Source organism: Marinobacter sp. 1-4A, assembly GCF_016597725.1.
GTDB lineage: Bacteria > Pseudomonadota > Gammaproteobacteria > Pseudomonadales > Oleiphilaceae > Marinobacter.
The window spans coordinates 1-57671 of record NZ_VCGY01000003.1 but is presented as its reverse complement, the minus strand read 5'-3'; the positions used below and the strand labels follow the sequence as shown (position 1 = coordinate 57671).

Genomic DNA, 57671 nt, shown 5'->3' with positions numbered 1-57671 from the left:
TCTTTGGTATCGCGAGCAGTTGGCAAATTCCGCACATAGCCAGTTAGGCCGCGGTGTCGCCAGCGGCTTTATTAACCGGGACCTATTCTTTGATAGGTTGCAGCAAGCCTTGCACCGAGCTAAACGGGGCAACCATCGGCTGGCGCTTTTGCATCTCAATATTGATGATTTTCGCAGTATCAACGAGTCTTTTGGCTACCAAAAAAGCGACCAGTTGATGATAAAAGTGGCCGCTCAGGTGCGTCAAGAGCTGCGCCGCGTGGATTCGCTAATGCGAATAGGTGGTGACGAACTTGCCATCATCGTTGAGAGAATAGAAGACTCTCTGGATATCACCCAAGTTATACGCAAGATTGTTAACGCGCTAGACGAGCCGGTAACGATTGATGGTCAAAGTGTGGTTGTCAGTGCCAGTCTGGGTGTTGCCACCTACCCTGAAGCCGGAAATAGCCCTGAAAATCTCATGCGCCGTGCCAATCGGGCAATGTTTGAGGCGAAACGGGACCCGGGCACCAGTTACCGGTTTTACGATCGGCAACTCCATATCTCAGCAGGCTATCAGCTCAGGCTGGAAGCGGACCTCCGCAATGCCTTGCGCGGCAATGAGTTGGAACTCTATTACCAGCCAAGAATTGATCTTGATAGCAACGACGTCCGCGGCGTTGAGTGCCTGTTGCGCTGGAATCACCCAGAGCGGGGCCTTGTTGGGCCAGATGAGTTTATCCCGGTTGCCGAGCGCAGTGGTTTGATCGTTCCTATCGGCTACTGGGTTTTGGAGCAGGCTTGTAAGCGGTTAAAAGAGTCCGCGGAGCTTGGGTTTCCGGAGCTGGTGTTTGCGGTCAATCTTTCGTTTCGCCAATTTTATGATCGCAAGATGACTGAGACCATATTCCGCATTATCTTCAACGCCAATGTTGATACCAGCCTGTTGGAGTTGGAGCTAACGGAAAGCGCCATGATGCACGATCCTGAATACGCCCAGCGCTGCCTGCGAGAGCTTAACCAGCTTGGCATCAGTTTTGCGTTGGATGATTTTGGCACTGGTTTTTCCTCCCTCAGCAACCTCCAGCATTTACCGATATCGTTGGTGAAAATCGATAAATCGTTCGTGCAGGCGCTGGGTCAGTCTGCAGACGCAGAGCACATTATTCGTGCGATTATCAGTCTGGCTCATAGCCTTCAAATCAGTGTGGTGGCCGAGGGCGTCGAGACCGAAAGCCAGCTGAAATTTTTGCGGCAGCAACACTGTGATGAAATCCAAGGCTTCTTTTATGCCCGCCCCATGCCTTGGTCTGACCTTGTGCAATTCCTGAACAAGCGTGGCCAGTCCGCTTGCCTGCAACAGTAAGCCGCTGTACCTTTGCTGCTTTACCAGAAACGTATCAGACAGAGGTTGCATGAACAGTATCTTCAGGCGCATTGCCGACGAACTCGGTGTACGCGAACAACAGGTTAATGCCACCGTCGCCCTGCTGGACGAAGGCTCCACGGTTCCGTTTATAGCCCGTTACCGTAAAGAGGTAACCGGGTCTTTGGATGACAGCCAACTGCGCACCCTTGAAGAGCGCCTGCGTTACCTTCGGGAACTGGAGGATCGTCGTGGCACCATCCTCAAGAGCATTGAAGAGCAGGGCAAGCTGACTGACGAGTTGCGCGATAATATTCAAGATGCGGACACCAAAAACCGGTTAGAAGATCTGTACTTACCTTACAAACCCAAACGTCGCACCAAGGCTCAAATAGCGCGGGAAGCGGGCTTGGAACCTCTGGCCGATAGCCTGTATAACGACCCGACTCAGGACCCGGATTCGATCGCCAAGGGCTATATAAACGCAGACGCAGGCGTTGCTGACACCAAAGCCGCCCTCGACGGTGCCCGTTATATCCTGATGGAGCGTTTCGCGGAAGATGCCGAATTGCTGGGCGAACTGCGTGACTTTATTTGGCAGCAGGGGCAGCTAAAAGTCACAGTTATAGAAGGCAAAGAAAACGAAGGCGCCAAGTTCCGGGATTATTTCGATCATGTGGAGCCTCTGAAGAAGGTGCCCTCGCACCGGGCCTTGGCCATACTGCGTGGGCGCAATGAAGGGGTTCTCTCCTACACGCTTGTAGTGGGCGACGCTGACGAAGATCGTCGCCAGCCGCACCCCGCCGAACAACGCATTGCTGCGCGCTACAAGATTCGTGATACGGGGCGTGCTGCCGATAAGTGGCTGTCGGAAGTGGTGCGCTGGACCTGGCGGGTGAAGCTGTCTACGCAAATAGAAACAGACCTTATGGCGCAGGTGCGCGAGGCCGCAGAAACTGAAGCAATCAACGTGTTCGCCGCCAACTTGAAAGATTTATTGTTACTGGCTCCTGCAGGGCCTCGCCCAACCCTCGGGTTGGATCCCGGGCTGCGAACGGGCGTAAAAGTCGCCGTTATCGATGGCACTGGCCAAGTGGTTGGACATGGTTCCATTTTCCCCCATGCACCCAAAAACCAGTGGGACAGTTCTATTGAAAAGCTCGCTGCCTGGTGTCGCGAATACCGCATTGAGCTGGTGGCCATCGGCAATGGCACCGCCTCCCGTGAGACCGAAAAGTTGGTTGGTGATCTCAGTAAACGCTACCCGGAACTGAAGCTGGCGCGGATTGTTGTCAGCGAGTCCGGTGCCTCGATCTATTCTGCGTCGGAGTTTGCCTCCAAAGAATTGCCCGATCTGGACGTAACCATTCGCGGTGCCGTCTCCATTGCCCGCCGGTTACAGGATCCCTTGGCTGAGCTGGTTAAAATCGAGCCCAAATCCATCGGTGTTGGCCAATACCAGCACGATGTGTCTCAGGTTCAGCTTTCCCGCAGCCTTGATGCGGTGGTTGAAGATTGCGTTAACGGTGTCGGTGTTGATTTGAACACTGCGTCTGCGCCTCTGTTGTCGAGGGTGTCAGGCCTCAATCACACCATCGCTCAGAACATTATTGAGTACCGTAACCAGAACGGCGTTTTTCGTAACCGCAAGCAGTTGTTGAAAGTAGCTCGGTTGGGTAACCGGACGTTTGAGCAGGCCGCAGGCTTTCTGCGCATTGCCAGTGGCGAGAATGCACTAGACCGCTCATCGGTGCACCCCGAGGCCTACGGTATTGTTGAAGCCATTGCAGCGAAGAATAACCGTAAGGTTGAAGGAATTATCGGAGATGCAGCGTTTCTGCGTGGTCTGAATCCTCAGGATTACGTAACAGATCAATTCGGCTTGCCAACAATTCGCGACATTCTCTCCGAGCTTGAAAAACCGGGCCGGGACCCACGCCCCGAGTTCCGCTTTGCAAGTTTTGAAGACGGTGTGGAAACCCTGGGCGATCTGGTCCCCGGTATGATCTTGGAAGGCTCTGTCACCAACGTTACAAATTTTGGTGCGTTTGTGGATATTGGGGTCCATCAGGACGGCCTGGTGCATATCTCTGCACTTTCCCATACCTTTGTAAAAGATCCCCGGGAGGTGGTTAAGGCCGGGGATATTGTGAAGGTGAAAGTGATGGACGTGGACATCCCCCGTAAGCGGATTGCGCTGACTATGCGGATGGATGACCAGCCCGGTGAGAAAGCAGAGTCGAAACGGGGCACTTCGGCACCTCGTTCTGCCGCCAAATCAGCGCCTCGGGGCCAAAATAAAGGCGCGGAGCAAGGCGCTATGGCCGGTGCTTTGGCGCAGGCGTTTGCGTCGGCCAGCAAAGACAAGCGTTAAGCGGTTTCAACTATTTCCACCAGCCAGCAAGGCCCATAAGGCACCGCTGGCTGCAGCAGGAGTCAAACATGGCCGAATCCCGGCACTCTATTTTTCGTCAATTCGCCGCGAGCGACTGGAACGGTTTCCTGAAAGGAGTCGAGAAGGAAGGTTTGCGCGTTGACCGCAATGGCTTTATTGCTCAGACGCCCCATCCGGAGGCTTTGGGCTCAGCGCTGACGCACCCGTCTATCACAACCGATTACTCCGAAGCGTTGCTCGAGCTGATTACGCCAGTATGCAGCAGTACCTCCGAAATGCTTGAGTCTTTGCGGAACACTCACCGCTTTGTGCAGCAGAATCTTGGGGATGAGGTTTTCTGGCCTGCGAGCATGCCCTGCGAACTGGACGGCGACGCCAGCATTCCCATCGCGGAGTATGGCTCCTCCAACACCGGTCGGCTAAAACATGTCTACCGGCAGGGTCTGGCGGTGAGGTACGGGCGCATGATGCAAAGTATCGCCGGCACCCATTACAACCTCTCGCTGCCGGACAGCTTCTGGGATATCTGGCAGAACGCGCTGGGTGACCAGCAAAGCATGAAAGACTTCAAGTCCGAGCAATATTTCTGGCTAATTCGTAATTTCCGCCGCAGAAGCTGGCTGCTGATGTTGCTCTTCGGCGCCTCGCCAGCTTTGGATGCGAGCTTTGTTGACGGTGTGCGTCACGACCTTAGCCGGTTTGACGAGCGTAGCTGGTTTGGTGACTATGCCACCTCATTGCGCATGGGCGACCTGGGGTATCACAACAACGCCCAGTCGTCGTTGAATATCTGCTTCAACAAGCTCAGCACCTATACCCAAACTCTGGATAGAGCCATTCATACCAATTGGCCAGCCTATGAAGCTTTGGGTACCCAGCGTGACGGCCAGTTCATCCAGATCAACACCAGCGTGCTGCAGATTGAAAATGAGTACTACAGCGCTGTTCGCCCTAAGCGCACCGCGCAAAGCGGAGAGAAGCCGATTCACGCGCTCGAATCCCGCGGTGTGGAGTATATCGAAGTACGCTGTTTGGATCTCGACCCCTTTTCTCCGGTAGGGGTAAATGAAGCTCAGATCGATTTTCTGGACCTCTTCCTGTTGGATTGTCTGCTTTCAGAGTCGCCGCGAATCGATGATGCCGAGTGCAGTTTGTTGGATGACAACTACAAAGATGTTGTGTCCAAAGGTCGTAATCATGAGCTGACCCTGTGCAGGGCTGGCGAGCGTACGCCCATTGGTGAAGCGGCTACGGAAATACTGGATCGCCTAGAGCCGCTGGCAGGTGTGCTCGACGGCTGGAATGGTGGTGACGTGTATCGCAAGGCTCTTTCAGCTCAGCGGAGTGTTCTCTCCGGTGACAGCCAAGTGCCGTCTGCCCGAGTTATTGATGCCATGCGGGCTTCCGGTCTCGGTCACAAAGACTGGACCATGGATATGGCGCTAAAACATCAGAGCCTGCTTCGTAAAGAAGGTATGGATGCCAGTGTGGAAGCGGCCTTTGTTGCGGCAAGTAAGAATTCGATAGCCGAACAGAAACGAATTGAGGCATCGGACACTCTGACGTTCAGTGACTTTCTTGAACAATACCTGCGCTCCTGAAACGGGGCGCAGAAAGTGTCGTTATGTTAGGTAGTTTCAGTTGGTTCTCATCATTGGCGGACATGCTTCACAGAAGCGGAACAAAAATTTGTCACTTTCTGACGCTGGTGCTAACTTCAGTAGCATCAGTTAGAGGGAGACGCGATATGGTAAAGGATATGAAACTCGGCTTGGGCATCGAAGCCCTGAATAAAGCCTATCGTCAGGGCCACTTGGCCGCTTCCATGGGTATGGATAAAAGCCGTTGCCCCTATCGTGGCGAAGTGGTTGTTGCTGCCTGGGAGGCTGGTTGGGATGACGCCGGTGAAATTCTCCGGGAAGAAGCAGCCATAGCGGAAAATGATCTGTTCTCCCGGATTGCCTAAAACGCTCTGGTTCTGCCCTACTTTTGCACTACGAATTCTGTAAACAGCACGCCGGTTATTGCTTCGTCGGTTTGCTGTTCCTCCAGCACTGCATTTATTCTTGATTTGGCTTCCTCACGCAGCGCCTGTTGGCCTTCCATAGTGGTCAGTGTGTCTGTATCTGTCTGCTCACCAAACAGCATCACCAGTTCATGGCGTAGCCTTGGCATGTGGGCTTCCACCGCGGGCCTTGTGGTTTGCTTTGAGGCCCTGAGACTGATGGTTGCTTTCAGGTAGGTTAATTTGCCGCCCGGGCTTCCAACGTGAGTTACGAAGGCCGGTTCCATGGCAATATAATCCGTAATGCCCGATTTTTCTGCGGCTCCATCGTCGCTATTGGCGGCGTCTTCTGCCCAGGCGTTAGGTAGCTGCAAAAATAGCAATAAGATAATGAATAAAACGAATTTTGGCTGAGGTGTCATAAGCTTGCAGTTCGTCGTGGTTTAGGGTTTAGTGACAAATTCAGCAGCGTTTCCGCCGGATAAACCGAGAATAGCAGGCCAGGCAACGCATTTGTGTAAAACTGAGGAAACTTTGTGAAAGTAAGAGCACTCTTTGCACTCGTTTTTGTTGTCTGCGCCGGGTTATTGGGTGTGGCATTTTATATGGAGCACGTTATGGGGCTTGAACCTTGCCCGCTGTGCTGGCTCCAGCGCTTTGGTTTTATGGGGGTTGGGCTGGTGAGCCTTGTGGCGGCTTTGCATGGTCCCAAGTCGTTAGGGGTGCGTGTATACGGCATTTTGCTGGTGGCAACTGCCGGCGCCGGGCTGGGTGTTGCGGGCCGACAGTTATGGCTCCAGAGCTTACCTCCGGATCAGGTGCCTGCCTGCGGCCCCTCGGTGGATTACATGCTGGAAGTGCTGCCGTTTATGGATGTGCTGACGACGGCCCTCAAGGGTACAGGCGACTGCGCCGCGGTGGTTTGGCGATTTTTAGGGTTGAGCATTCCGGGTTGGAGCGCTGTGTTTTTTGCGCTGCTGGTAATTTTGGGTTTGATCATGCTCTTCCATCGGGGAAGCCCGAAAACCCACATCGCGGGTTGAAACGGTTGCGACCGGAAGCCAGCCTGGGGTAAGTTGATTCGGACTTAACAAATATCAGCACCATGCATCAGCACTATGGCTGAACAGTAGGATTTTCAAGCGGAGATCAGGCGTTATGTTGGAAAACTGCCGAAATGCCAGGGAGCGCTGGGGTGGCGTCAGCGAGCTTATTGATCGTTGGCTTAAGGATCGTCAAGAGCTTCTGGTTCACTACTGCGATTTGTCCGGAGAAAGCGATTTCTCGCAAACAGAGGCTTTGAAAAACAAGTTTGTACGGCTATGTGAGGTGTTGGTTGACTATGTGTCTACCGGCCACTTCGAGATTTATGAGCAGCTTGTCAGGGAGGCCCGTGAGTTCAACGATGGAGGGTTGGAGCTGGCAGCTAAAGTATACCCACGTATTGAACAAACCACAGAAGTGGCGCTTAACTTTAACGACCAGTTGGGCGAAGCTGATTTGTCTGAAAAAGATGTGAAAGCACTGTTTGAGCAGCTTTCCCATCTTGGTGAAACGCTGGAAAGCCGCTTTGAGATGGAAGACTTTTTGATTGAGCATCTGCACAACGTGCATGGGGATAAAGTAGCCCCGGCCTGAGTTGGTTTGATATAGGCGATCACAAAAAAGCCTCAGCACCTACAAGGTTGCTGAGGCTTTTTTTGCTTCAGGCGGGCTGAAGCTTGCGCTCTAGATTGCTTTCTAGATCATTCGGACGCAGAGTTTTCTTCGTCTGCACCTGGGTTCACCGCCAGTAGCTCCACATCGAAAACCAAGGTTTCGTTGGGGCCAATTGAGCGGTTTCCGCCCGGGCCGTAGGCTAGATCAGAAGGAATGTACAGCTTATAGCGGGCGCCTTCGCTCATGAGCTGCAGGCCTTCGGTCCAGCCGGGGATAACCTGGTTCAGAGCAAATGTAACTGGCTCGCCGCGCTCGCGAGAGCTGTCAAAAACCTCACCGGAAAGCAGCTCACCGGTGTAGTGCACCTGTACGGTATCGGTTGCACCCGGCTGTTTACCGTTACCCTCTTCCAAAACTTCGTACTGAAGCCCAGAATCGGTTGTTTCGATACCATCGCGCTCAGCGTTCTCAGCAAGGAAGGACTCACCGGCTTCACGGTTTTTCTCGGCCAACTCTTCAGCTTGCTTGCTTTGCTCTTCTTGCAGCGACTGTTGGTATTCCATCAAAGCCTTCTGGATCTCTTCGCGGCTCATACGCTTGGCTTCCTCGTCGCCAGCATGTCCGTGTTGAATCCCCTGAAGGAATTGATCCATTTGAAGGTTTGGCAGGTCGTTACCCATCCGCTCACCCAGCACAAGACCCATGCCATAGCTGACCTTCTCGTCGGTAGAGTCCAGCTTCGGGTCTGCTGGAGTCTCAGGGGGCGTTGAACATCCAGCAACCACGCCTGTCATCGCCAGTGCAAGTAGCGTTTTTTTCATTACATCATCCTTTCGGGTTGGTACGGAGTGGGCTAAGACCCACGTATTGTGTGTGTCAAAGGGCAAAAGGTAGCGGGTTCAGAGCGCAGATTCCACTGAACATCTGTTAAGGCGCTACAGATATCTTTTGTGGAGCTGCGAATGGGACGTTAGCTGCCATTGCTGCCGGCATTTGGGCTAAGCGTGAAGGGCGCACTATAGGGGGATTGCCAATCGGTCTCAGGATTCGAGATTCTCGCAGGCGCTCGATTATTGTCAGCTCTCTCGATGGCGAGCGTATTCCATGGACCTTGTTCCGGCGGCTGGTCGGCATAGTGCCAGTTGCCATCGGTATCTTTCCACTTGAAAACAATGTCGGGGCCTTCTGTCGGTATCGGCGAGGGGACCAGCCCCTCGAATGCTGGAATTTCCGACTGAGTTTCTTCCGCAACAGGCTCGGAAAGTTGGTCTGGCTCATTAAGGCCGAAGACTATCAGTAGCATCAATAAGCCGAGAGCTGGGAACGAGAGCCGAACAAGCCATTTGATCAGCATGGCGTCGCGCCTCCGGGTTGAAGGGTGGAGATGATGTCGCGCAAAATACCAAGCAATTGTTTGGCTTCCGGGCTTGTGCCTGCTGCCGGTGCTGCAGCCGTTAGGTTAGACTGGATCAGCTCGTCACTTGCATACATATTGCTTGGTTCCGGGTTGGGGGCTTTGGAATTCCGCCACACTAAGGCCAGTTCTATTCGTTCTGCCTCCAGCTCAAGATTGGCGAGGTTTGTGCGCAGAAGGAAGTAGGCTGTCTGTTCTTTGGGCACAGATCTGCGAATGCTGCGTAAGCTGCCGGTTACACGGTTACGCCACTCTGTTACCGTAGCCTCCTCGATTCCGGTGTAGGCTCTGCCGTTGAGGGCAAGCCATCCGGCGCATAAAATTCGTGTTACGCTCCAGCCCTCATCCTGAAGTGCCAAACAGGTTTCTTGTGCCGCTGAGTGCTGCCAAATTGCCAGTGCAAATCGCCAAAGAGGGTTGTCCGGCTCTAAGTCTTCCGGTAACTCCATGGTTTTTAATGGTAAATCTTGGGAGACGAGCGAGCTGGCTGACATGAGCATTGTACCGTCCCTGACAATTTCACCTTGAATATATGACAACATGTTAACGATAACCGATCTCAGTTTACAACGGGGTGGCGCCTGGTTGCTAGATTCCGTCGCCCTAACGGTTCAATCCGGCCAACGTGTGGCGGTTGTTGGTGCCAATGGTGCTGGCAAATCCAGCCTCTTCCAGTTACTGCTAGGACAACTAACGCCGGAGCAGGGCAGTGTGTCACTTCCCGGCGGCTGCCGTATTGCGCACATGGCGCAGGAAGTGGAGGCGACAGAGCGAAGCGCCAGAGACTTCGTTCTTGATGGAGATCTGGATTTACGGCGGCTTGAGCGCGAACTCGAGCAGGCGGAAGCCCAGGGCGATGACAACGCCGTTGCGCACATACATGGTGAATTAGATGTACACGAGGCTTGGTCTGCCGCGCGGCGTGCAGAATCTTTGCTCCGGGGCCTAGGATTCCGGAATGAAGACCCAGACCGGCCAGTATCCGCCTTCTCAGGCGGATGGCGTATCCGTCTGAACCTTGCTCAGGCGCTCATGCGGCCTTCCGATCTTTTGTTGCTTGACGAGCCAACCAACCACCTGGATCTTGATGCCTGCCTTTGGCTAGAAAACTGGCTGCGCCGTTACGATGGAACCCTGCTGTTTATTTCCCACGATCGTGACTTCATGGATAGGGTGGCCACCCACGTAGTGCATTTTGATCGTCAGAAGCTAGAGCTGTATACGGGTAACTACTCAGCGTTTGAAGGCCAGCGCAGCGAGCGGATTGCGCAACAGCAAGCTGGCTTTGAACGGCAGCAAGCGAGAATTGCCGAAATCCAGCGCTTTATTGATCGCTTCAAAGCGAAAGCCACCAAGGCTAGGCAAGCACAAAGCCGGGTAAAATCTCTGGAGCGGATGGAGAAAATTGCCCCTGCACACATAGATTCACCGTTCAGCTTTGAATTTCCCATGGCAGACAAGGTATCCAACCCGTTGCTCTCCATAAGGCACGGGCAAGCCGGGCATGGTGACACCAAGGTACTTAGTAACATTAATCTGACCCTTCTTCCGGGGAGTCGTATTGGATTACTGGGCCCCAACGGTGCCGGCAAATCAACGTTGATGGATGCGTTGCTAGGGCAGGGCGAGCAAGGTACCGCTAGCACCTTGTTATCCGGTGAGCGCACCTGCGGCGAGCATCTGGCGATAGGGTACTTTGCGCAACACCAGTTGGAATCACTCGATCTTGATGCAAGTCCCTTTCTTCACTTGCAACGGTTAGCTCCCAAAGCGTCTGAGCAAAGCGTGCGCAACTTTCTCGGTGGCTTTGATTTTCACGGTGATGAAGCCCTGAGCCCCATCCGCTCATTCTCTGGCGGAGAGAAAGCTCGTGTTGCTTTGGCGGTTATTGCTTGGCAAAAGCCCAACCTGCTTTTGTTGGATGAGCCGACCAACCACCTTGATCTGGAAATGCGTCAAGCCTTAACGATGGCGCTACAGAACTTTGAAGGCGCTATTGTGGTGGTGTCTCACGACAGGCACCTGTTGCGTAATACCGTTGACGAATTCTGGCTGGTGAATGATGGCCATGTTGTTGAGTATCAGGGTGATCTTGAAGATTACGAGAGTTGGTTGGCGGATCGCCGAAAAGACGATGCCGAACCACCAAAGCGACAGCTTGGCAGTGCCGCTGGTTCCGCAGACGCAGCATCGGCACAAGCAGACACGGCTGTCGGGGAAAGTGCTGACGACAGAAAGGCCCGCAAACGCGCGGAAGCGGCGCTCAGACAGAAACTAAGTCCATACCGTAAGAAGCAGGCGACATTGGAAAAGCAGATGGAAACTCTGCATGAGACGTTAAACGACTTGGAGTCTGAGCTCGCCGATCCTGCCCTTTACAGTGATGAGTCCAAAGGCCGCTTAAAAGACCTGCTAGGTAAGCAGTCTGCGGCGAAAGGTCAACTTGAAGATGTCGAAGCTCAGTGGCTTGAGGTCAGTGAAACAGTCGAGACAATGGAGGATGAGCTGGCGGGACAGTGAAGCGAAGTGCTCCGTCAGCCGCCAGCCAGCTCAAGCACAAAGTTTTGTTTGGCAAGGTAGTCTTGTTCATTCATCAGATCGGCATAGGTCAGAGGGCGCTCATCGAACCAGCCTTCCGGAAACGTCACTAAAAGGCCTTGCTCTCTAGGTTGGAGAGTGAAAGCCGGTGGCGGTTCCAGATTGCGGGAGTGCTGAATCAGTACGGCCAAACGTACCAGTATGCATAAGTGCCGCAGGCGCCCTAGGTCGCCGGGGTCGACGCCATCGAAAATGGATGAGCTGAATTTTCGCCGATGACCGCGCACTAAAATGGCCAGTTCCCGTTGCGCCTGCTGCGTAAAGCCAGCGAGATCAGAGTAGTGCAACAGGTAAGCACCGTGCTTGTGGTATTGGCTATGGGAAATTGCCAGGCCGATCTCGTGTAACCTGCAGGCCCAGCGCAGGGTCTCTTCGTCTGTAGATGTGTCCAGCCCCCAGTGTTCTGCGATTTGCTGCCAGGCTGCGACCGCCGTTGCCTCTACAGCTGCCCCGTGGTTTTGATCCGCCTGATACCGCTCCTGCAGCGCCGAAATACTGCGCTCACGCACATCCTCATGCTGAATTCGCCCGGCTATTCCGTATAGTAGGCCCTCTCGAAGTGCTCCGTCGGTATAGGTCAGTTCCTGAATGTTCAGAGACTGGAACGCCCCCATAAGAATGGCAAACCCGGCGGGGAAAATATTCTGTCGATCTGGCCGCAACCCCAACTCGCTTAGCTTCTCAACACTGCCCATATCCACAAGCCGTCGGCGTAGCTCCTCCATGGCACTCCAGGTAACGGTACCATCGGTGATTTTAAGTGTCGTCAAAACGTTGCAAATGGCCTTGATAGACCCGGATGCGCCTACCGAGCTTTCCCAACCTATAGAGCGAAAGCGCCGGCGAATGCCTAATAGCTCTTGCTCTGCGTGGGTAATGGCTTTGTCCATTTGTTTGCGGGTAATTCGGCCATCGGAAAAGTACCGGTTCCGAAAAGACACGCAGCCCATGTGCAGGCTTTCCAGCTCCTGTGGCTCAAATCGCTCGCCAATAATCAGCTCCGTGCTGCCTCCGCCTATGTCGATCACCAAACGCCGCCCGGCATCATCTGAGAGCGTGTGCGAGACGCCCAGATAGATCAATCGGGCCTCCTCCCGCCCGGCGATGATCTCCACCGGATAGCCCAGCACCTCTTCTGCCCGTGCGATAAACTGATTGGCATTGCGTGCCACCCTGAGCGCATTTGTACCTACAATCTGAACGCCCTCGGGAGGCGTACCGTTAAGGCGTTGGGCAAATCGCCGCAGGCAGTCCAAGCCCCGTTGCTGCGCCTCTTCTGTTAGATTATTTTCGGGGTCAAGGCCGTCGCCTAGCTGAACTTTTTCGCCCATTCTTTCCATGGTGCGGATTTCGCCCTGCACAAGTCTGGCCACAACCATGTGGAAACTGTTTGAGCCCATATCGATGGCCGCAAGCATATCCGGTGGCGTAGCTGCGATGTCGGCGGAAGAGGTGGCCGTCACGGTGATCTGAATCCTGTGGTAAGAATCTGCGCGTACTATAAGCCATAATCCCGGGATATGTCAGTCAATGCGCGGGTTTGACTCTAGTAGAAAGTCGACCGAATTGACCGGGATCAGAACATGGAGCAATCAAGCTGGTGGATCTACCGCTTCACATACGCGGGATCAATCGCGTAAAGTAGCAACCAAAGCACTAATCAGGAAAAACGAAATGAGCGGAAATATTGTAAACGTAACAGATGCCTCCTTCGAACAGGACGTACTTCAATCTGACGTTCCCGTACTGGTAGATTACTGGGCGGAGTGGTGCGGCCCCTGCAAGATGATCGCACCCGTACTCGAAGAAATCGCCGACGAATACGATGGCAAACTGAAAGTCTGCAAGCTCAACATTGACGAAAACGAGCAGACCCCGCCTAAATTCAACATCCGTGGTATTCCGACGTTGATGCTGTTCAAAAACGGCAACGTGGACGCCACTAAAGTAGGCGCACTGTCCAAATCCCAGCTAGCGGCCTTCTTGGACAGCAATCTCTGATTGCATCCTGAAAGCCTGAAAACCGCCCCTGGGCCCTGCTCTTGGGCGGTTTTTTTAGGCCTGAATTCACCATGACCGAAACAGCCTCCAAAAAAATCTGCGCCCTGCTACTCGCTGGCGGTGCAGGAACCCGCATGAACGGCAAAGACAAAGGCCTAATGCACTGGCACGACCGCCCCATGGCCCACTGGGTAGCAGAAGCCCTCAGCGCTGTGACCACGCCACTACTCATCAGCGCCAACCGATCCCTAAAAGACTACCGCCTGCTCGGCCACGTACTGCAAGACGCCCCGGATCTAAAAGGCCAAGGCCCCCTAGCGGGCCTACTAGCGGGCCTAACTGAAGCCCAAAAACAAGGCTTCGACGCCGTACTCGTATGCCCCTGCGATACCCCGGGTATACAACCAGAAGTATTCCGGCAATTAACAGACGCGTGGCACGAACAGCCTGAATACCCCGTTATCGCCCAATGCGCCGGAAGATCCCACCCCTTGCACGGTGTTTACCCGGTATCACTTATTAACCTGCTGGAAACCCAGCTACGAGACGACAACCGAAGGGTAATGGTATTCGCTGAAACTGCAGGCGCGAGAACTCTGGATTGCCCAGATGCCGAGGAAACGTTCCAAAATCGAAACCGGCCAGAAGACTTGATGGGTTAAAGGTGAGGTTCGGCCTTCCAATTTTTGCTCAATACTTATGATGGCCGCCTGCGCCGAATAGGCCCGCGAACCAATGAGCCTGAAACTCGGAGCCAGTAATTACGTCACTTCCAAAACCGAACGGATGGCTGGCAGAAGGTTGGGTTATACGGGTATTTGCACCTCACCTGTGACCGGAATGAGAGTGTTGTCATTAGTATACTTAGTGAATGGCCCCGCCTGCTTTACTCTGCTAGCATTCTGTTTTGGAAGCTAAAAAATAAAGCGTCGAAGCAGATTTGGGTTCCAAGTAATTCGTGGTTTTATTGGTGGATGATGATTTTAAAAGGGATTTTATGAAAGCATATAGTTTTTTTCTGAGCCTTTTTATCATGCTTCCTCTTGCGGGATGTAATGATGGATCTAGTAGTGAGAGCTCGAGTGCAGACCCTGTCGACGGTGGAAACCACATAGTTTGGGAGGTGGATAACCACAAGTCCGTGGTTGGGGAGGCTTTTTTTGACACATTGCGTCTTAGAGTCAGAGAGCCCGGAGCTAGTGACTGGAAGGTGGGGTACCATATCTCCAACTTTGACTATGAATGGGGTTATAACTACACGGTGAAGGTGAAAACCGTCAAGGTTGATCCGTCACTGGCGGACGCGCCATCTGTAGACTATCACTTGGTTGAGGTTCTCGATAAGCAGCGTGCTCAGGAGGGGGTATATTTTAACATCGAAGTGGGTGAGCCTCAGTGGCTGGTTAAAACCGATGTTGAGCAGGTTTATGAAGTTTACGGTGAAAAGTTCAGTTGTGAGCTGGCAATGTGTGAAGCTATTGACTCTTTAATGCAGCAGGAACTCTCTGTAGACCTTATGTTTACTCATTCGACAGATTCCTCTGTTCCTCTTATCGCGAAGCAAATTAATTGTAGCGCTCCGTGGGAGACTTTTGGGGAAGAGTGTTTTGCTGAATAACAGAGTGTCTGGCGTCGGGGAAGGTGCATACCTATCTCTTGCTCGGCGAGCTTCCAGAGCACGAAACTCACCGATTTATTAGTGTTTTCGGGGGGCGTTCTGCACTAAAACTCTGGCAGTCCAGCGCCGAGCTAGTTCTCCCAAACCTCCCCCCGAGCAACATCCGAAGCCTTCTGCTCCACCCAATGCTCCCCAGCCTCCGAAAGCTCCTTCTTCCAAAACGGCGCCGACGTCTTCAAAGCGTCCATAATAAATTCGCAAGCCGCGAACGCATCTCCTCGATGGGCACTGCAAACACCCACAAACACGATTTGCTCTTGCAACAGCAACCGCCCAACTCGATGAATCACCCGCGCCTTGCGTACATCCCAGCGCCGCGAAGCCTCCTCAATCAGCCCCGCAATTACCTGCTCCGTCATTCCCGGATAATGCTCTAAAAACAACCCGGATACGTCTTGAGTATCGCCGTTATCCCGCACCAGCCCAGTAAACGTAGCAATAGCCCCCGTACCGGCACCGCTATCCCGCAGGGCCGCATACTCAACACCTGAATCAAAATCCTCAGATTGAATACTGATCATATTAGCCCCCTGTTACCGGTGGGAAAAAAGCCACTTCATCACCAGCCTTAACCGGCGTGGCAGGCTTCGCCATCGCCTGATTAATCGCAATCATTACCGGCTGACCGCCTTGCAGTTGCGCCCAAGGGCCGCCGCGGCTAGCGAGCTCAGCCAGCAAGTCACCGGCGGTCTGATCCTTTTCTGCCGGCAAGGTGAGTTGCTCCGTACCCAGCTCCTCCCGGAGGCGGGCAAAAAAACGAACAGTCAGGATTTGGTCAGTCATATCAACTCAACAGCTCTGTGAATGGGTAATAGGTTATCAGATCACCCTCTGCAACCATCGCACGCTCTGGAACAACCGCTAACCCCCCGGCCCAACAGGCAGAACTCAGAACACCAGAGCTCTGATTGGGGTAGGCGGTGACCTGAATCTTACCGTCGACAGACTCTGTGCGGGCACGCAAAAACTCCCTGCGCACCGAAGGGGAGGTGACATTCAACGCAGCAGGCACTTGTTGCCCCACAGGATGAACCTGAGTACGCCCCTGACAAGTGCGTATGTAAGGCATGCCCACAACCAAGAACGTAACCAACACTGCCGCCGGGTTGCCAGGTAAGCCAAGCACCGGTGTGCCTTGTATTGAGCCGAACGCCAACGGCTTGCCGGGCTTGATCGCCATACGCCAAAGAGTCAGCTCACCGGACTCTTCCAATACCGCCCGAACGTGGTCTTCCTCGCCTACAGAGACGCCCCCGCTGGTAATGATCAAGTCTGACAGTGCTGCCGCGCGCTCTAGTGTCTCCCGGGTAACAGAGCGAGTGTCTCGAAGGGTCTCGCACAGCACCACCTCACAGCCAGCCTCGGCCAGAAGACCAAGCAGAGTGAAGCGGTTGGTATTATAAATCTGCCCCGGGCCCAACGGATTGCCGGGATCGACCAACTCATCACCGGTGGACAGAATCGCAACCCGGAGCTTTTGCACCACAGTAACGTCGGCTACGCCCATAGACGCCAAAAGGCCCATTTCCTGAGCCCTAACTTTTGTGCCTTTTGGAAGCGCAAGGCTGCCTTCGGCAAGATCTTGGCCACGTCTGCGGATATTTTGATCGGCTTTTACTTCAGCGTTAATCAGAATGCCCTTTTCAGTAACATCCACTCGCTCTTGCATAACCACCGTGTCGGCGCCCTCGGGAACCTCGGAGCCTGTAAAAATGCGCGCAGCCGTACCGGGCTTCAACGGGCCGGGGGCGGAGCCAGCAGGGATACGGTCTGATACCGACAGAGTTTGACCCGGCGCATAATCCATAGCGCGCAGGGCGTAGCCATCTACCGCGCTATTATCTGCCGGTGGTACATCAGCAGGCACTGTGTAATCTTGTGCGAGAATGCGCCCCAGGCTTTCAGTGAGCGGCAAGCGCTCATTTTCTGTTACCACCGGGGCCCCGTCCAGAAGGTGGGCAATAGCCTCTTCAACCGGTGTCAGATTGGCTGCCATGTCTTTCTCCGTATTCAGAATTAACGTTCGGCGCGAGTGCCAATAACCTGCTGCAGGCGCTCTATAGCGCGCTCTGGCTTACGGCCGACCAGTGCTGAAAAATTGCAAGGGCCATGGCGGCTGTCGAGTTGCGTCTTCAAAATGCCATTCCATCCCGTACGGCATGCTCCGGTGGAGCCGGGCAAGCAGAAGATAGCGGTATGATTGGCAAGGCCACCAAAGGCTCGGGACTGAATGGTTGATGTGCCGATCTCGGCAGCTGACTGTCGGCGGAACTCCTCACCAAACCCTTCAATCGTTTTGTCCAGCAGAGGTGTGACGGCTTCTGGTGTACTGTCGCGTTCGTGGAAGCCCGTGCCGCCCGTAATGATCACTGCATGAACATCCGGATCTGCAATCCAGACCGACATGGCCGCGCGCACTAAGTAGACATCGTCCGGGAGAATGCGCCTTGAAATCAGCGTATGTCCGGCTTCTAGTACGCTGTCTTCAAGAAATTGACCGGAGGAGTCCTCGTTCGGGCCCCGGGTGTCGGAAATCGTAAGGATGGCGATATTGAGAGGTTTGAGTTCGCTGGTGCTTTCACTGCTCATGGGCGGGCTCCGAAAATCACAGAAAAATTCTATGCACCAGTATCCTTATCAGAGGTAGGGAATGGAAGGGAGTAACCCATCAGGGGGAGGTCAGAAGCCTCGCTTGTAGGCGTTTCAACCGAAAAGTTAGCTCTATTTTCGCTGCTGCACTTGACATTGGCCAGCAAGGTAGCAGATTATCGGTCTTGCCCTACGAACGATTATACCCACTCTACTGGCTTCTGTTATTTTCCGGATTACATCCGCACCGGTTGCTCCATCTGGCCAGCATCTGTTTTGACAACGAATTTTATAATCTGTTCAGGGGCACCCCTGTCATACCAACTTCCGTTTAATTCCATTCCTGAAAAATCTAATAACCTATGAATCTTACTGAACTCAAGCAGAACTCCATGCCCGAATTGCTCGACATCGCGCAAGAGATGGGCCTCGATAACCTGGCACGTTCGCGTAAACAGGATGTTATCTTCACCATACTGAAGAAACATGCCAAAAGCGGCGAAGACATTTACGGCGACGGCGTACTGGAGATTCTGCAGGATGGTTTCGGCTTCCTCCGCTCCGCAGACGCCTCCTACTTGGCCGGGCCAGACGACATTTACGTTTCCCCCAGCCAAATTCGCCGGTTTAACTTGCGTACCGGTGATACGGTTGCTGGCAAGATTCGCCCGCCGAAAGACGGCGAGCGCTATTTTGCCCTGCTGAAAGTCGCAGAGATTAACTTCGACAAGCCGGATAACGCCCGCAACAAAATCCTGTTTGAAAACCTGACTCCGCTGTTTCCCGATGAGCGCATGGCGCTTGAAACAGGCAACGGCAGCACGGAAGACTTGTCTTCCCGTGTGTTGGATCTGGTTGCACCTATCGGTAAGGGTCAGCGTGGTTTGATTGTATCGCCACCTAAGGCTGGTAAAACCCTGCTGATGCAGAGCATTGCGCAGTCTATTACGCGCAATCATCCGGAGTGCCACATCATCGTTCTGTTGATTGATGAGCGTCCGGAAGAGGTCACTGAAATGCAGCGCACCGTGCGCGGCGAAGTGATTGCCTCCACCTTTGATGAGCCGCCTGCGCGTCACGTTCAGGTTGCTGAAATGGTCATCGAGAAGGCCAAGCGTTTGGTTGAGCATAAGAAAGATGTGGTTATCTTGCTGGATTCCATTACTCGTCTTGCTCGTGCTTACAACACGGTGATTCCATCTTCGGGCAAGGTGCTGACCGGTGGTGTGGATGCCCACGCGTTGGAAAAGCCTAAGCGCTTCTTTGGTGCGGCCCGTAATGTAGAAGAGGGTGGCAGCTTGACCATTCTTGCGACGGCTCTGGTGAGCACGGGTTCCAAAATGGACGAAGTGATCTACGAAGAGTTCAAGGGCACAGGTAACATGGAAATCCACCTTGATCGCAAAATTGCGGAGAAGCGTGTGTATCCTGCCATCAATATTCGTAGCTCGGGCACGCGCCGTGAAGATTTGCTGATGACAGAAGCGGATATTCAGCGTGTGTGGATTCTGCGTAAGTTGTTGCACTCCATGGACGACGATACTGCGGCCATCGAGTTCTTGCTGGACAAGCTGAAAGACACCAAGACCAACGATGAGTTCTTCCAGTCGATGAAGCGCCGTTAAGAAGTTGAGTCTATGCGCCTCTGGGATGTTGAGTTTGGCCGTACCGGGGACACCCTCCCCGGACACGCCGTGAATACGTCCATGTAGGCTTGGTCTTACCATCCTTGGCAAGACGCAGTCCGGGGAGGGTGTCCCCGGTACGGCCGATCAGATTTTGGGCGCGCGCCTTTATTGGATTACGGTTTAGCTTTTGTGCTTTTGCCTTGAGTTAACTGGTGATTTCGTGAACGCGGTGAGGGCCTGCTTTCCCAGACTGTATCTTGCCATGGATGGCAAGACCAAGCCCCCCATGGATGGGTTCACGGCGTGTCTGGGAAAGCAGGCCCTCATTGCGTTCTGGCACCGGGCAAGAAGTCTGGAAGGCGGCGAACTCCGTATTTAGAATCTAACCGGAAACGGAGCCAACGATGAAATACAACGATCTGCGGGACTTCATTGACCAGTTGGAAAAACTGGGCGAGCTGAAACGCATCTCAGTCGAAGTAGACCCCCATTTGGAAATGACCGAAATCTGCGACCGCACACTGCGGGCAGGTGGGCCTGCGTTGTTGTTTGAAAACCCGAAAGGCTACGACATGCCCGTGCTTGCCAACCTGTTTGGCACCACCAGAAGAGTCGCCTTGGGCATGGGGCAGGAAAACGTAACCGCGCTTCGGGATATCGGCAAGCTGTTGGCTTACCTCAAGGAGCCGGATCCCCCTAAAGGCTTCAAAGACGCTATCGAGAAGTTGCCATTGCTTAGGCAAGTTATGCGTATGAGCCCAAAAGTGCTCAGGTCTGCGCCTTGTCAGGATGTGGTGATTGAAAAAGACAATGTCGATCTGTACCAGATACCCGTACAGCACTGCTGGCCGGGAGACGCCGGGCCGCTGGTAACCTGGCCTCTGGTGATTACCCGCGGTCCCCACAAAGAACGACAGAATCTCGGGATCTATCGGCAGCAGGTGATTGGCCGCAATCGGCTGATCATGCGCTGGCTGAGCCACCGTGGTGGCGCGTTGGATTTTCAAGAGTTCCAGAAACAGAATCCAGGCAAACCCTACCCCGTTGCAGTCGCCCTCGGCGCCGACCCGGCCACGATTCTTGGTGCCGTAACGCCAGTGCCCGATTCGCTCTCCGAGTATGCGTTTGCAGGCTTGCTGAGGGGCAGCCGCACCGAGCTTGTAAAGTGTGGGCTCAGTGATTTACAGGTTCCGGCCAGTGCAGAGATTGTTTTGGAGGGGTTTATTTACCCCGACGATCACGCGCCGGAAGGCCCGTTTGGAGATCACACAGGTTATTACAACGAAGTGGACGAGTTCCCGGTGTTCACTGTTGAGCGGATTACCCACCGCAAAGACCCGATTTATCACAGCACCTACACCGGCAGGCCACCGGATGAACCTGCCATTCTGGGAGTCGCGCTGAACGAGGTGTTTATTCCCATCTTGCAGAAGCAGTTCCCTGAAATTGTGGACTTTTATCTTCCGCCGGAAGGCTGTTCGTACCGCATGGCAGTAGTAACCATGAAGAAGCAGTACCCCGGCCATGCGAAGCGCGTGATGATGGGTGTATGGTCGTTTTTGCGTCAGTTTATGTACACCAAGTTCGTTATTGTGACGGATGACGATGTGAATGCCCGCAATTGGGAAGATGTAATCTGGGCTATTACCACCCGTATGGATCCGGCCCGAGATACTCTGTTGGTGGAAAATACGCCTATTGATTATTTGGACTTTGCCTCGCCTGTTTCTAGTCTTGGTTCCAAAATGGGTATGGATGCCACCAATAAATGGCCGGGTGAAACGACCCGCGAGTGGGGCGAGCCGATTGCTATGACAGACACTGTAAAACAGCGAGTGGATGAGCTCTGGGGCAGTCTGGGCATTGAAACCCCGGTTAATCGCCCCGACTGATATGGATAGCAGTCGTTGGCAGGTTTGCCTTGAGCCGTCCGGGATTCGCTACGTGACGGCCGCTGATAAGGATTTGCTGAGCGCTGCAGCAGGTGCAGGCGTTGCTGTTCCATCTGCCTGCAAAAATGGCGTATGCGAGCTCTGTGAAGCGCGTTTGCTCAGCGGCTCTGCTTTGAACACCCGAAACCAACAAACGATTCCGGTCGGCGCTCGGCTGATGATGTGTAGAACCGCAGCGCTCGATCACCTTGAACTGGAGATAAGTGCCGTTATGGCCGCAGGAAATAACCAGCCCCGCAAGTTTCAGGCAAACGTGGTGGATGTGAGTTCTATCAATCACGATGTATATCGGGTGGAGCTTCAGTTACCACGGCGACGGGAGTTGTCTTTTCATGCTGGTCAATATTTGTCAGTTAACCTTCCGGACGCTGAGCCTTGCTATTTTTCCATTGCCAGTAGCCCTGCAGAGCAAAATCTGGAACTGCATATTCAGGCTTCTCCCGAATGGGTGTCGGCGCAAAAGGTTATTGATGCGCTAAAATCTGGCCAAACAGTCAGTTTGGAGCTGCCCCATGGCAAGGCATGTTTGGACTGCGCCCCGGATAAGCCATTGCTATTGGTTGCAGCAGGCACCGGATTTGCGCAAATGAAAAGCTTGGTGGATTATTTGCAAGGTACATCTTTTTCCCAGCCGGTGAAACTGTATTGGGGCGTGCGCCGCCATGAGGACATGTATCTCAGATCTATGGCTCGGCAGTGGGAGAACGATTGGCCGGAATTCAGTTTTCAGCCGGTTGTAGGTGACGATGATGACAGTGAATGGAGTGGTCACCACGATCAACTCGTGCGGGTTGTGCTAGCCTCAGGCATGGATTTGAATAACGTGGATGTGCACGCCAGTGGGTCGCCAACCATGGTATACACGCTGATGGATGCCTTGGTGGAGGCAGGGCTGCCACCCGAGGCGTTCTTTTCCGATGTGTTGGAGTATGCACCTCGTAATTGAGGTGCTGTTCCCGACTTTAAAGAGAAATCGCCGTATTGGTGGGCTAGGCTCTGGGCATGGGCAGCTTAGGAAGCCCATTATCAGTTGCTAATCCCTGCATCATAAGTTTGATGCTTAGCTCTTCTTCGCCCATGTGAGCACTTAAACGGCTTAGCTCTGCTAGAGCTTCCCGGCTGCGGCGTAACTTCAAGCTTGTTTCGAAATACTCCCGGGCTTTGCCCCACAGCTCATTTCTTAGGCTAAGGCGTCCCAGCGCTAATAGTAGCTCTGCATTATTGGGGCGGTCTTTTAGCCACTGTTCAGCGGTGAGAAGCTGTTCATCCGGTTTGCGGCCTTCTATGCGGCCATACAGATTAACCAATTCATCGCTCCAATGGCTTTGTAAAACCTTGCGCAGCAACGTTTCGGTCTGGGCTTCATCGCCAAGACTGGCCAGTTGGTGTGCATAGTCACCAATGGTTTTCTCATCTTTACGCAAAAAGCTCGGTAGCTCGTCCCAAAGGCGGGTGAGCGGTTCTAAAGATGCGTTGGCATCGTCCTTTTGCTGGCGCCGACAGTCCTCGGCGGCTTTCTCCAGCAGGTTGTGCCATACCAGACGCTCCAACTCGCTGAGTTCGGATTCTGGCATCACACTGCGTTTACGCAACTCTGGCAAGAGCTTTGAAAGCTCGCGCCAATCCTCTAGGCGAAGGTAAGTATTTTTCAGAAGTTTGAGTACAAAAGGATGATGCGGTGATTGCTTGCGCAAGCGCACCAGCGTTGCCAACGCCTGCTCCAGACGGTTGCCAGAAAGCTGCAGCTGAGCCTGAGTAATACCCACGGCCATATCCGACCCGGGCGTGCTCTCATACGCTTTTCTCAACAGTTCATCGACAGCCTCGTGGTCGCTGCACTCAAAAGCTGCCTGAGCTGCTGCTAAGTAGTTGATGAGAGGTGTGTCTGCGTGGCCAGCTGCCGAGGTAAGCATTTTGCGGGCTCTTGGCCAGTTACCTTCCGCCAATGCCAGTAAGCCCTTAGTGGTTCGGCGGCGGGCGCGACGCTCCTTGCTGCGGGATAACCAGTTGGCCACCAGTCCGGTGCCTTCTCGCATGCGGCGGAGCATGTTGATCGTGAACACAATGAGTGCAACCACAACGACAATGAGGGCAAGCCCCACCCAGAAATTGGTTTCTACCAGATACTTGCCGAGGCTGATGCGAATGTACCCCAGATCATACTGCAGACCGAGGGAGAGCGCGGTGCCGATAAGCAGGGCGAACAGAACGATCAGAAGCAGGCGGATCATGAATCGCGGCCTCCATTTGCTTCGCTGTTGCCGTTGCTATTGCTGAGACGGCCTGAAAGTCGCTCTTTGAGCAGATCCAGAGATTTGCTGATATCAGGTAGGTCTGGAGCGACGTTACGGGTGCTCAGTTCACCAAGGGTTTTAGTGAGGGCGCTTACCCGTGGGTTGCTTGCATCGTACCAGTCTTCAACCGCAGCTTGCGCTTTGACGAGGGCTCGCTCATACAATGGTTGGTTGCCCCTGAGCACTGCCATTTCGGCTTCTTCGAGCATCAGTTGCAGGTTTAGGCGAGCATAGGCGCTTTGGTCCGGCGACAGAAGCGGTTTTACCGACTCGTCAAGGCGACGAACGACAACGACCTGCATCAAGGTAGACTTGAACTTTCTCCAGCCTCTTATCAGCATGCCCGGCTCACCGCCTTCTTCGGCTTCTGCTCCGGGCTGTGAATGACCGACAAACCCGGGCGCCTGTTCACTAATAAGAGCTTGATCGGTAAGCTGGTGTACGCTGTCGATGGCGGCTTCAAGAGTAAGGTAAAGTCCGGTTCTGTCGACGCTACTAATACCTTTAAGCGATAGGATCTCGCGCGCGAGCTGCTGGCGTACCGGGTAGACGCCGATGTCGTCCGATTCAGTCAGTACGTCGTCTGCGGCTTCAAGGGCAGACAAAGCTCCACGAATGTCTTTCTCTATCATTAAGCGCTGGTTCGCAATGCGTAGCAGGTATTCCGCCTCTGCCAACAACCAGTCGGTGCGAGTGCGGTTACCAGCTTCAAGCAGCTCGCGGGCATTGTGATCGATTTGCCGCTGCTGGGTAGCAATCAGCTCGCGTTGGGACGCCAGCTTATCTTCCAGAGCTTGCAAGCGTTGGCTCTGCTGCCCACCCCTGTCGCCATACAGGCTTTCGAGTTGCGCGGTATCCTGTTGTAGGCTTTTCAGCGCCTGCGCTGTCGTTTGGTGTCCGTTCCATTGTTGCCAGTTCCACAACGCCAGTACGGCAACACTGATCAATGCAATGATGGAGATAACCCAGACTGGCCAGACTTTCTGCCGTGTGGGTTGTTCTTTGGCAATCGGTGCGGGTAATTGTTTTGTTGTTTCAGTCACGGGCGTCCTTACTTAGCTCTTCCGGTGCCACCGTCGCGGCCGGTCAACTGTTCTGCTACGGCGGCCACAATGTCGTTGTCGGCAAGGCTTACTGGTATACACGGAGCATTGAATCCCGCTGCACGGGCCTGATCGGCAATACGCCGGGCGGGTACAATAACGGGGCTATCGTATAGATTATGGCTGCAATTCGAACATAGTGCGATGAGATTGTTCAGGGTTTCTCCGGAGAGCGCAATAATGGCGTCCGGTGCAAACTCTTCCAGTGCATTGTGGATCTGTGCGGGTGTGTAGTTTGGACAGAATCTGCGATAAAGCGGCATCACAGTGACGCGTGCACCGCGCGCCTCAAGCGTTTTCCGGGTTAGCTCCCGGCCTTCCTCGCCTCTGGCAACCAGAACACGCTCTCCTTCAAAATGCGCCAAAGAGGGCAAATTGAGCAAGGCTTCACTGGTCCAGCCTTCATCTGGTTTGCGGGGATTCAACCCATACTCTGCAAGAGCTTTGGCTGTGCCAGCCCCCACGCCATACCAGTTTAGCCCAACAGGTAGTTGAGGCCACCAGGTATCGAGTTCGTCTAGCAAAAGGCGGGCTGCGTATGGGCTAACAGCAATGACGTGGGAAAATTCATCAAGGCTAAGGAGAGTGCTGCGCCGTTCCGGAGTTTCGGAGAGGGGCTCTCTCTCAACCAACGGAAACACATGCACTTCAGCACCGACAGCTTGGAACTGCCGAGCCAACCGGGACGCTTCCGGCTCTGGCCGACATATCAGAACGCGTCGGCCAGCCAGACTGCAGGAATCAGCGGGGAGTGTGACCATAAATTTCAGCCAGCACTTTGTCTGCGCCCAATGCTAAAAGGTCTTCTGCCAGTTCACGGCCCAAGCGCTCGCCTTCAGCACGGGGTGCCCGGCCTTCAACCCGGAGTATTTGAGTGCCATCAACGGCACCAACCAATCCACGCAGCCACAGTGTGTCGTCGTCTTCCAGCAGCGCATAAGCAGCGATAGGCACTTGGCAGCCACCTTCAAGGCGACGGTTAAGAGCTCTTTCAGCTTTTACCCGATCGGCTGTGTCCGCATGGTTCAGCGGCTCAAGCATCGCCCGAAGCTCGTCATCATTGAGCCGACATTCGATACCAAGGGCACCTTGACCCACGGCGGGTAGAGATACGGTGTCTGGCATGGAGTAACGAATCCGGTCATGAAAGCCCAGACGCTTTAAGCCAGAGCTGGCTAGCACAATGGCGTCGTAATCGCCGGCGTCCAACTTTGCCAGACGGGTATTAACATTGCCCCGTAGCACTCGAATTTCCAGATCGGGTCTGTAAGCCCGGAGCTGGGATTCCCTGCGCAGGCTGGCGGTGCCAACTATTGCGCCTTGGGGAAGGGCGTCAACGTTAGCGTATTGGTTGCTAACGAAGGCGTCGGTCGGGTCGTCCCGTTCACAGATTGCAACCAGCCCCAGACCCTCGGGGAAGGCCATGGGCACATCCTTCATCGAGTGCACGGCGAGGTCTGCGCGGCCATCAAGCATGGCCTCTTCCAGCTCTTTCACAAACAGGCCTTTGCCGCCGATCTTGGCGAGTGGCACATCAAGGATTTTATCGCCCTGAGTTTTGATCTTTACCAGCTCAACAACCACGTTGTCGTGGAGCCGTTCCAACTCGGCCTTGATAAATTCTGCCTGCCACAGCGCCAAGGCACTGCTGCGGGTTGCGACACGAAGGGTTCGTTTAGACATGATGCTCACTGTCGATTCTGAAAAATGTTCGCCAAGGTTACCCTGTGGCGCCGAAAAAGTCCCGTGGGACCCTAGCTTTGCAGACCCTGAAGCCATTGGCGCACGTTGCTGGAGTGTCGGCGGCTTACTGGTAGTTCGCCCAGATCATCTCTTAGTTGCAATAGATTGTGGCCATCCGGTGTTCGGCGCAAAGCCTGTATGAAGCGCACACCCACTAGCGTGTTGCGGTGAATCCTAAGCAGCTGGCTTGGGTAAGCGCTTTCCAGTTCTTTCAAGGTGTAGTCGGAAACGGTCTCACCACGGGAATGGTGAATGGTCACGTATTTTTGATCGGCCTGACAATAGCGGATCCCGGCTATATCAATCAGCTCGGTACCCCTGTGGGTACGCACTGCCAGTTGCTCTTCTTCGGCTGTTTCACGATTCGTGTTATTCCCCGCGATGCTGGCGGAAAGCGTTTGTATTTGTACCCGATTGACCCGACCGGCGCGGCCCAGCGCCTCAGCAAGTGCGTCCTTGCGCACAGGTTTGAGCAGGTAGGCCACGGCTTGCACATCGAATGCTTGAATGGCGTAGTTGTCGTAAGCGGTGCAGAAAATAATCGCTGGTGGATTGTTGAGTTGGCTCAGATTTGCGGCGGCCTCCATTCCATCCATACCGGGCATTCGTATATCCAGCAATAGAATGTCTGGGTGCAGCTCGGCAACTTTCGCAAGTGTCGCCTCACCATCACCGGCTTCACCGCATACCTGATATTCCGGCATGCTCTCGACCAAGCGCCTGAGACGTTGCCGGGCCAAAGGCTCATCATCAGCGATGAGTATCTTCTGTTTAGTCATGAGTGCTGTATGGTTTTTGGCAGCCTTAAGGTCACCGTGTAAACCTCTCCCTGATGGCTGTGTTTCAAAACGGAAGCCTCTCCAAACAGTGCGTGCAGTCGTGCCTGAATGTTGCTCAAGGCCATGCGGTTACCCTTGTGCTGGTCGCAATCGTCTTTGGGTTTGGGGTTTTGTACCAATAAATACACAAAGTTACCGCGCTCTTCTGCTTCGATGCGTACGATGCCGCCCTCCGGTCGTGGCTGTATGCCGTGATACACCGCATTCTCAACCAGTGGCTGAAGCGTTAGAGGAGGAATTGCCTGGCGCTCCAAGCCGTCGGCAATATGCCATTCCAGTTTCAGGCGCGGGCCAAGGCGCAGAGACTCAATGGCAAGATAGCGTTTGCAGAGATCTAGCTCCTTTGCGAGCGGGATAAGCCGGTCGCCGGTGCGTAAGCTGGCGCGAAAGAGCTCGGATAAGTCCAGAACAGCGTCTTCTGCCAACTCGGGGTCTGTGGCGATAAGGCTGGCGATGGTGTTCATGCTGTTGAATAAAAAGTGCGGTTGTATGCGCGCTTGCAGCGCTGTTAGGTGCGCTTGCATTTCTGCTTCTCGCTGCTGTTGCCATTGGTGCTGCAAATAGAAATAACGCAGTACCATCAGAACAATAAGTAGCGCCAGAAGTAGCTTCTTGGCAATAGCTTGCCAGCCGATGATACCCGGTTGCGGATGTAAAACACTGTCGGCGAACAGACTGAATGCCAGCACATCCAATAGCACGATAAAAGCAATGGCAAGGGTAGCCCGGGCTACAGACAGCTTGGCTAGCCGCGAGCGCAAAAGGCAGATCAGCGCGGCGCTGGTAAGGGTCGTCCACTGCACAAATAATGACAGGAGCGCGAAATAGTTCCAGTCAATCCAGCCGTCGCTTGCCTGAACAATGGCCAGTACCAGCACCATTAATTCGCTGGTGATGAGCAGCATAAATACAGAGCGCACCCGACACAGATCCGGCACAAAAAAATCCCGCATCACGACGGCTTTGGATCTGTTTAGATGGGTCTCTTTTCTCCGAATCAGAATGTTATACTCCCGCAACGTTCAATGTACCCAGTTCCCGCCAGATAATGCCGGGCTGTCAGCAGGAAATATAGACCATGTTTTGTACTCATAAAACTGTAACCACCACTTTAAGTCTTGTCTGATAAATGTGGACTAACGTTCGTCTATTGCTTTCTGATCAGCTGAAAGGGCATTAGGTTTGTTGGCTAAGTGTGATTGGTTGAACCTTCATAAATGTTGTAACAGCCTCATTTATTCAATGGTGGTTTATTGGGTACGAGATCACTCGGCGCACATTGTAGTTGTTCAGCTAGTAAATAAATCTTTTCGATTGTGATGTTAACTTCCCCTCGCTCAACCTTTCCCAGATAGCTTCTATCGACCCCTGCTTCATGCGCCAATCGCTCTTGTGAAAACCCCTTCGATTTTCGAATAGCCCGCAGATTCTGGCCAAACGCCTCACAAATTGGTGAGCCCATATCTTGCCCTTACAAAAAGCAAGACTATGGTTTCTTGAGGCATAACAGGCCACGGCATATACTACCCATTTTTCAGGGTCGACCAACTCGACCCAAAGACCAACTGGGCCTTCGGATGGAAAAGTCACAGTCACTGCAAGTCGACAACACACTGATCGAACTATTGCGAAAGCAAGCAGGCACCCCTTTCTCTACTACCGATATTCGGGATCTCTACATCCTTCAAATTCCTGAAGGGCAGCGACCGGGTCGCAATCAACTCCGTAAGCATGTCTATAGAGAACTTCTGCGACTTGAATTGGCCAGGGTGATTGAACGGCATGGCGGATCCACAGGCCGTGGGTGCAAATTTATCTTCTGTCCAGAACATTCAAGTGTTGAGATCGAGACCAGGCCCTCGCCGTTCGAAACCAGTGACCCTCATGTTGAGTCACCGATGGATGTTAAGACACAGCGAGCGCTGCAAGAAGAGCTCTCTCAAAGGCGAATCGAGCTTGTCGCCAGCATTGGTGAAGCGGAAGAATACCAACGACTTTATAACAAATACCCAGCGCTTCGAGGGGCCGTGAAGGAGCAATATCTGGAGTCTCGAGAGAAGAGCACGAAACTCCTGGGTCAACTGCGCGCTGTCGAGTCCGTGATCACAAAAATTGGCTTTCCCTCATGATGCAGTTGCGCGCGTGGCAGAGTGAGTGCATTACTCAGGCTCTGAGATCTTTTGAACGCCAGTCCCACTTTCTATGTCATGCGACACCCGCGGCCGGGAAAACCGTAATGGTCGCATCTGTAGCTAAGGCACTCTTCGAACGCGGCGACATCGATTTTGTCGTATGTTTTTCACCCTCTAGGGCGGTAGCACAAAGTGTCGCCAAAACTTTTAGCCAGATCCTCGGGAAAAGCTTCAACGGACAAATTGGTGCTGCTGGTGGGTCCTACACCTATCAGTCGATGAGTACGCTCCCCAGTGAGCTTTGGCGAGTGTTGAGCGACCATCGAGTCCTCGTAGTATTGGATGAGATCCATCATTGCTCTGGCAGTAGCTGGGACGAATTCTCTATTGGGAACAGTTGGGGGAGGATCATTCTCGATAGAATTCAGGGAAAGGCATCCTTCACAATCGCTCTATCCGGAACGCCCTGGAGAACGGACGACAATCCTATCGTTCTCGCTCGATATACCCAACCGGACGGCGAGCTGCATTCTGACTACGAATATGGTCTGCAACGGGCTGTTATCGACGGAGTGTGCCGAGCTCCAAATATCGTGCTCACTGACAATCGAGAGATCCACCTGAATTCATCTGAACTCGGCCTTAAAACCTATTCCAGTATCCGAGACACTATCAAGCAGGGTCATATTTCTTACCCCGATTTTCTTTTTCGGGACGAGGTGATCGACCACACTCTTTCTGAGGCATCGAAAAAGCTATCAGAGATTCGGCATGAGGTACCTAATGCAGCTGGGTTGGTCGTAGCAGCGACGGTGGCACACGCAGGGCAGATTGCGGACAGACTTTCAGCGCTAGGCGAGAGACCTGTCGTTGTCACTTGTCGCACTCCGGAAGCTCACCAAATAATCAACAACTTCAGGACCTCCTCTGATCGATGGATCATTTCTGTAGGGATGATTAGTGAAGGAACTGACATCCCTCGACTCCAAGTGTGTTGTCACCTCAGTAGAATTCGGACCGAACTGCATTTTCGGCAGGTTCTCGGCAGAATTCTCCGGCGCCAAGCGGGCGAGCCTCCTGAAGTTGGAGGCTGGCTCTACGTACTTGCAGAATCGAGCCTGACAGAATTCGCACGCAGAATTAATGACGACCTTCCAGAGCAAAACGTGGTTTCGTTTTCATCGAGATCGTCAAAGCAAAATGCGGATGACGCTTCGGAGTATGCGGTTGTCGCTGAAGACGATGAGGCTACCGACTGGGGCTTCAGTATCGATGCGACTGGCGCATGGCTCTCTGGATCTGGACAAACAGGGCAAAAGGAAACAACTGAGCTTTCTATGAGTAATCATTATTGGAGTGAAATTCTGTCCCTGTTCGAGGATCGGATCGTGTGATCCTTTGCTCAGAAATTATTGCCGTCAATACCTATTATGTTCAGGAGTTCGCTGGTCAGGACGACCTGAACTCACCGCCGGCATGGATGCCAGGCGAGCGCGACACCTGCATAGTGGTGTGACACGCCAGGGAGAGGCCTGGCTTCGATTTGCCCTGAAGATACCACCTGCACTTTTCCTCTGTAACGCAATTTCATCCAGAAATCGTAAAGCCCAATCGGCGATCTTCCCCGACCACCTCCACTCAGATGTGGAACAGTGGTCAACCATTCTTTCCTTTGCTTTCAAGCGCAAGAATTCGCTTCATTAACTCTTCATACGTTGAGTTTTCTCTGAGCTGCCTTACCTCAGCCTCTAAGGTAATTGCTTGTCGCTCAAACTGATAACGAGCCTTGTCCACTTGCTTTAACTCTACCGCCGATTCTTGAAGCCGCTGCGTAGTCTCTGCCAGTCGTTGCTCCAGCTCTTCAATGATGGTGCTAGCATCCAGAATCTCGGCTTCCATTTCTGAGCGCAGTTGTTTGAGCTCGCGGGAGGTCTCTGAAACCTGCCTTTGCGCTGCCTTCAATGCACCTTCATAGAGTTGAACCGTTAGCGGTCTAACTTGTTCTATGAGATTGTTTTCAAGCTCGGTAACTAGATCCTCTAGCTCGGCAGGTAAGCGTAGATCAGCATTCTTGTTCGCTTTCCCTTTACTGGCGTATTCGTCCCAGACAGACTTCAGGCGTTTGGGGTCTCCCGCGCCAAGAATACGGCGAAGCCCATATCCGGTAATGTTCTTGCCAGTAGTTTGCAGCTTTTTACCTGCATCAATAATCTCTTGATTCGCAATTTCAGCTGGCCGCATTATGAATTCTCCAAAAATAATCACTCTGATTATAGATAAAAAGAAAGAAACAAAGAAAGAAAGGAATGAAAGGAAAGAAGAGCATCAAGGTTTATTCCGTTAAAAAGCTTGCTCCGGTAGCTACAGCGTTTCAGTATTAATCGTATTGGTAAAACTGAATTGGCTCAGAAAGACACTCGGGGTTGGAATGGTGCTTGGTCGCAAATTGGGAACATCATTCTGTTGCGAGCCATCGAAATTATCGATTGAGTTGGGAGGCGAACATTGTATGGATGACCTACTTTTCCTAGGTGCCGAACGGTTCCAGAATCTGGTTGAGAATGTGGGCGGGTTCGCATCGACTGGGTGGGTGACGCAACTGCTAGAGACCAGCAAAGAGGTCGTCAGAAAGCGCGTACAGCAAAACACGCTGATTGCTCGACGCACGGCTGCGGGAGAGCTAAGCTTTCCTCGGTTTCAGTTTGATGAACCCAACGGACAAGTACTTGCAGGGCTTCAAGCTGTTCTGCTTGAAACATCGTCCTGGGCGCCAGAAGAACTTATCCTGTTTTTGTTGGTGAGATATAACCCAGAGCATACCGACGATACGCCACTCAAAATGCTGAAACGAGGCGAACTAGATAGCGTTTTGCATCTTATCTCGGTTCATCTAGAGCAAAGGCCGTAAGATTTTGAGAATTCGATATCGGGTGGACATTCAGGAGCAAACCGGAATTATTACCCTATTGGAAGCTAAAGAGGTTTTTGACTGGGTTAGGAGCTGATCATCGTATGGATAACCGTCCTCTGTTGATTGTCGATCTGGAGGCAACGTGTTGGGAGAACCGAACAACTCCAACCGGCGAACCCCAGAATACCGAAAATATGGAAATCATCGAGTTTGGCTGCGCCCTCTCCGACCGAAATGGCAAATTGCTGGATAGCCAGTCATTTCTGGTAAGACCAACGGTGAACACAAAACTAAGCGAATTCTGTACATCGCTAACCAGCATTACTCAATCTATGGTTGACGCCGCTCCAACGTTTTTAGAAGCGTGTCGGATGAGCGATGCGTGGCTGGGGCAACCTCATGACGACTTTATCTGGTGCAGTTGGGGCAACTACGACCGCCTCCACATCCAGGCTTCTGGCCAGGAGTACGGATGCGCCCCGGTTTTCATGCGCTTCCCGCACCTGAATCTAAAGCGGATATGGCGCCAAACGACAGGGCAAAAAAGGAAGAGCGGAATGATTCATGCTCTGGCATTTCACGGTCTAACAGTCGAGGGACACCACCATCGCGGCGTCGATGATGCCCGTAATATGGTTCGATTAATGCCGTATATGAACTGGGCTCTGGAAAAAGAGCTATTGATGTGTGATATGGCGGCAGACGATCGGGACCTGGTCGCGATTGTGAAAGACAGAGACGCAGAGCCAAGCATTCGAATCGACCTGAATGAACTGTAGGCATTTGCTCGCGTTTAGAACACACGAGGTGGAGCTTTTTCTGTAAGGAAAGTGCAACCTAGATCGGCAGTTATTTTTGGAGAATGGTCTTGAGACTCGTTTGTATTTCTGACACCCACAGCCTGCATCATCGAATTCCTGAGATTCCAGAAGGTGATGTATTAATCCATTCTGGCGACTGCCTCGGCGCGGGTACCTTGGAGAATGTCGAAAACCTCAATGACTGGCTAGGTACCCTACCCCATCGCCACAAGATTTTGATTGCCGGCAACCATGACTGGGTATTTCAGGAAGCGCCGGAGTTGGCGAGGGATGCACTGACAAATGCCACCTATCTTGAGGATAGCGGCGTTGAAATCGAGGGTGTTCGATTCTGGGGCTCCCCCTGGACACCAACATTTTTAGACTGGGCGTTCATGCTGGATCGCGGTCAGGCTCTCCACAATCACTGGGAGCAAATTCCTGAAAACACCGATGTGCTCATTACTCACGGCCCGCCAAAGGGCATTGGAGATGAGGTACAAATGGGATTCCGATGCCAGAATGTTGGGTGCGAAGACCTGCTCTATCGAATCAGGCAATTGTCGCTGAAAGCGCATATTTTCGGCCACATTCACGAAGGATACGGAGAGTATCTTCTGGGCAAGGCTCGGTTGGTTAACGCCAGTACCTGCACCGCTCGATATGAGCCTACAAACCCACCGATAGTGTTAGATATTGAATGATACTGGGGGCCCAACGATGACCGTGGAAGAACTGATAGAACAGCTGAAATCGTTGCCACCGCACTCGCCTGTGCTTGTAGAGGGTTACGAATCGGGCTATGGCGACATTGTTGCGCTGGAGTCTCAGGAGGTGTGCCGGTATCGCAATGCTCAGGAATGGGACGGCGAATACAGAGCCCGAGGTGATTTTTCTGGGAAAGAAAGCAAGACTGAGTCCGCAGTGGTGATTATTAGCCGCCGCGGACGATTGAGATAGGAAAGGGCTTATGACCAAACGGAAATCTTATACGCTCAGTGAATTGGTTGCCCAGTGTGATCCTGATGCTCCCGTTTCTCAGGACATGATCGACTGGGAATACTCCGCTGCGGTAGGCCTTGAGCAACCGGTTATGGGTAACCAACTTGATCTTCGAGAAGCCGTTCTGAAATTTGCAGAACTGCTTTCAACAGAATTCGATGTCGTCCGCTTAGTGCTATACGGCAGCGGGGCTCGTTGTGATTACAGCGCAGAAAGCGATACCAACGTGGCCGTCTTGTTATGCGGAGAGAGAGAAGGGCTCGAACAATTTGTTGAGATGAAGCTTGCCTTAGCGAGTCTGGCGTATGATATCTTACTAGACACGACTGTCCGTATTCGGCCATATCCGGTTTGGGAAGCCGAATGGCTAGATCCTGAGGGATCACGGGCTGTTGACCCAAGCCTTTTGAGATGCATTGCTCGTGAGGGCATCACCCTTTGGCAATCTTAGTCTGGACAGCGTGTTTACCAACTGCGCTTGGTTTCTAGCCATGCCCGTATGGCAGGCCCGTGTTTTAGTAGGTCGGATTGCTCCCACTCTTTCACCCACCCCAAAATACGACTGAGATCTACGGCGTCATCAATATCTGACGGCTGCACGTTTGGTACCACTTGATTGCTCAGTTCAATGTGGTTGTACAACATGTCAAAAACGGCTCGCTCGTAACTGGCACAGATACAGATCGGTGCCTCAAGGCCCCATTTGTCCATGAGTTCGGACAAATCAACGAGCTCTTGATCACCAAAAAAAGACGATGTGTCTGGGTAGTGTTGGCCTGCGATGAGCCACCTATCAGGTGATCCAGCCGAATGCCAAAAGGGCTTGTGAGTCCGCCCCGGATGAAAGAGGCAAAGAGCGGTCATCCCAGTGATGTAGGGAGCGGCCATTGCCCTTATTCTTTATCTGAGGTCGGTGATGGCTGATCTCGATCTTCCACGAAATCGTCACTCACTCCTTCGCCAGTATCAAAGTAATCATCCCAAACAGGATCTGTCGGTCGATCATAGCGCTTAACCGATCCCCTGAGTCGTTCCAGTGGAGTTAGTTCCTGTGGGAGAGGTTCAGCCACTTCATCGGCATGGGCGCCCCTGGCGTCGAGGCCGTCGAGAAGTTCTTTTTCAGTCATTCGCTTGATAGACATAAACCGCACTCCTTCACTGCGTTGATGACACGGTTACTCCCAATGTAACAGGTATTCACCCTCGGCAATCATTCAGGAATGCGCGCATCCAGCCATTCTCTGCCGGTCGCGGCTCAAGCTTGTAGATTTTCACAATCCGAAAGAAGCGAGCGACATAACCGCACTGGCCCTTCGGCGGTAACCATTCGTTGGGCCCTTTCGCTCCTTTGCTGCGATTCAAACTGGATTATACGAATATGAAATATGCGATTTTCGTTGCTGAGTGAGTGAGTTTAGTTGATATACGTAGCCTTAGAAAAATAAGTCGACAACATATTTGCAACAACAAATTTCTTAGGGTTGCTGCTTGAGCAATGCTAGCCAGCCAGCAACATTTTTCTAATCTAGCGTCGCCTTACGATTGCCTATTAGCGATGAGCACTGAAGTCAAACATCAATGGCAATGACATCATAAGTTGGCCGCTCCGGTCGCAAAGCGGACATTCAGGTTTAGGAATAACACATGCAGCATACGCACCCACGGAATGAAGCCGCAGGTGCAATGTAGTGAGCGCCGCCGTACCTGCACTGGTTAGGACGATTCTTCGTATGAGTTGTCATATTCTATGCCTGATATTCTTCGCTCATATCTTGCAATTATACTGGTTATGTCTGGGTCACCAATTCTGCCTTCAGCAGAACGGAGCTTTTCCATGGCATCATCAAAGACAAACATCTCCCCTGTTCGTTTAAAATACTCAATTCCGACATCGCAATATGTTCGCAATATGTCTTTATTGTCGGGATAGCGATCGACAGAGTTAATGGATTGCTCTCTAGCCATTTCTAAAATAGCTCTCCTATCTTCATCAAGGATGCCGGGTGTTCGCTCAGCACGAGCAAGCATTAATATTATTTTAAATCGTTGAACTGGTCCATCTGAACGAAAGTCGTGCTCATATAAGCGAATTTCCGTCTCCGCTTTCTCTAGCTCATTAATATCAATCAAATACCTTATCAATCTATGGCGAGGAATACGCTCGCCCGGCGCCTTTGAAATCATCTTTCGCAACAGTTTGTTTCTAAGGTGCTTATCTGGAATCCGGCTAATGCCTGAATCAAATGCACACAACTGTTTTATAGTTCTAACCTCAATATCGTATGTGGGAACTAAACTATCTATAACTTTTTCAAAAAGGCTATAAAACTCAGAGAAATCCGTCATTTTATATTTTGTTATAATCTCCATTATGACCGGGTGCCGCCCTTTCCATCCATAAATACCTTCTCGCTCACTAACACTATACTCATGGATTATATCCGTTAACTGCGACAGCGAGCTTTGTATATTTTCAGCTGGTATTCCTAAAAGCCTGATGATCATCTGGCGATGCACTTTAATTCCTGAGGACTCCATTGCAGCTACAAGTCTATAAATTTCCCGAAGTTCTGCACCGAGCTCTGCGAATTCCCTAAGAACTATGTCATCAAACTTTTCTGACGCGAATATGTTTTTAAGGCATACAAACGTTTCCGACTCGCATTTCACTTCCAGCCTTCGTTTCCTTTCAGATCTCGAGAAACCAGAAAAACTACTCTCTACCAGGGGCTGAAGATCAGAGCTCGAATCCACAAGGGTAAGTAGTTTTTCAATCTCGTAAACATCTAAACGACCGAGATAAAATAGATCTCCCTTCTTAAATATGTTTGGTGTTTTTATCCTTGGATTCCACTGGCTTCTGGGTGATGAAAAAAGCAGTTTTAGGGATGCTAGATTTTCGGATACGAGCAGATCGACCAGTTTATTTATTTCTGCCAAATGAGAATGGGCATCGTCTATAAACAAAACCCCTTTCTCACCAGTTTTAGAAAGCTCTCTAGCCACTGAAATCCACTGATCGGAAAGAAGTGTGTGGTCAATCTTATGCTCCCAACACCGAAAACCGTTACCATGGAGAAAGGATACTACTTGTCGGGAGAGTGTGCTTTTTCCAGTTCCGCTTGCTCCGACTATTACGGCACACAGCTTATCTGAATTTAGTAGAAGCTTTTCGATATCTCGCCCTGTACTTCTCTCAAAGGTCAGATTAGCTTTGATATCTGCATAGGATGCAGGCCAACCGTGAAACATTGCCGATGCATTCTTTTCACCTTTATTAATTTCATGAGAAACATCTAACGTAATTGGCCGTAAAATTGGCGCTTTATCTAGAGGATCGCCCGTAGAGGAGTAGACTAAAGTTTTTGCTGCGCATTTCTTTTGTAGCTCAAGGAAAAACTCATCTAAACCACCAAAAGCAACTGTGATCCCTCTTCTTTCGTATAGAGAGGCTCTATTTTCGTCCTTTTCATATAAAACTAAGAATACTGAAGCGGGGCTAAATGAGCGCCCATTAATTTCAATAGCTCTATTAACAATTTCTTTTATGTGATTGTCGGACAAAGAATACCCAATTATCACTAAGCTCGCGCCATTAAGATCCAGTTTCAAAGCATCGAAAAGTGCATCCCTATATTCTGCCGCCTGATCATAATCACCTTCGGTAATAACAACTCTGCTTTGCACTCCATCAGATACATCTTTATCAATAGTTCCATGTAACTTGTAAAGCTTGACGGATTCAGGGTGGCGCTGTATCTGAAAATCGAAGTTGGAAGTAAAGACAGATAGCGGCACGTCCTTTTTTTCAAAGGCTTGCTCAATCAGGTTGTCATAGTTGGTAGTGTATATATTCTTCCAATCATATAATGGCAGGTTAAGTATCGCCCCCGTGGCAGAGAGACCATCAAAAAGACTTCTGAGAGTTCTGATCAGGTCTCTTCGGGAAGATTTATGTTCAGCAATACTGGAAACTTCGCTTAGGCTAAACCCTTCGGAATCAATATTATGCTTTCTGGACAAGGTCGATATTATTTTATTGACGGATGGCGCACGCGAAGGTATCGACGACCCAGCACCAAAAAACAGAACGGTGTTGGAAGGGGATATTCTACTCATCAAGTCAGACAACGGAATGCTCATATTGCTTCATCCATACTCTAATTTTAAGAATCCTAACAGCTTATCCAACGAGAAGTGACCTATATCCCGCATGTGTACATCCCTCAACGGGAAAAGGCATAAAACGCCACTTTATATCTAATTATCAGATACCTATGCGTGCATCTCTGAAAACTTTTGCAACGAGATGTTCGTAGAATGTCCTTTTCGGCGCAATTTCAAGGTTCGCTGATCCAAGATCACCCCGTAGCACTATTTCATAAATTTCAGAGGCTTGTAAGCCCTGTAAATTTCAATCGCCGAAGTTTTGCGACAACTGCCGGTGATCTCCGCTAGTCAGGATGGCTCGCAAAAAGGCACGGAGAGCCAAATCTGAATGTTCGCTTATGTTTAAGTGGGGACAGTTTATGGTTACCTAACCTGACCAGTTTATGGTTCCACTACCAGATCCCCAACTTCTTTTTTATCGGCAAAGGTAAACCTTCGTAAATTTCGCCCAATGGCTCTGCCGCCAACGCCCTTAATTTTTCGTTTTCCATCCGCAATTCCTTGACCAGATTGACCAAGTCGTCTTTCCGGCTCTTCCTGGTTCCGGTGGCCGTCGGGTGCTCGACGCGCTTCAATTTGGCGTTCTTGGCTTCCTCCAAATCTGCGTTTGTGGCGTCAAGGTATTGTCTAAAATGGGGCGAATAGCTCGACGTGTTCATGAGCGTTGCGCGATTCATGCCGATTGCTGCGGCGACTTCGGAGCCCTTGATTAGATAATTTTTCTTCACGAGAAAATCCGTAGGCGTGCGGTGACGCCGAATGTAGAGCGCCTTCTCTCGTTTCATATCCTGCACACACTGCCAGGCGGCGGCACTGGCGTTTCTGTCGGAAACCCAGTCTGGACGATCTTCGGGTCCTTTGTCGGCCCCTGCCGCCGCACGTTTTATTAGATACTCCATCACCATTACGCAGTCCTCAACTTGTAACTGGTTAACACGGATTCAAGCTCAGGTAGTGCCTCGTGGCGGGCGTTAAGCGTCCGGACGTGACGTGTGACATCGCGCACCATCTCTAACGAAGGCTGTTTGAAAATGTCCGGGACGGCCGGGTTGTTCAGAACCTCAACATGCGACGCAATTTGAAAAAGCATCCATTCGACATTGGTCGTCTGCATCAGATTATGGACGCACCCCAAGCACAGCTCCGGGGACGCATTGTGACGCATGGGTTCTCCCTGTTCCGCACATCTGGCCCTATACCTGGTCCGCCGCATCAGCAAACAATACCCCCAAGGATTCGCCTTAATGTTCTCAACCTCTATGTTTGCCAGTTGCTCGGCTAATTCCATCTGTTGCTCCGGGCTCTGGACGCGCGTCTGTCGGAGGAGGCGGCGCAGTAACTTATTCATTTGACCAGCATAGCCTTCGCCGTGACTTTTGATGTAGTTGTGAACAAGTGAATTAATAACGCGGATCTTCACTCGTTGGTGGCCTGCGCGGTTGTCTTTATCGCGAATGTAAGCCAGCCACATGGTGCGACTGATGTGTTTAAACTGGCTGCGGATCATCCAGCCTGCATCACCATCAAACCGCCGGTAAATCGCCTCTGCCCACATGTGGCGGAACGCATGGGGGCTTGGATAGAGTGCCTCACCCAGCATCTCGCTGTGGATAGTTTTGGATGTTTCCCCCGATTGGCACTCGACGTCACTGAGTGAGGAAAGCCAATCCCGTGTTTCGTCGGACAGGTGAGTGTCAAGCAAAGCCCGCCAGTCTGCCCGCAGGGTGCCGCCGCGGTATTGGCTTACCCAGTCTTTCTTGTCGCCAAAAGATCTCTGGAAAAAGAAAGCCAGCCGAGGCCATTCTTCACGGCTTCGGCGATGCGCCTCTCGTAAATTCCCGTCTATTGAGAGTTCGCTCCATTCGTCGGCGGAGCGCGATACCAAAAGCCGTTCCTTTTCCCGGTACTGGTCCATCGTCAGCAAATCGCCGGATGCTTCAACTTGCGCCAAATTTTGCCACGACTCCCAGTTATCGATCAGTTCAAAACCGGCATAGTGTTGGACGTAGTGCGGCCACAGGCCACTGACGGCTTTGAGCACTGTCTCTTCAGACTGGGAGGGGATTTTTCTATTGAATGTTCCATACAAACATGGGCGGTCACCGTCAGAGCCATGCATACGACCCAGGCGCTCAGCGATTGCAACAGCACTGAAAGTGACTTCCCGTAACTGTCGGACTCGTCCGGATGTCTTATAGACGTACCAATCTACCTGATAGCGATGCGGGAAGGCATACTGATCCAGCTTATCCATGTTTCGGTTGCGCTGGATGTCAGAATAGGAAAACCCGAACTCACTTGCTCTCCATCCAGTCAACGCCACCACACCGACTAAGCCAGCCGACGCGACCAGTTCAATGAATTGGCGAGGCAGACTGTAGCCGCCTTTCGTCTTTTTCCCGCCCTCGTATACCGTTCCGTCAAGGCCAAAGGATTTAAAAAATGCCACCGTGGGCACAAAAGAGCCGCTTTGGTCACAGCGTTGTTTCATGGCATCGAGAATTTGCAGGAACAAGTGCCAGAGCACCGGCCTCTGACATTCTCCCAGAAGGCACTGCGTTTCCTCGATATCCTCCCGGCGCAGCCAGTCCCAGATGATAACCCGCAGGCGGTCTACGGTCTCCGGTGAAGGCACAAGCCCGAAAGCTTCGGCAACCTGCTCTAACACGTTTTCTTTCAGAACGTGATGTTCGAAGCGTGCCTTACGATGAGCTTCCAGAAAGTAATCCACAACAGCTGTCTGCATCCGCTGCCCCAATGCTGGCCTACTTGGCCATATCTCGGTGACCGGTCGCCCCTCAAGGACCCGGGAGATATGAGCCCTAACAGATGTCTGGCTTACGCCCAGATCCGTGGCAATCGTCGCACAGGCTTGCAGTGTTTGACTGAGGGCGCAGGCAAGCGGGGCGTGCTCCTCAAAAAAATTGAGACAGTGCTCCACATAATATCTACCGTGATCCAGAGTAAGCAGGTTAAAGGACTGGCCTTTTTTCCAATCCTGATAGGTCAGGTCATTGTCCGTCAGCTCAGGAATCAGCACCTTGAACTGCCTCCTGACATGTGCCTCTGTCACATCCCGAGAAATCCAGTCGAGGCCCAGCTCCGAGGTAGCGTCTTTCAGAGCTTGAAGGGGCATGAGAAACGTCATGTCCATTTCACTGCGTACGGCTTTCAGCGGCGAGGGACGTCCCCCTCTCCAATTGTTCGTTAGCATAAACGTCAACACAGCTCGGCTGTTTTCGCGGGTGAGGCGGGGCAGGTTTCTTCGCGCCAAGGCGACCATCCACAGCCTCAGTCCTTTCAGTCTTCTTGTGTAGCTGTTGACGGTCGTCGATTCGGCGAGGGACAGCCAGATCTGTTTGGAGAGCGAGACGGGATCAATTCCCCGTTCCCGCACCCAGTCTGGATAGACCTCAGACAGTGCCAAAACAGTGTCAAAGTCGACCGTGTAACGTTTTCCCCTTTGGTTGATGAATTGCCATACGTTCTCCGTGAATTGATTACCCCGGTTACCAGGCAAAGCGCTGAGGCGTGCCTGCAATTCATTGAGATCCGGTAGGTTCCGATGCCGACGTGCTATCGTTGCGGTCATTCCACAGTCTCCAGGAGGTAATCAAACAAATTGGGCAGATGGGGCTTGAGGTCGGCATATTGTTTCTGGGCCTCAGCAGCAGAACGCATACGAGCCAGATTGCGCGTCATCCATTCAACGCGGATCAACAGCGTGCGCTCGACCCAATCGGGCCGGACTGCGAGCATTTGCGGTAGCCGAGCCTCGGCTTCGGCGATCGTATGAATAAATAGCAGCGCCTGCTCCACTGTGTCAGGAACGAGGATGATATCGTCGTTTTGGATCCGTTCGATGGACTGGTCGAGCGAATGAACTCGAATGTCCTCTGAACCGGTGGCCTCCACCACGCGAGTGCTCAACTCCAGATCGTTCACCGCTGCCGCCATTGCGGATACAGACGGTCGGTAGACAACATTCTGAAGATCGTTCAGAACCAGGCGGGTGACTCGACCTGCACGGTTGACGAAATCCTTATTGGCATCGGTCAGATAAGCATGCTTTTCGGTTGCCGAGGTGTGCGAGTGGTGGTTGATCAGGTCACTGTCACGGTAACGGTCTGATCCCGCATGAACGGCAGTGGTCTTCACGTGCGTGAGAGAAAATATGTGCTGTGGAAGGGAGCGCGCCACCGTTTCGCGGTACGCCCCGATATTACTTTCGGGTGTCTTGGCAAAAATGCCCACGGGTTCGCTGCCCTGAGTCAGCGCCAACGCGGCGTCCAGAAAGATCGAACTGGCACCGGCACGCCTTAAAGCTGCGTCAATTCGCCGCTTGACGGAAGGCAATTCCCAGATTCGCCACAAGAAAGAGATATCTCCTTGCTGCGCGAAACCTTCTCTAATGTCCGGCATCGCTTTTTCTGACATAACGTTGAATTGGAAAACAGGGCTAGAGACCGGCAAACCTGTGAAGTAGCGATATTGGGCTTTTGTCCAGCAATCGGACGCCATCAGGATCGCTGGTTGCCGAGTCGAGCTGGCGCGGCCCTTGTAGTAACAACACTCCATCGCAATCAGGCGACCGGATTGATTGAATTCGAGTGCGTAGTCCGTTGTTTTCAGTTTAAGAATATCGGTTGGCTGCACCGCTTCACAGGCAACTAACCAAGCCATCAGGCGCTCCTCAAGAGGGGAGTAAACGTGTTGATAATCCGGATGGAAAATGGTTGGAGAGCGAGCCCAGGACCGAATGCGTTGGCCGCAGACCCAGGGCCCTGAGACCAAGCTTTCAATGCAGCTCTGCGATAACAGCGTTTTGATAGACTTTCGGTCAGAGGGGCGAACCAAATCCAGCCACAGCAGTTCTGTCCATGCGTCTCGCGGCTGCCCTGCTGAGTCAAACGAACCAAAACGCCTTAATATCTTGTAGTTCCATTTACGAAACCAGTTCTTCCCGCAAGCAGGTTCTTCAAACGTTGTAATGGGGTGTTCCTGCCATTCCGACCGGACGTCTAGTAGATGAAGTAGTGTCTCGGCAATCGTCACCCGAAAGCTCAAAAACAATCTGCTTGGGCTTTCCAGTTGAAGGTATTTTTGCTCACCGAGAACAGATCGCAGCCAGGGCAGATTGAACCAGTCCGTAAGGGTATATGGCTGAACATTTTCACTTTTTGAAGGCTTTGACACCCTCAGTAGTGTCTTTAGATAGCTGAAATCCTCGTTAGTCAGGCCAGGGCTAGCCAGAGCCTTGTTCATGACTGTGGTTAAGCATTCTAAGGGGCTGCGCTTCTGGCTCTGCTGATTCATGCAATGCGCTTCGTAGGCCTTCAGGCAGTCGTAGCGATTGATGTCGGTGCTTTCGTAACCCGTTTCGTTCACCCAATCTATGAATCGTCGTATCGCGTCCGAATAAGCTCGTCGCGATCCCTCTTTAAGGCTATGAAACCAGTCTGTTTGAAATGTGGCGGCGGCCCCCTGAAAAATGGCTTCGTGGAATTTGTTTTCACGGGCCAATGCTATGATCTGAGTGGTACCAGCCTGGGTGTTGTATGTGATTCGAGTGGGCTTAATCGATGTATATGTGGGTTGTTCCGGCAGCGTTTGATCGAATGCTTTAGCCATATCGTCCACTGCATGCGCCAGCTCAGCCACTCCGTCCAACTTTTCACTCACCTCCCACCCTCAAGTTCTAACATTTGGAGTCTCATGCGGATGTACCGAGTTGTGACCGATGAGGCATGACCGTTTCGCCCGATGGTGTGCCGGAGTCGCTGGGCAACAACAATAAGCGCTGCCGATTCCGAGCGTGTTTCCCGGCCGTCAGGCCCCGTGAGTTCTTCATGAAACAGTTCAGTTGCGAAGGTATGGCGCAGATCGTGAAAGCTCAGACTGGGGTGCAAACCAGCCTCATCAGCCCTCTGTCGAAAGCGTCGGGAAGCGTGCCACTCGCTGATACCTGTACCGAGAAATCGCGGATCTGTTCTGAGAAAAAAGCTTTCATCCGCACTTCCGCTTTCGTCAATCGCCCACTGGCGTTCGGTACTAAAATACCGTCTCATATCCGAAAGCAACTCTCTGTCAAAATACACCCAACCACTCTTACTGTTTTTGGCATAGCGACCCTCCAGCCAGTAGCTAAACCGCTCGACGTGGTCGTAAGCTCGGTTGTCCAACTGTTTGAACAGAATACACAAGGCGGGCGTGCGCAGACCCCGCAACTCCGCAGTCCTAAGGCCCACCTCGAACCCCATTCTCATCATGAGTTTTTCAGCCAGCGTTTCACAATGATTCAGCAATGTGAGACGCGCGTGTCTCGGAACGTACTGGATGTAATGTTGTTTGGTGTTCCGTTCCGCCATGGCCTGCCGGGTCCGTCGATAAACGCGCAGCGCCAGGCGTGGAGAAAATTCCATGTAATGCAGGAAGTTATAATAAGCGGTGAGTGCTGATAGATGGGTCTGGAGCGATTGCGCCGATTTAAGACGGTTTGAAAGCACCTCATTGAGGTAATGATTCACGAACCGCTCACTACAGGACGAAGAGGCATGCAGTCCGGCCGTCTGATGAGTCAGCCGACATTCTTCCAGGTAGCCCAGAAACTGAGCCAAAGCGTAGACATATGCTCGTATCGTCGCATCTGATACGTCTCGTTCAACCAATTCATATAGCTTGCTAGTGCGGCCATGCAACGTTCCGTCGGATAATTCTCGGATTTCAAAAACAGCGCTGAATCGAGCTAGAAACGTAGTGAACATAAGCGGGAGAAGCGGTGGTTTACGTCTCTCATTGAGGATAAGCCAAAATGGCTCAAAACGGTGACCGTTAAACTGATAATCGACTTGTTTCTCTACGCAAACTGTCACATTGCCACCGGCACTTGAATAGTCTCTGTATGCTCTGCCGATCTGACTACAAAAGCAATGCTTTTCCTATTCGATGTTGGTCTTTCGAAAAGCTTGCCTCGACAGGCCAAAGATTTCTGAGATCATTGGCGAACTTTTCGCGTTTCTCATATGGCCACTCTTTTGCGCCTCGATCCCAAGACCAGGCTAACGGAACGACGTGGTCGATGTCGATGTCCGATGCGTTTTGGATAACCTCGCCAGTGAACGGGCTGATCCAGCGCCCTGTGATAACTCGACAGCGCCTTTTGGTGGCGAACCGAACTGACGTTGTTGAAGTGGCGATCAAGGCCTCAGCACGGCTGTCCTGGCAATCCCCATCACTATCCTCCCATCCATGCCCGAAGGCAGAGCGATCGTAGTTTTTTGCCATTGTCAGAGTTTGTTGAGATGACGTCAAAGTGTTTACACCTCTGGGCAACTTGCCTCCGGCATCTAAGCAGTCATCCAGTGATTTAAAGGCCCGGTAGTTTTGTGTTCGTTCATACCAACTGCTCTGTGGTGGATGGCATAGGCCGCTGGTGGACATTTTCACTACGTCGGCAATCGCTGTATGGCTGAGCAGTCCTAGAATGCTCACAACCAAGAAGGACATTATTCTGATACGGCGTTTCATTGGTCTATCTTGTCCGCGGTAGACGGCGTCTAAAACCGCCCGAGAGGTGAATGCTATGGGTTATTCGAGTGACTAAGCGACAAGCGCCGGAGGCGGGATTACGGCCTTCAAACAGCTCCAGAAAGCCAAAGATGCCCGCTGCTTATGCATCATCGTAGAGCCAGACGATCGGGAATTCTAATGGGCTACCTGCAGTGATCACAACTGTCGGAGTCCGTGAATGCCATTGTGAGCGCTCGTTGCGTCAATGAACTCAAAGAATCGGGTTCACAAGTCTGGGGTTACCATGTGTGCAAAAGCTTACGTTGGTGTGAGATGTTGCTTACAGAAATGTTGGTGCGCGACATGTAATCTGTCTGAGAGTCGATTCGCTAGGATAGTGTCGGCTTACCTCCGGCATGGATGCCAGGAAAGCGCGACACCTGCACAGTGGTGTGACCGCCAAGGAGAGGCTTGGCTTCGATTTTTCTCCTCTTTTCTCACCATAACGTCCGATTATGCGCAGCGGATTTTCATCTCGAACAGACGGCCACCACAGCCGGCAGCGGGATCAAAGGCACATCCGTGTGCCCGCTTCGTTATTTTTTCTTCCGAGGCGATTTACCCTTTTCCCGTACGATTTCCCGCGGGAGGATTTTAATAGTCGTCAGCCAATATGCTACTAAACAATCCAGCGGTCTCTGTGGCATCAGTGATGGCTTGTCGTACCTCAGGCTTGGTCAGGTCAAGTACTCTAAGTTTATCCTTCACTTCTGCCACTGATTCAATACGGCGGTATGCACCTGCTTGCTTCTCTGCATACATAGCTAGTCCTTGCAGTTTGGGCAAAGCATCGGCTAGGTGGAGTCCATGTGGGTCAACAATATCCGCGACAACTTGGCCATCTTGCTCGGCAAAGAAGATGAAATCAGGGCGCAGGATTTTGTACTGGCCAGCTTCCTGGTAGGCGATACCCAGCGACGACTGCCCTGGCTGCTGCGGATTGCGGTACCAGGATGTGAAGCCCGGCCTGGCCGATTCAGTCTCGACAACGGTACGCTCCCAGTCATTCATGTCAGCCGGGTACTTTCCTGCTTGATCGCATAGCAAGTGACTATCCCAGACCGGGAAGACTCTCACCTTGCCGTTTTCGTTCGCCTTGGTCGCCTCATAACGGGCCTCTGGCTTCAGCAACCCTGCGTCTTGCGGCTCCGTGCTCATTTCGATGATCTGCCGATAGGATTCCCTTCGATCATCGCTCAGGGCCTTGATCTGCTCCCGATACTTGGACAGCCAGGCCTTCCCCAGTTTGTCCGCCTCGGCATCGAAATAAGCTTGTGCCTCCATAACCAGGCCCAAGCCAGCAACGGTTACGCGAGCTTCAACGATGGCTTCCAGGAATGCTTCCGGGTCGTCATCCCGGTCGGCCTCCTGGCTGGCCAAATGGTCAACATACGAATGGGCAATCGCCGGGCTGAAAATGCGAGCTGCGCGCCGGTAGGCGTCGTCGATTACCGCTACGTCGGCATCTTCCCAGAACTGTTCCAGGCTACGACCCTGGCCCAGCATGTCCGCTTTCACGGTCTTGCCGTCCACAACCAGCACGGACTGCCGCTTGGCCTTGATCTTGGCTGCGTTGTCGGCCTGAAACTTATCCAGGGCTGCGTGCATTTCTGCATGGGCCAGTCTGCCTGCACCAGGAAGAATATCGTCGGACGCCAATTCATGGGCCAGCGCAGTCAACCTAACAGCAGGCTTGGCACCACGCTGCGGGCGTGTTTGCGACGGCAATGCCTCGAATGCCTCCCACATGGCGGTCGAAACAGCAGGGTTCGGCTCCACTTCGATGTAATCGATCAAGACGCGCCCTGGCGTTGCTGCCTCGCTGCCAGACGTCAACTCCTTTACTACTTGCTCCACAGCCTTGCGATTGAATTTCGGTAGTAAGCAGTCCACCGCATTCAAGCGGTCATTACCAGGTATACGGCGAGCTAGTGGCGAACGCACAAGACGGCCCAATAACTGCGTAATGTGCTCCTTTTCCTTTGCTGCACGGAAAGAAACCATGACCTCGGCTCGCGGACAATCCCAGCCGGTGCTGATGGCGTCCTTAGCAATCAAGACCCGCACCCATGTTGACTCCTCGACTCGCTGAGGCTCGATGTAGGGCACGTCGCGGTTACCGAAGCGCTGTGTAGTGTGATCCCCGAAAACGTGCGCCACGCTGGCAGATGGCAGCTCAGGGTAGCGCTCGAAAACGGTATCCAGCGCCCGCCCGATTTCATCGGGGTCAGGCGTGTTGGGAACCTGCAAAACCATCAACGGCACGACAATATGGGCTTCCTGCTGTTGCTTCGAGTAAGCAGCCCAAGCAGCGGTGGACTCTTTCAACTTGTCGGTCGCTCGACGCACCAGAACGGTATCGAAATCACCAACATTATCCGGTATATCCAGCAGGATGGTGTCTTTGATAAGGCCGGACTCTTGAACCTTGGAGGCATCAACTTCCACATTGGGCAGCTTGATGTGCTTGCCTGCTGACTCAATCGCCTTATTGAATCGCTCCACAGTGGCCGAGATACCCCACACAGCTGGAATGCCGGGGACGCTACCCACGCCATTGATGAGCCGTTGAACGATAGTATTCCTGTCGTTCTGGCTAGCTGCCGTCTGTTTGCCCATACCCCGGTGCGCCTCATCCAGCACGAGATACAGCGTCAAATCCGGGTCTTCAATTGTGTTCTTTATGGTATCCCAGATAGTGTACGCACGCAGGTCAGGGCGCATGTCGGGAAACGTGCCATCCACTTTAGCCGCCATTTCCTCGGGATCATGGCCACGCACCAGTAGGCTATTCTTGCTTAGCTTCTGGGTATTGAGAAAGTAGATTTTCCCGGCTTGGAACTTCGGCCTGTTGAAGGTGTTTTCGATCACCACCAAGTCGGTGTAGTTAATACGATCACTGGCCTCGATAAAACGAAAGCGGGTTTGCTCGTTCAACGAGGGGTCATCGCTGAACCAGATCACCACTGCACCAGGGTCGGCATCAAAGCTGAACTCATCGTCACCGTGAAACAGCGCCTCGAACGTGGCCGCCGCCATTACCGTTTTACCTGCGCCGGTTACTGCGGTGAGTGAGAATGCCGTCCGGTCAGCTTCGCCATGCCAAAGGCGGTGAGCCTTGCCCAGGTTATTCAGGGAGTCGCGGACGGCGTCGCGCTGATAGTCTTTGAGCGTGAACTTCATCCGTTATTCTCCGTTGGTGAAGCTGAAGTTGGTGAGATATGACTCATACAAGCGCACTGGCTCAACGTCATCAGGCAACCGCTTGGCAATTGCCTGGAATCGCCGGTCATCGTCGGTAACGATATAGGCAATGTGCACCCCATCCACCTGGGGCAATGCCTTGATAAAGGGAGTCGCTGCATCTACGTTGTTTAGCAGTGCATAGCTATCGGCCACCGCCCATCCATCGGCGGGCAGCTTATCAATACGACGCCCACGCGCTCCAGCGCGCAGCCATAGCAACGGCGCAACTCGGCTAAACGCCAGGTTGTGGCTGACCGATAACAGGGTTTCATACGTCAGGGTGAAAAACTCGGCGTTCTCCTCGAAGCCATCGGCCATGGGAAACTCATCCGTGAACTTGTAGTCACCCTTGATTGGTTCGCCGCCTGGTGTCTTGCCGGCAATAGCTGCGGCGACTCGGGGTTTGGTGATGTAATCGCAGATACCGATTTGTTCCCACTCGGCATCGCCGGGGCGCAAGCCCGCTTTGCGCAACTTCTTCTGTTCATCAGCGGCAACTTCGTTGTTAGTCACGCTGATACATTGGCGCTGCCCACCGTCCTGCTTGTTGAGACGCATTACCGCATGTGCCGTAGTCCCCGATCCTGAGAAGAAATCAAGAACGGTTGCGTTCTGCTTATTCGCCAAAAATAGCCGCAATGAGTCTTCTACTACGTATAACGACTTCGGAAAAGGAAAAGATCTTGTTGGCAACAGTGCTCCTAAAACTTTTTTTCCATGGTCGGGAGCACTATGACGGCTTTCGGCCCATACCGTCGTAGGCCGAGTAGTTTTGCCGCTGGGCGCGATGACAACCTTTGTTCCATCTTCTCGAACACCTGAAACGACGTACTCTCCAGATTCAACCTTGCTAATGGCTGGAGCTGTCAGGTACGAAATCGCATACGGTTGGAGCGAATTCGTGCGACTTGCCCGAGCAAAACCACCGCGCACTGCGCGCATGAGACTGGGCCCCGTTAGTCCCCACTCCATCTCGACACCATCATCACGGACAGGAAAAACCGCAATTAAACCCGGAGGAGCTTTGATACTTTCACGAGGTACATCGTGGGCTAAAGGCTCACCAACCCCCGTTATCTTAGAGGTGGTTGGATCGACAAAAACCGGATAAAACTGACGAGGACGGTGTCCCCGGGTTGATTTCTCATCTGATCGCCGTAAATAAGGCCAGCGAACGGGCGCCCCCTGTGAGGCACTCACAGCTATTCCAGAAACAATGGAGTCGCCAATTAAAACAAAATAAGCGAATTCATCCACCCTAGCGAACATATCGGGCCGGGATGCTCCTTTGGGGTTTGTAGTGATCGAAACCATCTGAATCCGAGCTTCAGGAAATAGCTGCTCCAGCAATAACCCCAACCGGAGATACTCCTTCTCGTCGATGGTGACGATCAGCACTGAATCCGCCGGATTTAGCAATTGTCGTGCGATCAACAAGCGTCGCTCCATCATCGCCAGCCATTTACTGTGACGGTAGAGGTCGTCGGCTTCTACATAATCGTTGTTGTATTTCCAGTCTTTTGCCCCGGTGTTGTAGGGTGGGTCGATATAGATCGCATCAACATTGCCGCGGTGGGTGTAGGTCAGCGCTTTAAGGACATGGTAGTTCTCACCATTGATAATGGTGTGGCACGGCTTATCTCCTCCACGCATCACCTTCCCGGTACTGATTAGACCTGGGTAGATGGTGTCGCGGAACTCGGCCACCACCACTAGGTCATCCAGCGCCACGGTTTGCGTTTCGCTCTCTTCGGCATCCAGTAACTCCAAAACAGCCGACTTCTTGGCTCTTTGGATACTCTTCACCTGCCACAGCCGCTGATCTCCATTCTTGGTGGAACCACGCTCCGGCAATACGCGTACCTTGTCACCCTTCCGAATCGGTCGCAGCGGCAATTCTACCGCTTCCGGGCTATGACGCTCGAAGTTCAGCCCGAAGGGTAACCGTGACGACAGCATTCTGAACTCTCGATCCAGCTCGGCCCCTAACGCCGCGTCTTTGGCTTTTGCCTTGGCAATCAAATCGGTCAGTCGTGACACTAACGGCTCCTAATTCTTTTGGTTTTGCTATTAATTGGCCAAACTTGCTTATGTTTTCCACGGGTTGATTGCTGTTACACCCGCGGCCTAAAAAGTGCTGCTATCTCTTGTGGCTACTGAAAAGCCATTGATGACCGCAGTGGCAGCAACCACTAGCTTTGCTTTTAGACCTTGGAATAGATGTGAGTGGTTATATTCGAGCAGGGTCGTCCTCTAATTAACGAATGCGCTATGCCAAACCAAACCTACCAAACCCTGGATAATTTCCCGCGCTTTACATAGCGTACCCTTCACGCTTAAGTGAAGTGTTCAACGTTGTCCGGCTGACGTGGAAGTGCAGGGCAACTTCTGTTTTGGTCACCATCGGATCGGACAGCATAGCCGCCGCTTTTTTCACATCTGAGCCGGTCATAACAGGCTTTCTTCCACCCATTCGCCCACGAGCTCGGGCAGCCTGTAATCCAGCCATCGTCCGCTCCCTAATCAGATCACGCTCAAACTCAGCCAGTGCCCCAAAAATGTGGAACACCAGGCGACCACCCGAGCTGGTTGTGTCGATTGATTCCGTTAGGGACTTAAAGCCGATTCCGCGATCCTGGAGATCCTGAACAATCTCCACCAGGTCCTTCAATGAACGAGCGAGGCGATCCAGCTTCCACACGACCAAGACATCGCCCGGCCGGAGCATACGGAGGCACTGTGACAATTCGGGTCGCTCACGTAGGGTTCCGGTAAATTTTTCCTGGAATACCTGTTCAGCCCCCGCTTTCTCCAAGGCGTCCACTTGGAGTTCGGGATTTTGGTCGTTAGTGCTGACGCGCGCATAACCTATGATCATGAAAGGTACCTTTTCTGCTCATAGATTGTTGTACGTGATTGTTGAACATGAAACAAGCCGAAATCGAGTATTTTTGAGGGTTAGCCTTAAGCGTCCAACAAACGACCGTTTCCATGCTGGGTTCCAACCCATTACTGCGGTTATCCATCCTCATATTCTGAGATTTCGCCACTTGGTAGCATGTAACATGAACGCTTCCTGTTGCATCCTTAAAGCATATGCTTACACTGTTTAAAAATACAGCATTGAAGAGCGAGCATTGGAATTCATCCTAGCGACACCAGAGTTTGAAATCAGGGGCCATTCCTATGAAGGCTTCCCGATTCTTCTCAAAGCCAATCATGATGTGTTTGTCGAAGGAATGGAATTTCTCGTTCATCACTGCTTAAAACGTGGAAGTGTGCAAAGCCGACGCAGTTGGGAAACGTTTGGGAGAGATCTGTGTGATTATTTCGAGTTCATTGAAGCCAATGGATTTGATTGGAAAGAGCTTGATCACCGGAATCACGAAACTTTGTTAGCCCTTTATCGGGACGTTTCTTTTGATCGATTTAACCTCAGCGCCTCCACGGTAAACCGACGACTTCACCTGGTGATCAAGTTTTATCAGTTTGCCCTCAAACAAGGTTGGGTAAGAACGTTGCCGTATGACCTTGAAACGGTGAGAGTCAGACAGACAAAGGGTTTCCTGGCACACACAGACACGTCCGGGGGGTATGCCGTAAAGCCGGATGTGCTGCTGAAAACCACGCCAACCAAGATCAAAGTCCTCAACAAAGAACAAGTGGATGAGCTGCTCAAACGCATCAACAACAAAACGCTTCGGTTGATCGTTCGGTTGGCCTTGCTGACGGGGTTGCGTAAAGAAGAGCTGCTGACAATTCCAGTTCACTGCATATCCGCACCCCAATCGATCTCGGCTCGAAGTCATGTGGTGGTTGAGCTTGATCCCCAAGAGATGAGCACCAAGGGGGACAAGCCACGGACGATTCATGTGCCGATTTCCTTGCTGGCGGATCTCTGGGATTACGTGATCCACGAACGTCATGAGGCGATTAGACAGCACGGTACAGACCCGAAAACCCTCTTTGTGACCGCCAAGGGCAAGTCCTGGAGCATTCGAACCTCGCTCAACAATTCACTGAACCGATTGGCGTTGTCGTTCGCCTGTCATCCCCACATCCTGCGCCATACCTACGCGACGCACACCCTGAAATCGTTGATGTCCCGAAAGAGCACGACGTTTAACCCTTTGATCTATGTCCGAGATCGCCTCGGCCACAGCAGCATCACAACTACGGAAAAATATCTGCATTTCCTCGACGACATCGAGGACGACCTGCGCACCAGTTATCAGGAAGAAATTGAGGAAACCGCGAAGGAGGCGGCCTGGGCATGAAAAAAGATTTCACATTAGACGGTGATGATTTTGAGGTTAAAGCGGCTGAAGAGGCAGCGAACAACGCGAAGGCCGAAACCATCGAACCATCGCCGCTCTGCAAGTCAGAGAACACCGTGGTTGCGATTCCCGAAAACACAACAGGCATGAGAAATGCGGATTTCGGGCCATTTTACGGTCAGGGCTTTGACGACATCACGGCTGCCTGTCAGCGCACTTTCAAAAAGCTGGTTGCCGAGAGCATCAAAACTAACGGCAAGTCTCTCAGCCTGACCACGATTGTGGGTTATTGGAAAAGCGGCTTTCGTTACTTTGCGCCCTTCCTGTCGTTACTCCATGCCGCTAGTGATGAACGGCTGACCATGGCGGATCTCAACGCCGAAACAATCAAGCGATTTATTCAGCACCTGAGAAACGAGCCCATAGAATACGGTTCGCAGAAAAATCGCTTTGATGGTGCCAAATCGCTACTCAGGGCCTGTCATCGGTTCGGTCTCTGGCCGGAAGTGGATATGAAAACGGTCTGGCCTGCCAATCCGTTTCCGAATTCCAACAAGCGAGTGAAAAGTCAGAAGGCGCTCAGCAAGAATGAGAAGCGGTTTCTGATCAAAGCGCTGCGCATTGAGATGGAGCGGATTGTGGCCCACTCAGAGCCGCTGACTGGCTATGATTTGACCGTCGGCGTCTTGTCCATAGCGCTGTCTACCGGAATGAATCTGACGCCCATTCTGGAGCTGACCACGGACTGCGTGCAGCCTCACCCGCTCAAATCCAACCTAAGGCTGCTAGTGAGCTTTAAGCGCCGTGGTAACGCCACGCACGTTGTTGCCCTGAGAAAGTCTGAGGAGGTATCGGAAATGGCGAGTATCCATCTCTATGCCGCTGATGCCATTGATCTGATCGTTGCGAGGAATGCCGCTATACGCGCCGATTGCGGCGATTCAAGCCGGCTGCTGGTCTACGAGGGAGCGTCGGGCAAGTACAAGGGTAAACCATGTCGTTTGGCTGCCGGTCAATTGCACTACACCATTAAGTCTCTTGTCGACCAGCACCAGCTTCAAACGGACGATTGCAAGCCGCTCGCGTTGAATGTCAGTCGGCTTCGTCAGACGCTGCTGAACCGCGTGTGGGAAATGTCGGGTCAAGACCCTCTGGTTGCTGCCAAAACGGGACGGCACACGGTTCAGACCGGCAATGCCCACTACTGGGAAGCACCGCCGGAAGCGGAAACCAACATGCGTTTCTTGGGCGAGGCACGCGTAGACGAATTGCTCGGCGCATCGTCGGTGAATGCCAGCGATCGAACCCCCGTGTCGTCCTGCAAGAATGTTCGTTATGGGCACCGAGCACCGAAAAACGGCGAGCCCTGCCAAGACTATCTGGGGTGCTTCCGCTGCAAGAGCTTTGTGGTGACCGGCGATGACCTTTATCGTCTGTTCAGCTTCTACTGGGCTGCCCTGCGCAACTACGACACCTTTGGCGGCAAGCGCTGGACGAAGTACCTCAAGCAAGTCGTCCGTCTGATCGATGAGGAGATCGTCCCTCGCTTTGATGCAACCGTGGTGGCCGACCAACGGGAAAAGGCCAAGCATCACCCGCACCCCTTCTGGCAAGACCTGAGCATGGCGAGGATGGCGATATGAGGGAGATCACCGGCGCGGAGGTTCTGGCCGACCGTGAACGCCTGCTGCGCGCTTTGCCTAGTGGTGAGGGACTCCACGGCATTATCACCACGGATCGAGCCGGCAAGGTGCTGTACGTGCTCTCCCGATACCAGGACCCCGAGTGGTGGTTGCCCAAATCTAACAGCCCCGACTCCGTCGGGGACAATGCTCGAAAACTGGATTTTACTCGGATCATCGGCGAGAAACTGCGATGCGAAGCAAAAATCGCCGTGGCACGCAAAATCTGGGGAGAGGGAGCGCTTAGCAATAGCTCGATCAAGAATTTTTTCGAAGACTTGGTTTGTTGGCTTAACTGGTTTAATGATCAGGGCATCAGCACTCAGGTGAAGGTCACTCCCCTTTTAGCTGCGCGCTATGTGCACTACGTCAACAGCCTTACTTCTTCGACTAGGCCAGGGAGGCTGTTGGCCAGCAAGACGAAGTTGCATAAGTTATCGGTTGTCGAACAATGCTGGCAATTACTGAGAGATACGCTTTGCGGTTTTGATCATCCATGGCCTGAAAGCTCTGCATATGCACTGGCCGGACATAAGAAATCAAACAAGGCTAAGACCGATATTATTCCCGATTATATTCTTCGACAGCTGTTCCAGCACGCTGAATCTCTGCTCAATCGAGCCGACGAATTGTTGCAGTACCGGGACACTCTAGCCTGCTTTCAGTCGCGCTCGAAAAATCGTTGCGATCAATGGGAAGATCAGGTCGAATTTTTGAAAACCCGAGGTTGGGATCTGGGACTACGGGTACTGGGCAAAACGCTGCGCGACTTGCGTGACGGCTGCTTCGTGATCATTCTGGCCACGACCGGCATACGAGCCCATGAACTCGGCAATATCCGTCGAGGCGAGTGGTACAGTGAGATACGGGATGGTGATCGGTTCTACTTCCTCGGCTCACGATCTGACAAAACCCATGCGGGCAAGACCTCATGGCTGTGTCCCGAAATCGCGATTCAGGCGGTCAAGGTACTGGAGCGGCTTTCGGAGCCCTTGCAGGATGAGCTTGAGCAGGTGTTGCAAGAGGCCAAAGCAGCGGGAGATCTCAAGGAAGTTACGCGCCTCCAGCATTGCTCTGGCTGCATTGGGCTCACTAAGGTGCCGGGTAAGAGAAACAGCGTCCACCTGCTCAGTGGAATTGCTCTGTATAGAAGGCTCGGGAAGTTTACGAGGGACCTCGGGATAGATTGGGGAATTGCGTCCCATCAGTTCCGGCGCACGTTTGCTAACTATGTCGTCCATCACAAGCTAGGCGATCTTCGCTATTTAAGGGATCACTTCAAGCACTGGAGCCTGGATATGACCATCCTGTACGCAATGAACGAGGCCCAGGATCTTGAGCTCTACGACGAAATCTACGCTGCCTTTGACGGCAAGCGTCAGGCGATTGTCGGTCACTGGTTGGAGCCTGATACGCCGCTTTCAGGTGGCATGGCCGGTCATATTCGCCAAATGCGAAACCGCTCGGAAGAAGTGCGTACCTACAAAGATCGAAAAGAGATGATTGAGGCCATCAGCGAACTGGTTTACCTGCGGTCCACCGGCATTGCTTGGTGTACCAATGATACCGGCGTGGACTGTGCGGGTGGCCAATGCGAAGGCTGTGAGCACGGCTGTATTGACGATACCCACAAGCCGTTCTGGGAAGGGCTGTACTTACAACAGATTGAGCTTCGGCAGATCGATGACCTGGACGACTCGGGATCAAAGACGGTCGAGCGCACCATGGAACGCTGCGAGAAGGTGTTGACCGATCTCGGTGTAGACATCAATCGTCTCAAGGAGCAAGTGGCCGATGTCGACGTCATCTGAATCCGAGACCCACAAGCGTATTCGGCTGGCCATTGTTCGATTGGAAAAAGGCCAGCCTAAGGTCGTTGAGAAGGGCAGGAAAGTCTCGGTGGCCGCTGTTGCCGAAGAGGCCGGAGTCAGTCGTGCCTTGATCCACAAAGACTACCCAGACATGCTGGAGCGCATCCGGGGCAATTCCAACAAGGCGATCCAGAGACAGCGTGACGAGAAGCACGAGAAACTCAAGGAAGAGCGTTTCAAGAATCGTCAGTTACGGGAAAAAATCGTAGATTTGACTGAGCAGCGCAACGAACTTGCTTCGAAAAACGCGACTCTTGAACTCGAAAATCGCCGGCTCTCGGCAATCTTGGAAAGTAAAAACGTTAGAGTTTTTAGGGGGAAATCGGGTGAGTAGCGCTACGCAGATTTTGGCCAGAATCTTTTTCTCCCGCTTCTAAACAAAAGCGGACATTCGCCGCACTCCCAATTCCAGGCTTTACGCCCCTTAAACGGGTAAGCAACGCCCCATCAAGAACTAGGCAAACGATCAAAAGGGCTGACGGTTCCAGCACGTCGATCGCCAATGACATGCGTGTAGATTTCTGTCGTTCGAATGTCGCTATGCCCAAGAATTTCCTGAACCGTCCTGATATCGCTCCCCGATCTCAATAACTCTGTCGCAAAGGCATGCCGAAAGGTATGAGCCGTCACACGCTTGGTGATTCCCGTGGCCAGAACGGCCTGCCTCAATCGCCGCGAGTACGATGAATGATGAAGATGGTGGCGGCACACATAACCAGCGATGGGATGAACGCATCTTGTTACGGATGGGAACAGGTACTGCCA

General features: G+C 52.5%; 55 protein-coding genes (1 of these 55 running past the window's edge). 26 read left to right on the top strand and 29 right to left on the bottom strand.

The annotated features are described in order from the left end of the window. The 4 genes from FE845_RS07330 to rmf all read left to right on the top strand — a co-directional run. Nucleotides 1-1348, top strand: the 3' portion of a protein-coding gene (locus FE845_RS07330; protein ID WP_200362983.1) for a putative bifunctional diguanylate cyclase/phosphodiesterase. The gene continues 389 nt to the left of window position 1, outside the view; the window shows 1348 of its 1737 coding nt (coding positions 390-1737); its start codon lies beyond the left edge, outside the window; its stop codon occupies nt 1346-1348. Between the two features lie 49 nt (nt 1349-1397). Then, nucleotides 1398-3722: a Tex family protein gene (locus FE845_RS07325; protein WP_200362981.1), complete on the top strand. Its 2325-nt coding sequence runs from the start codon at nt 1398-1400 to the stop codon at nt 3720-3722. A gap of 68 nt (nt 3723-3790) precedes the next feature. Next, a complete protein-coding gene (gshA, locus tag FE845_RS07320) occupies nt 3791-5344 on the top strand; it encodes a glutamate--cysteine ligase (RefSeq protein ID WP_200362979.1) in 1554 nt (517 codons plus the stop codon). A 146-nt stretch (nt 5345-5490) separates the two neighbouring features. Further along, nucleotides 5491-5709, top strand: a complete 219-nt coding sequence (gene rmf, locus FE845_RS07315; RefSeq protein WP_200362977.1) for a ribosome modulation factor — start codon at nt 5491-5493, stop codon at nt 5707-5709. Nucleotides 5710-5726: 17 nt separating this feature from the next. Here rmf and fliL read toward each other — a convergent pair whose 3' ends face one another. Beyond that, nucleotides 5727-6170 (bottom strand): flagellar basal body-associated protein FliL, encoded by a 444-nt coding sequence (fliL, locus tag FE845_RS07310; protein WP_200362975.1) that lies wholly within the window; start codon nt 6168-6170, stop codon nt 5727-5729. A 114-nt stretch (nt 6171-6284) separates the two neighbouring features. Between fliL and FE845_RS07305 the strand changes: the two genes are divergently transcribed. Together FE845_RS07305 and rsd are read left to right on the top strand one after the other, a co-directional pair. After that, a complete protein-coding gene (locus FE845_RS07305) occupies nt 6285-6791 on the top strand; it encodes a disulfide bond formation protein B (protein WP_200362973.1) in 507 nt (168 codons plus the stop codon). A gap of 115 nt (nt 6792-6906) precedes the next feature. Continuing rightward, nucleotides 6907-7386: a sigma D regulator gene (rsd, locus tag FE845_RS07300; RefSeq protein WP_200362970.1), complete on the top strand. Its 480-nt coding sequence runs from the start codon at nt 6907-6909 to the stop codon at nt 7384-7386. Nucleotides 7387-7493: 107 nt separating this feature from the next. Here rsd and FE845_RS07295 read toward each other — a convergent pair whose 3' ends face one another. The 3 genes from FE845_RS07295 to FE845_RS07285 all read right to left on the bottom strand — a co-directional run bounded on the left by FE845_RS07295 (nt 7494) and on the right by FE845_RS07285 (nt 9321). Beyond that, nucleotides 7494-8228, bottom strand: coding sequence for an FKBP-type peptidyl-prolyl cis-trans isomerase (locus FE845_RS07295; protein WP_200362968.1), 735 nt, complete (start codon nt 8226-8228; stop codon nt 7494-7496). A gap of 149 nt (nt 8229-8377) precedes the next feature. Further along, on the bottom strand, nt 8378-8761 hold the full coding sequence (locus FE845_RS07290) for a DUF4124 domain-containing protein (protein ID WP_200362965.1): 384 nt from the start codon (nt 8759-8761) through the stop codon (nt 8378-8380). After that, a complete protein-coding gene (locus FE845_RS07285) occupies nt 8755-9321 on the bottom strand; it encodes a DUF2390 domain-containing protein (RefSeq protein WP_227714179.1) in 567 nt (188 codons plus the stop codon). Before FE845_RS07285 ends, FE845_RS07290 begins: the two co-directional genes overlap by 7 nt. Before the next feature lie 40 nt (nt 9322-9361). Here FE845_RS07285 and FE845_RS07280 point away from each other — a divergent pair, with 40 nt between their 5' ends. Beyond that, nucleotides 9362-11341 (top strand): ATP-binding cassette domain-containing protein, encoded by a 1980-nt coding sequence (locus FE845_RS07280; protein ID WP_200362963.1) that lies wholly within the window; start codon nt 9362-9364, stop codon nt 11339-11341. Nucleotides 11342-11355: 14 nt separating this feature from the next. Here FE845_RS07280 and ppx read toward each other — a convergent pair whose 3' ends face one another. After that, nucleotides 11356-12837 carry an exopolyphosphatase gene (gene ppx / locus FE845_RS07275; protein ID WP_227714216.1) on the bottom strand — a complete coding sequence of 494 codons (1482 nt, stop codon included), beginning with the start codon at nt 12835-12837 and terminating at the stop codon, nt 11356-11358. Nucleotides 12838-13093: 256 nt separating this feature from the next. Here ppx and trxA point away from each other — a divergent pair, with 256 nt between their 5' ends. The 3 genes from trxA (at nt 13094) to FE845_RS07260 (ending at nt 15038) form a co-directional block, all read left to right on the top strand. Beyond that, a complete protein-coding gene (trxA, locus tag FE845_RS07270; RefSeq protein WP_008169901.1) occupies nt 13094-13420 on the top strand; it encodes a thioredoxin TrxA in 327 nt (108 codons plus the stop codon). Between the two features lie 71 nt (nt 13421-13491). Beyond that, nucleotides 13492-14082 carry a molybdenum cofactor guanylyltransferase MobA gene (gene mobA / locus FE845_RS07265; protein WP_200362958.1) on the top strand — a complete coding sequence of 197 codons (591 nt, stop codon included), beginning with the start codon at nt 13492-13494 and terminating at the stop codon, nt 14080-14082. Between the two features lie 308 nt (nt 14083-14390). Continuing rightward, nucleotides 14391-15038, top strand: a complete 648-nt coding sequence (locus FE845_RS07260) for a DUF4377 domain-containing protein (RefSeq protein WP_200362956.1) — start codon at nt 14391-14393, stop codon at nt 15036-15038. Nucleotides 15039-15169: 131 nt separating this feature from the next. On the opposite strand, the gene FE845_RS07255 is transcribed toward FE845_RS07260, so the two are convergent. From FE845_RS07255 to moaB, 4 genes are read right to left on the bottom strand one after another with little or no spacing between them, the layout of a single operon-like run. After that, entirely contained in the window at nt 15170-15619 is a 450-nt protein-coding gene (locus FE845_RS07255) for a molybdenum cofactor biosynthesis protein MoaE (RefSeq protein WP_200362954.1), read from the bottom strand. A 1-nt stretch (nt 15620) separates the two neighbouring features. Then, nucleotides 15621-15881 (bottom strand): molybdopterin converting factor subunit 1, encoded by a 261-nt coding sequence (gene moaD / locus FE845_RS07250; RefSeq protein WP_200362951.1) that lies wholly within the window; start codon nt 15879-15881, stop codon nt 15621-15623. Between the two features lies 1 nt (nt 15882). Beyond that, nucleotides 15883-17094 carry a gephyrin-like molybdotransferase Glp gene (glp, locus tag FE845_RS07245; protein WP_200362949.1) on the bottom strand — a complete coding sequence of 404 codons (1212 nt, stop codon included), beginning with the start codon at nt 17092-17094 and terminating at the stop codon, nt 15883-15885. 20 nt (nt 17095-17114) lie between these two features. Then, complete coding sequence (gene moaB, locus FE845_RS07240; protein ID WP_200362947.1) at nt 17115-17687, bottom strand: molybdenum cofactor biosynthesis protein B; 573 nt, start codon at nt 17685-17687, stop codon at nt 17115-17117. A 362-nt stretch (nt 17688-18049) separates the two neighbouring features. Between moaB and rho the strand changes: the two genes are divergently transcribed. From rho to FE845_RS07220, 4 genes are all read left to right on the top strand, one after another. Beyond that, on the top strand, nt 18050-19312 hold the full coding sequence (gene rho, locus FE845_RS07235) for a transcription termination factor Rho (protein WP_200362945.1): 1263 nt from the start codon (nt 18050-18052) through the stop codon (nt 19310-19312). A gap of 223 nt (nt 19313-19535) precedes the next feature. After that, on the top strand, nt 19536-19694 hold the full coding sequence (locus FE845_RS07230; RefSeq protein ID WP_200362943.1) for a hypothetical protein: 159 nt from the start codon (nt 19536-19538) through the stop codon (nt 19692-19694). 25 nt (nt 19695-19719) lie between these two features. Next, nucleotides 19720-21207 carry a 4-hydroxy-3-polyprenylbenzoate decarboxylase gene (ubiD, locus tag FE845_RS07225; protein WP_200362941.1) on the top strand — a complete coding sequence of 496 codons (1488 nt, stop codon included), beginning with the start codon at nt 19720-19722 and terminating at the stop codon, nt 21205-21207. 1 nt (nt 21208) lies between these two features. Then, complete coding sequence (locus FE845_RS07220) at nt 21209-22213, top strand: FAD-binding oxidoreductase (protein WP_200362939.1); 1005 nt, start codon at nt 21209-21211, stop codon at nt 22211-22213. A gap of 43 nt (nt 22214-22256) precedes the next feature. On the opposite strand, the gene FE845_RS07215 is transcribed toward FE845_RS07220, so the two are convergent. From FE845_RS07215 to FE845_RS07185, 7 genes are all read right to left on the bottom strand, one after another. Next, complete coding sequence (locus tag FE845_RS07215; RefSeq protein ID WP_200362937.1) at nt 22257-23498, bottom strand: heme biosynthesis HemY N-terminal domain-containing protein; 1242 nt, start codon at nt 23496-23498, stop codon at nt 22257-22259. Beyond that, the gene (locus tag FE845_RS07210) at nt 23495-24604 is read right to left on the bottom strand and encodes a uroporphyrinogen-III C-methyltransferase (RefSeq protein WP_200362935.1); all 1110 of its coding nucleotides are present in this window, start codon (nt 24602-24604) and stop codon (nt 23495-23497) included. The genes FE845_RS07215 and FE845_RS07210 overlap by 4 nt, the downstream gene beginning before the upstream one ends. Before the next feature lie 8 nt (nt 24605-24612). Then, nucleotides 24613-25425: a uroporphyrinogen-III synthase gene (locus FE845_RS07205; RefSeq protein WP_200362933.1), complete on the bottom strand. Its 813-nt coding sequence runs from the start codon at nt 25423-25425 to the stop codon at nt 24613-24615. Beyond that, entirely contained in the window at nt 25406-26347 is a 942-nt protein-coding gene (hemC, locus tag FE845_RS07200; protein ID WP_200362931.1) for a hydroxymethylbilane synthase, read from the bottom strand. Before hemC ends, FE845_RS07205 begins: the two co-directional genes overlap by 20 nt. A gap of 71 nt (nt 26348-26418) precedes the next feature. After that, complete coding sequence (locus tag FE845_RS07195) at nt 26419-27186, bottom strand: LytR/AlgR family response regulator transcription factor (RefSeq protein WP_200362929.1); 768 nt, start codon at nt 27184-27186, stop codon at nt 26419-26421. Further along, entirely contained in the window at nt 27183-28199 is a 1017-nt protein-coding gene (locus tag FE845_RS07190) for a sensor histidine kinase (protein WP_200362927.1), read from the bottom strand. The genes FE845_RS07195 and FE845_RS07190 overlap by 4 nt, the downstream gene beginning before the upstream one ends. Before the next feature lie 278 nt (nt 28200-28477). Further along, a complete protein-coding gene (locus FE845_RS07185; protein ID WP_200362925.1) occupies nt 28478-28708 on the bottom strand; it encodes a helix-turn-helix domain-containing protein in 231 nt (76 codons plus the stop codon). A gap of 115 nt (nt 28709-28823) precedes the next feature. Here FE845_RS07185 and FE845_RS07180 point away from each other — a divergent pair, with 115 nt between their 5' ends. From FE845_RS07180 to FE845_RS18800, 3 genes are read left to right on the top strand one after another with little or no spacing between them, the layout of a single operon-like run. Continuing rightward, nucleotides 28824-29375, top strand: coding sequence for a hypothetical protein (locus tag FE845_RS07180; protein WP_200362923.1), 552 nt, complete (start codon nt 28824-28826; stop codon nt 29373-29375). Beyond that, entirely contained in the window at nt 29372-30772 is a 1401-nt protein-coding gene (locus tag FE845_RS07175) for a DEAD/DEAH box helicase (protein ID WP_200362921.1), read from the top strand. Before FE845_RS07180 ends, FE845_RS07175 begins: the two co-directional genes overlap by 4 nt. Next, a complete protein-coding gene (locus FE845_RS18800; protein ID WP_265091999.1) occupies nt 30769-30894 on the top strand; it encodes a hypothetical protein in 126 nt (41 codons plus the stop codon). Before FE845_RS07175 ends, FE845_RS18800 begins: the two co-directional genes overlap by 4 nt. 140 nt (nt 30895-31034) lie before the next feature. On the opposite strand, the gene FE845_RS07170 is transcribed toward FE845_RS18800, so the two are convergent. Continuing rightward, on the bottom strand, nt 31035-31619 hold the full coding sequence (locus FE845_RS07170) for a DNA-binding protein (protein ID WP_200362919.1): 585 nt from the start codon (nt 31617-31619) through the stop codon (nt 31035-31037). Between the two features lie 268 nt (nt 31620-31887). Here FE845_RS07170 and FE845_RS07165 point away from each other — a divergent pair, with 268 nt between their 5' ends. From FE845_RS07165 to FE845_RS07145, 5 genes are all read left to right on the top strand, one after another. Further along, nucleotides 31888-32286 (top strand): hypothetical protein, encoded by a 399-nt coding sequence (locus FE845_RS07165; protein WP_200362917.1) that lies wholly within the window; start codon nt 31888-31890, stop codon nt 32284-32286. Nucleotides 32287-32390: 104 nt separating this feature from the next. After that, the gene (locus FE845_RS07160; RefSeq protein WP_200362915.1) at nt 32391-33068 is read left to right on the top strand and encodes a 3'-5' exonuclease; all 678 of its coding nucleotides are present in this window, start codon (nt 32391-32393) and stop codon (nt 33066-33068) included. 89 nt (nt 33069-33157) lie between these two features. Beyond that, the gene (locus FE845_RS07155; protein WP_200362912.1) at nt 33158-33793 is read left to right on the top strand and encodes a metallophosphatase domain-containing protein; all 636 of its coding nucleotides are present in this window, start codon (nt 33158-33160) and stop codon (nt 33791-33793) included. 16 nt (nt 33794-33809) lie between these two features. Then, nucleotides 33810-34049 (top strand): hypothetical protein, encoded by a 240-nt coding sequence (locus FE845_RS07150; protein WP_200362910.1) that lies wholly within the window; start codon nt 33810-33812, stop codon nt 34047-34049. A 10-nt stretch (nt 34050-34059) separates the two neighbouring features. Then, nucleotides 34060-34542, top strand: a complete 483-nt coding sequence (locus FE845_RS07145) for a nucleotidyltransferase domain-containing protein (protein WP_200362908.1) — start codon at nt 34060-34062, stop codon at nt 34540-34542. Nucleotides 34543-34556: 14 nt separating this feature from the next. Here the strand turns inward: FE845_RS07145 and FE845_RS18575 are convergent, their stop codons facing one another. The 11 genes from FE845_RS18575 to FE845_RS07090 all read right to left on the bottom strand — a co-directional run bounded on the left by FE845_RS18575 (nt 34557) and on the right by FE845_RS07090 (nt 51954). Further along, on the bottom strand, nt 34557-34814 hold the full coding sequence (locus FE845_RS18575) for a hypothetical protein (protein WP_227714178.1): 258 nt from the start codon (nt 34812-34814) through the stop codon (nt 34557-34559). Between the two features lie 170 nt (nt 34815-34984). Continuing rightward, on the bottom strand, nt 34985-35233 hold the full coding sequence (locus tag FE845_RS07135; RefSeq protein ID WP_200362904.1) for a hypothetical protein: 249 nt from the start codon (nt 35231-35233) through the stop codon (nt 34985-34987). A 571-nt stretch (nt 35234-35804) separates the two neighbouring features. Then, entirely contained in the window at nt 35805-38234 is a 2430-nt protein-coding gene (locus FE845_RS07130) for an SIR2 family protein (protein WP_200362902.1), read from the bottom strand. Between the two features lie 419 nt (nt 38235-38653). After that, nucleotides 38654-39166 carry a hypothetical protein gene (locus tag FE845_RS07125; RefSeq protein ID WP_200362900.1) on the bottom strand — a complete coding sequence of 171 codons (513 nt, stop codon included), beginning with the start codon at nt 39164-39166 and terminating at the stop codon, nt 38654-38656. Beyond that, nucleotides 39166-41853, bottom strand: a complete 2688-nt coding sequence (locus FE845_RS07120; RefSeq protein WP_200362898.1) for a hypothetical protein — start codon at nt 41851-41853, stop codon at nt 39166-39168. The genes FE845_RS07125 and FE845_RS07120 overlap by 1 nt, the downstream gene beginning before the upstream one ends. Further along, nucleotides 41850-43943, bottom strand: coding sequence for a hypothetical protein (locus tag FE845_RS07115; RefSeq protein ID WP_200362896.1), 2094 nt, complete (start codon nt 43941-43943; stop codon nt 41850-41852). Before FE845_RS07115 ends, FE845_RS07120 begins: the two co-directional genes overlap by 4 nt. Beyond that, nucleotides 43940-45133: a tyrosine-type recombinase/integrase gene (locus FE845_RS07110; RefSeq protein WP_200362894.1), complete on the bottom strand. Its 1194-nt coding sequence runs from the start codon at nt 45131-45133 to the stop codon at nt 43940-43942. Before FE845_RS07110 ends, FE845_RS07115 begins: the two co-directional genes overlap by 4 nt. 46 nt (nt 45134-45179) lie before the next feature. Next, nucleotides 45180-45788, bottom strand: coding sequence for an HNH endonuclease family protein (locus tag FE845_RS07105; RefSeq protein WP_227714177.1), 609 nt, complete (start codon nt 45786-45788; stop codon nt 45180-45182). A 636-nt stretch (nt 45789-46424) separates the two neighbouring features. Continuing rightward, on the bottom strand, nt 46425-49013 hold the full coding sequence (locus FE845_RS07100) for a DEAD/DEAH box helicase (RefSeq protein WP_200362892.1): 2589 nt from the start codon (nt 49011-49013) through the stop codon (nt 46425-46427). Between the two features lie 3 nt (nt 49014-49016). After that, nucleotides 49017-51116 (bottom strand): site-specific DNA-methyltransferase, encoded by a 2100-nt coding sequence (locus tag FE845_RS07095; protein WP_200362890.1) that lies wholly within the window; start codon nt 51114-51116, stop codon nt 49017-49019. 274 nt (nt 51117-51390) lie between these two features. Beyond that, a complete protein-coding gene (locus tag FE845_RS07090; RefSeq protein ID WP_200362888.1) occupies nt 51391-51954 on the bottom strand; it encodes a recombinase family protein in 564 nt (187 codons plus the stop codon). Nucleotides 51955-52213: 259 nt separating this feature from the next. On the opposite strand from FE845_RS07090, the gene FE845_RS07085 reads away from it, so the two are divergent. From FE845_RS07085 to FE845_RS07070, 4 genes are read left to right on the top strand one after another with little or no spacing between them, the layout of a single operon-like run. Beyond that, a complete protein-coding gene (locus FE845_RS07085) occupies nt 52214-53353 on the top strand; it encodes a tyrosine-type recombinase/integrase (protein ID WP_200362886.1) in 1140 nt (379 codons plus the stop codon). Next, a complete protein-coding gene (locus tag FE845_RS07080; RefSeq protein ID WP_200362884.1) occupies nt 53350-54996 on the top strand; it encodes a hypothetical protein in 1647 nt (548 codons plus the stop codon). The genes FE845_RS07085 and FE845_RS07080 overlap by 4 nt, the downstream gene beginning before the upstream one ends. Further along, entirely contained in the window at nt 54993-56846 is a 1854-nt protein-coding gene (locus FE845_RS07075; RefSeq protein WP_200362882.1) for a hypothetical protein, read from the top strand. The genes FE845_RS07080 and FE845_RS07075 overlap by 4 nt, the downstream gene beginning before the upstream one ends. After that, the gene (locus tag FE845_RS07070) at nt 56830-57240 is read left to right on the top strand and encodes a hypothetical protein (protein WP_008169873.1); all 411 of its coding nucleotides are present in this window, start codon (nt 56830-56832) and stop codon (nt 57238-57240) included. The genes FE845_RS07075 and FE845_RS07070 overlap by 17 nt, the downstream gene beginning before the upstream one ends. A 113-nt stretch (nt 57241-57353) precedes the next feature. Here the strand turns inward: FE845_RS07070 and FE845_RS07065 are convergent, their stop codons facing one another. Next, a complete protein-coding gene (locus tag FE845_RS07065; RefSeq protein WP_302848267.1) occupies nt 57354-57662 on the bottom strand; it encodes a tyrosine-type recombinase/integrase in 309 nt (102 codons plus the stop codon). Nucleotides 57663-57671 lie beyond the last annotated feature (9 nt).

Bases quoted from the DNA above. Each gene is read 5' to 3' on its own strand.
- FE845_RS07325 (WP_200362981.1), top strand. From the start codon at position 1,398: ATGAACAGTATCTTCAGGCGCATTGCCGACGAACTCGGTGTACGCGAA.
- gshA (WP_200362979.1), top strand. From the start codon at position 3,791: ATGGCCGAATCCCGGCACTCTATTTTTCGTCAATTCGCCGCGAGCGAC.
- rmf (WP_200362977.1), top strand. From the start codon at position 5,491: ATGGTAAAGGATATGAAACTCGGCTTGGGCATCGAAGCCCTGAATAAA.
- fliL (WP_200362975.1), bottom strand. From the start codon at position 6,170: ATGACACCTCAGCCAAAATTCGTTTTATTCATTATCTTATTGCTATTT.
- rsd (WP_200362970.1), top strand. From the start codon at position 6,907: ATGTTGGAAAACTGCCGAAATGCCAGGGAGCGCTGGGGTGGCGTCAGC.
- FE845_RS07295 (WP_200362968.1), bottom strand. From the start codon at position 8,228: ATGAAAAAAACGCTACTTGCACTGGCGATGACAGGCGTGGTTGCTGGA.
- FE845_RS07290 (WP_200362965.1), bottom strand. From the start codon at position 8,761: ATGCTGATCAAATGGCTTGTTCGGCTCTCGTTCCCAGCTCTCGGCTTA.
- FE845_RS07285 (WP_227714179.1), bottom strand. From the start codon at position 9,321: ATGCTCATGTCAGCCAGCTCGCTCGTCTCCCAAGATTTACCATTAAAA.
- FE845_RS07280 (WP_200362963.1), top strand. From the start codon at position 9,362: ATGTTAACGATAACCGATCTCAGTTTACAACGGGGTGGCGCCTGGTTG.
- ppx (WP_227714216.1), bottom strand. From the start codon at position 12,837: ATGCTTGCGGCCATCGATATGGGCTCAAACAGTTTCCACATGGTTGTG.
- trxA (WP_008169901.1), top strand. From the start codon at position 13,094: ATGAGCGGAAATATTGTAAACGTAACAGATGCCTCCTTCGAACAGGAC.
- mobA (WP_200362958.1), top strand. From the start codon at position 13,492: ATGACCGAAACAGCCTCCAAAAAAATCTGCGCCCTGCTACTCGCTGGC.
- FE845_RS07255 (WP_200362954.1), bottom strand. From the start codon at position 15,619: ATGATCAGTATTCAATCTGAGGATTTTGATTCAGGTGTTGAGTATGCG.
- moaD (WP_200362951.1), bottom strand. From the start codon at position 15,881: ATGACTGACCAAATCCTGACTGTTCGTTTTTTTGCCCGCCTCCGGGAG.
- glp (WP_200362949.1), bottom strand. From the start codon at position 17,094: ATGGCAGCCAATCTGACACCGGTTGAAGAGGCTATTGCCCACCTTCTG.
- moaB (WP_200362947.1), bottom strand. From the start codon at position 17,687: ATGAGCAGTGAAAGCACCAGCGAACTCAAACCTCTCAATATCGCCATC.
- rho (WP_200362945.1), top strand. From the start codon at position 18,050: ATGAATCTTACTGAACTCAAGCAGAACTCCATGCCCGAATTGCTCGAC.
- ubiD (WP_200362941.1), top strand. From the start codon at position 19,720: ATGAAATACAACGATCTGCGGGACTTCATTGACCAGTTGGAAAAACTG.
- FE845_RS07220 (WP_200362939.1), top strand. From the start codon at position 21,209: ATGGATAGCAGTCGTTGGCAGGTTTGCCTTGAGCCGTCCGGGATTCGC.
- FE845_RS07215 (WP_200362937.1), bottom strand. From the start codon at position 23,498: ATGATCCGCCTGCTTCTGATCGTTCTGTTCGCCCTGCTTATCGGCACC.
- FE845_RS07205 (WP_200362933.1), bottom strand. From the start codon at position 25,425: ATGGTCACACTCCCCGCTGATTCCTGCAGTCTGGCTGGCCGACGCGTT.
- hemC (WP_200362931.1), bottom strand. From the start codon at position 26,347: ATGTCTAAACGAACCCTTCGTGTCGCAACCCGCAGCAGTGCCTTGGCG.
- FE845_RS07195 (WP_200362929.1), bottom strand. From the start codon at position 27,186: ATGACTAAACAGAAGATACTCATCGCTGATGATGAGCCTTTGGCCCGG.
- FE845_RS07190 (WP_200362927.1), bottom strand. From the start codon at position 28,199: ATGCGGGATTTTTTTGTGCCGGATCTGTGTCGGGTGCGCTCTGTATTT.
- FE845_RS07185 (WP_200362925.1), bottom strand. From the start codon at position 28,708: ATGGGCTCACCAATTTGTGAGGCGTTTGGCCAGAATCTGCGGGCTATT.
- FE845_RS07180 (WP_200362923.1), top strand. From the start codon at position 28,824: ATGGAAAAGTCACAGTCACTGCAAGTCGACAACACACTGATCGAACTA.
- FE845_RS07175 (WP_200362921.1), top strand. From the start codon at position 29,372: ATGATGCAGTTGCGCGCGTGGCAGAGTGAGTGCATTACTCAGGCTCTG.
- FE845_RS07170 (WP_200362919.1), bottom strand. From the start codon at position 31,619: ATGCGGCCAGCTGAAATTGCGAATCAAGAGATTATTGATGCAGGTAAA.
- FE845_RS07165 (WP_200362917.1), top strand. From the start codon at position 31,888: ATGGATGACCTACTTTTCCTAGGTGCCGAACGGTTCCAGAATCTGGTT.
- FE845_RS07160 (WP_200362915.1), top strand. From the start codon at position 32,391: ATGGATAACCGTCCTCTGTTGATTGTCGATCTGGAGGCAACGTGTTGG.
- FE845_RS07150 (WP_200362910.1), top strand. From the start codon at position 33,810: ATGACCGTGGAAGAACTGATAGAACAGCTGAAATCGTTGCCACCGCAC.
- FE845_RS07145 (WP_200362908.1), top strand. From the start codon at position 34,060: ATGACCAAACGGAAATCTTATACGCTCAGTGAATTGGTTGCCCAGTGT.
- FE845_RS07135 (WP_200362904.1), bottom strand. From the start codon at position 35,233: ATGTCTATCAAGCGAATGACTGAAAAAGAACTTCTCGACGGCCTCGAC.
- FE845_RS07130 (WP_200362902.1), bottom strand. From the start codon at position 38,234: ATGAGCATTCCGTTGTCTGACTTGATGAGTAGAATATCCCCTTCCAAC.
- FE845_RS07125 (WP_200362900.1), bottom strand. From the start codon at position 39,166: ATGGTGATGGAGTATCTAATAAAACGTGCGGCGGCAGGGGCCGACAAA.
- FE845_RS07120 (WP_200362898.1), bottom strand. From the start codon at position 41,853: ATGACCGCAACGATAGCACGTCGGCATCGGAACCTACCGGATCTCAAT.
- FE845_RS07105 (WP_227714177.1), bottom strand. From the start codon at position 45,788: ATGAAACGCCGTATCAGAATAATGTCCTTCTTGGTTGTGAGCATTCTA.
- FE845_RS07100 (WP_200362892.1), bottom strand. From the start codon at position 49,013: ATGAAGTTCACGCTCAAAGACTATCAGCGCGACGCCGTCCGCGACTCC.
- FE845_RS07090 (WP_200362888.1), bottom strand. From the start codon at position 51,954: ATGATCATAGGTTATGCGCGCGTCAGCACTAACGACCAAAATCCCGAA.
- FE845_RS07080 (WP_200362884.1), top strand. From the start codon at position 53,350: ATGAAAAAAGATTTCACATTAGACGGTGATGATTTTGAGGTTAAAGCG.
- FE845_RS07075 (WP_200362882.1), top strand. From the start codon at position 54,993: ATGAGGGAGATCACCGGCGCGGAGGTTCTGGCCGACCGTGAACGCCTG.
- FE845_RS07070 (WP_008169873.1), top strand. From the start codon at position 56,830: ATGTCGACGTCATCTGAATCCGAGACCCACAAGCGTATTCGGCTGGCC.